Annotated in this window: 54 protein-coding genes and 2 tRNA genes (1 of these 56 running past the window's edge); 17 read left to right on the forward strand and 39 right to left on the reverse strand. The window is 65.7% G+C overall.

Annotated elements, in window-relative coordinates; translation table 11 throughout:
• Positions 1–67: the 5' end (the start) of an SDR family NAD(P)-dependent oxidoreductase gene (locus HN018_RS18410; RefSeq protein WP_171835195.1), read on the reverse strand. 668 nt of this gene lie to the left of the window's left edge; only the first 67 of its 735 coding nucleotides appear in the window; its start codon is at positions 65–67; its stop codon lies beyond the left edge, outside the window.
• Between the two features lie 269 nt (positions 68–336).
• On the opposite strand from HN018_RS18410, the gene HN018_RS18415 reads away from it, so the two are divergent.
• On the forward strand, positions 337–1,233 hold the full coding sequence (locus HN018_RS18415) for a LysR family transcriptional regulator (protein ID WP_171835159.1): 897 nt from the start codon (positions 337–339) through the stop codon (positions 1,231–1,233).
• A 181-nt stretch (positions 1,234–1,414) separates the two neighbouring features.
• Here HN018_RS18415 and HN018_RS18420 read toward each other — a convergent pair.
• Positions 1,415–1,489: transfer RNA gene (locus HN018_RS18420), tRNA-Gly, on the reverse strand.
• A gap of 182 nt (positions 1,490–1,671) precedes the next feature.
• On the opposite strand from HN018_RS18420, the gene HN018_RS18425 reads away from it, so the two are divergent.
• Genes HN018_RS18425 through HN018_RS18435 form a run of 3 tightly spaced genes read left to right on the forward strand, consistent with a single transcriptional unit; the run spans position 1,672 to position 3,735 of the window.
• A complete protein-coding gene (locus tag HN018_RS18425; RefSeq protein ID WP_171835158.1) occupies positions 1,672–2,709 on the forward strand; it encodes a tetratricopeptide repeat protein in 1,038 nt (345 codons plus the stop codon).
• 32 nt (positions 2,710–2,741) lie between these two features.
• Positions 2,742–3,485, forward strand: coding sequence for an LON peptidase substrate-binding domain-containing protein (locus HN018_RS18430; RefSeq protein WP_171835157.1), 744 nt, complete (start codon positions 2,742–2,744; stop codon positions 3,483–3,485).
• A gap of 46 nt (positions 3,486–3,531) precedes the next feature.
• Positions 3,532–3,735, forward strand: coding sequence for a Trm112 family protein (locus HN018_RS18435; protein WP_171835156.1), 204 nt, complete (start codon positions 3,532–3,534; stop codon positions 3,733–3,735).
• Positions 3,736–3,741: 6 nt separating this feature from the next.
• Here HN018_RS18435 and HN018_RS18440 read toward each other — a convergent pair whose 3' ends face one another.
• The 10 genes from HN018_RS18440 to miaA form a co-directional block, all read right to left on the reverse strand.
• Complete coding sequence (locus HN018_RS18440) at positions 3,742–4,254, reverse strand: GNAT family N-acetyltransferase (protein ID WP_171835155.1); 513 nt, start codon at positions 4,252–4,254, stop codon at positions 3,742–3,744.
• A 43-nt stretch (positions 4,255–4,297) separates the two neighbouring features.
• Positions 4,298–5,401 carry an ABC transporter ATP-binding protein gene (locus tag HN018_RS18445; RefSeq protein WP_171835154.1) on the reverse strand — a complete coding sequence of 368 codons (1,104 nt, stop codon included), beginning with the start codon at positions 5,399–5,401 and terminating at the stop codon, positions 4,298–4,300.
• A gap of 9 nt (positions 5,402–5,410) precedes the next feature.
• Complete coding sequence (locus HN018_RS18450; RefSeq protein WP_171835153.1) at positions 5,411–6,226, reverse strand: carbohydrate ABC transporter permease; 816 nt, start codon at positions 6,224–6,226, stop codon at positions 5,411–5,413.
• A 2-nt stretch (positions 6,227–6,228) separates the two neighbouring features.
• Positions 6,229–7,143, reverse strand: coding sequence for a carbohydrate ABC transporter permease (locus HN018_RS18455; protein ID WP_171835152.1), 915 nt, complete (start codon positions 7,141–7,143; stop codon positions 6,229–6,231).
• A gap of 11 nt (positions 7,144–7,154) precedes the next feature.
• On the reverse strand, positions 7,155–8,492 hold the full coding sequence (locus HN018_RS18460; protein WP_171835151.1) for an ABC transporter substrate-binding protein: 1,338 nt from the start codon (positions 8,490–8,492) through the stop codon (positions 7,155–7,157).
• Between the two features lie 121 nt (positions 8,493–8,613).
• Positions 8,614–9,663, reverse strand: coding sequence for an NAD(P)-dependent alcohol dehydrogenase (locus HN018_RS18465; protein WP_171835150.1), 1,050 nt, complete (start codon positions 9,661–9,663; stop codon positions 8,614–8,616).
• A 245-nt stretch (positions 9,664–9,908) separates the two neighbouring features.
• Positions 9,909–10,928: a ketol-acid reductoisomerase gene (ilvC, locus tag HN018_RS18470; protein ID WP_171835149.1), complete on the reverse strand. Its 1,020-nt coding sequence runs from the start codon at positions 10,926–10,928 to the stop codon at positions 9,909–9,911.
• A gap of 92 nt (positions 10,929–11,020) precedes the next feature.
• Positions 11,021–11,536, reverse strand: coding sequence for an acetolactate synthase small subunit (gene ilvN / locus HN018_RS18475; RefSeq protein WP_171835148.1), 516 nt, complete (start codon positions 11,534–11,536; stop codon positions 11,021–11,023).
• A 113-nt stretch (positions 11,537–11,649) separates the two neighbouring features.
• Positions 11,650–13,473: an acetolactate synthase 3 large subunit gene (locus HN018_RS18480; protein WP_239479341.1), complete on the reverse strand. Its 1,824-nt coding sequence runs from the start codon at positions 13,471–13,473 to the stop codon at positions 11,650–11,652.
• A gap of 79 nt (positions 13,474–13,552) precedes the next feature.
• On the reverse strand, positions 13,553–14,542 hold the full coding sequence (miaA, locus tag HN018_RS18485; protein ID WP_239478816.1) for a tRNA (adenosine(37)-N6)-dimethylallyltransferase MiaA: 990 nt from the start codon (positions 14,540–14,542) through the stop codon (positions 13,553–13,555).
• Between the two features lie 72 nt (positions 14,543–14,614).
• On the opposite strand from miaA, the gene serB reads away from it, so the two are divergent.
• The 3 genes from serB to rocD are packed head-to-tail and all read left to right on the forward strand — an operon-like array spanning position 14,615 to position 17,583.
• On the forward strand, positions 14,615–15,505 hold the full coding sequence (gene serB / locus HN018_RS18490; protein WP_171835145.1) for a phosphoserine phosphatase SerB: 891 nt from the start codon (positions 14,615–14,617) through the stop codon (positions 15,503–15,505).
• Positions 15,502–16,332 carry a metallophosphoesterase gene (locus HN018_RS18495; protein ID WP_171835144.1) on the forward strand — a complete coding sequence of 277 codons (831 nt, stop codon included), beginning with the start codon at positions 15,502–15,504 and terminating at the stop codon, positions 16,330–16,332. Before serB ends, HN018_RS18495 begins: the two co-directional genes overlap by 4 nt.
• Positions 16,333–16,374: 42 nt before the next feature.
• Entirely contained in the window at positions 16,375–17,583 is a 1,209-nt protein-coding gene (gene rocD, locus HN018_RS18500; protein ID WP_171835143.1) for an ornithine--oxo-acid transaminase, read from the forward strand.
• Between the two features lie 12 nt (positions 17,584–17,595).
• On the opposite strand, the gene HN018_RS18505 is transcribed toward rocD, so the two are convergent.
• From HN018_RS18505 to HN018_RS18530, 6 genes are all read right to left on the reverse strand, one after another.
• Complete coding sequence (locus HN018_RS18505; RefSeq protein ID WP_239478818.1) at positions 17,596–17,997, reverse strand: hypothetical protein; 402 nt, start codon at positions 17,995–17,997, stop codon at positions 17,596–17,598.
• A 172-nt stretch (positions 17,998–18,169) separates the two neighbouring features.
• Positions 18,170–18,745 carry an HPF/RaiA family ribosome-associated protein gene (locus HN018_RS18510; protein WP_171835142.1) on the reverse strand — a complete coding sequence of 192 codons (576 nt, stop codon included), beginning with the start codon at positions 18,743–18,745 and terminating at the stop codon, positions 18,170–18,172.
• 131 nt (positions 18,746–18,876) lie between these two features.
• On the reverse strand, positions 18,877–19,743 hold the full coding sequence (purU, locus tag HN018_RS18515) for a formyltetrahydrofolate deformylase (protein ID WP_171835141.1): 867 nt from the start codon (positions 19,741–19,743) through the stop codon (positions 18,877–18,879).
• Positions 19,744–19,753: 10 nt separating this feature from the next.
• Positions 19,754–20,782, reverse strand: coding sequence for a ribonucleotide-diphosphate reductase subunit beta (locus HN018_RS18520; RefSeq protein WP_171835140.1), 1,029 nt, complete (start codon positions 20,780–20,782; stop codon positions 19,754–19,756).
• Between the two features lie 223 nt (positions 20,783–21,005).
• Positions 21,006–21,734 carry an SDR family NAD(P)-dependent oxidoreductase gene (locus HN018_RS18525; RefSeq protein ID WP_171835139.1) on the reverse strand — a complete coding sequence of 243 codons (729 nt, stop codon included), beginning with the start codon at positions 21,732–21,734 and terminating at the stop codon, positions 21,006–21,008.
• Positions 21,731–22,426 carry a fumarylacetoacetate hydrolase family protein gene (locus HN018_RS18530; RefSeq protein ID WP_171835138.1) on the reverse strand — a complete coding sequence of 232 codons (696 nt, stop codon included), beginning with the start codon at positions 22,424–22,426 and terminating at the stop codon, positions 21,731–21,733. Before HN018_RS18530 ends, HN018_RS18525 begins: the two co-directional genes overlap by 4 nt.
• Before the next feature lie 122 nt (positions 22,427–22,548).
• On the opposite strand from HN018_RS18530, the gene HN018_RS18535 reads away from it, so the two are divergent.
• Both HN018_RS18535 and HN018_RS18540 read left to right on the forward strand, forming a co-directional pair.
• On the forward strand, positions 22,549–23,016 hold the full coding sequence (locus HN018_RS18535; RefSeq protein ID WP_171835137.1) for a GreA/GreB family elongation factor: 468 nt from the start codon (positions 22,549–22,551) through the stop codon (positions 23,014–23,016).
• Between the two features lie 110 nt (positions 23,017–23,126).
• Entirely contained in the window at positions 23,127–24,083 is a 957-nt protein-coding gene (locus HN018_RS18540; protein ID WP_171835136.1) for an MYG1 family protein, read from the forward strand.
• 53 nt (positions 24,084–24,136) lie between these two features.
• Here the strand turns inward: HN018_RS18540 and HN018_RS18545 are convergent, their stop codons facing one another.
• The gene (locus HN018_RS18545; protein WP_171835135.1) at positions 24,137–25,015 is read right to left on the reverse strand and encodes an SDR family oxidoreductase; all 879 of its coding nucleotides are present in this window, start codon (positions 25,013–25,015) and stop codon (positions 24,137–24,139) included.
• Positions 25,016–25,118: 103 nt separating this feature from the next.
• Between HN018_RS18545 and HN018_RS18550 the strand changes: the two genes are divergently transcribed.
• Positions 25,119–25,955, forward strand: coding sequence for a helix-turn-helix transcriptional regulator (locus HN018_RS18550; RefSeq protein WP_171835134.1), 837 nt, complete (start codon positions 25,119–25,121; stop codon positions 25,953–25,955).
• Positions 25,956–25,980: 25 nt separating this feature from the next.
• Here HN018_RS18550 and HN018_RS18555 read toward each other — a convergent pair whose 3' ends face one another.
• Both HN018_RS18555 and HN018_RS18560 read right to left on the reverse strand, forming a co-directional pair.
• A complete protein-coding gene (locus tag HN018_RS18555; protein ID WP_171835133.1) occupies positions 25,981–26,886 on the reverse strand; it encodes an SDR family oxidoreductase in 906 nt (301 codons plus the stop codon).
• 124 nt (positions 26,887–27,010) lie between these two features.
• Positions 27,011–28,123, reverse strand: a complete 1,113-nt coding sequence (locus HN018_RS18560; protein WP_171835132.1) for a CDP-glycerol glycerophosphotransferase family protein — start codon at positions 28,121–28,123, stop codon at positions 27,011–27,013.
• A gap of 38 nt (positions 28,124–28,161) precedes the next feature.
• Between HN018_RS18560 and HN018_RS18565 the strand changes: the two genes are divergently transcribed.
• Entirely contained in the window at positions 28,162–29,481 is a 1,320-nt protein-coding gene (locus HN018_RS18565) for a lipopolysaccharide biosynthesis protein (RefSeq protein WP_171835131.1), read from the forward strand.
• A 21-nt stretch (positions 29,482–29,502) separates the two neighbouring features.
• A complete protein-coding gene (locus HN018_RS18570) occupies positions 29,503–29,982 on the forward strand; it encodes a hypothetical protein (RefSeq protein ID WP_171835130.1) in 480 nt (159 codons plus the stop codon).
• Here HN018_RS18570 and HN018_RS18575 read toward each other — a convergent pair whose 3' ends face one another.
• From HN018_RS18575 to HN018_RS18605, 7 genes are all read right to left on the reverse strand, one after another.
• Positions 29,983–30,939 (reverse strand): NAD-dependent epimerase/dehydratase family protein, encoded by a 957-nt coding sequence (locus HN018_RS18575; RefSeq protein ID WP_171835129.1) that lies wholly within the window; start codon positions 30,937–30,939, stop codon positions 29,983–29,985.
• The gene (locus tag HN018_RS18580; RefSeq protein WP_171835128.1) at positions 30,936–32,663 is read right to left on the reverse strand and encodes a fatty acyl-AMP ligase; all 1,728 of its coding nucleotides are present in this window, start codon (positions 32,661–32,663) and stop codon (positions 30,936–30,938) included. Before HN018_RS18580 ends, HN018_RS18575 begins: the two co-directional genes overlap by 4 nt.
• Positions 32,664–32,753: 90 nt before the next feature.
• A complete protein-coding gene (locus HN018_RS18585; RefSeq protein WP_204259575.1) occupies positions 32,754–33,551 on the reverse strand; it encodes an NTP transferase domain-containing protein in 798 nt (265 codons plus the stop codon).
• Positions 33,548–34,708, reverse strand: coding sequence for a dATP pyrophosphohydrolase (locus tag HN018_RS18590; protein WP_171835127.1), 1,161 nt, complete (start codon positions 34,706–34,708; stop codon positions 33,548–33,550). The genes HN018_RS18585 and HN018_RS18590 overlap by 4 nt, the downstream gene beginning before the upstream one ends.
• Positions 34,705–35,466 (reverse strand): sterol desaturase family protein, encoded by a 762-nt coding sequence (locus HN018_RS18595; protein WP_171835126.1) that lies wholly within the window; start codon positions 35,464–35,466, stop codon positions 34,705–34,707. The genes HN018_RS18590 and HN018_RS18595 overlap by 4 nt, the downstream gene beginning before the upstream one ends.
• Positions 35,467–35,520: 54 nt before the next feature.
• A complete protein-coding gene (locus HN018_RS18600; protein ID WP_171835125.1) occupies positions 35,521–36,573 on the reverse strand; it encodes an LptF/LptG family permease in 1,053 nt (350 codons plus the stop codon).
• Positions 36,573–37,850, reverse strand: coding sequence for an LptF/LptG family permease (locus tag HN018_RS18605; RefSeq protein WP_171835124.1), 1,278 nt, complete (start codon positions 37,848–37,850; stop codon positions 36,573–36,575). Before HN018_RS18605 ends, HN018_RS18600 begins: the two co-directional genes overlap by 1 nt.
• A 124-nt stretch (positions 37,851–37,974) precedes the next feature.
• Between HN018_RS18605 and HN018_RS18610 the strand changes: the two genes are divergently transcribed.
• The gene (locus HN018_RS18610; protein WP_171835123.1) at positions 37,975–38,523 is read left to right on the forward strand and encodes a DUF2141 domain-containing protein; all 549 of its coding nucleotides are present in this window, start codon (positions 37,975–37,977) and stop codon (positions 38,521–38,523) included.
• On the opposite strand, the gene HN018_RS18615 is transcribed toward HN018_RS18610, so the two are convergent.
• Positions 38,517–39,452 (reverse strand): metallophosphoesterase family protein, encoded by a 936-nt coding sequence (locus tag HN018_RS18615; protein WP_171835122.1) that lies wholly within the window; start codon positions 39,450–39,452, stop codon positions 38,517–38,519. The genes HN018_RS18610 and HN018_RS18615 overlap by 7 nt on opposite strands.
• Before the next feature lie 82 nt (positions 39,453–39,534).
• Here HN018_RS18615 and HN018_RS18620 point away from each other — a divergent pair, with 82 nt between their 5' ends.
• Both HN018_RS18620 and HN018_RS18625 read left to right on the forward strand, forming a co-directional pair.
• Entirely contained in the window at positions 39,535–40,581 is a 1,047-nt protein-coding gene (locus tag HN018_RS18620) for a diacylglycerol/lipid kinase family protein (RefSeq protein WP_172443493.1), read from the forward strand.
• Positions 40,578–41,513 (forward strand): hypothetical protein, encoded by a 936-nt coding sequence (locus HN018_RS18625; RefSeq protein ID WP_171835120.1) that lies wholly within the window; start codon positions 40,578–40,580, stop codon positions 41,511–41,513. The genes HN018_RS18620 and HN018_RS18625 overlap by 4 nt, the downstream gene beginning before the upstream one ends.
• Here HN018_RS18625 and spt read toward each other — a convergent pair.
• The 8 genes from spt to guaA form a co-directional block, all read right to left on the reverse strand.
• Complete coding sequence (spt, locus tag HN018_RS18630) at positions 41,493–42,749, reverse strand: serine palmitoyltransferase (RefSeq protein WP_171835119.1); 1,257 nt, start codon at positions 42,747–42,749, stop codon at positions 41,493–41,495. The genes HN018_RS18625 and spt overlap by 21 nt on opposite strands.
• 1 nt (position 42,750) lies before the next feature.
• Positions 42,751–43,029: an acyl carrier protein gene (locus tag HN018_RS18635; RefSeq protein WP_239478820.1), complete on the reverse strand. Its 279-nt coding sequence runs from the start codon at positions 43,027–43,029 to the stop codon at positions 42,751–42,753.
• Between the two features lie 114 nt (positions 43,030–43,143).
• A complete protein-coding gene (locus HN018_RS18640) occupies positions 43,144–44,613 on the reverse strand; it encodes a hypothetical protein (RefSeq protein ID WP_171835118.1) in 1,470 nt (489 codons plus the stop codon).
• Positions 44,610–45,770 (reverse strand): hypothetical protein, encoded by a 1,161-nt coding sequence (locus HN018_RS18645; protein ID WP_171835117.1) that lies wholly within the window; start codon positions 45,768–45,770, stop codon positions 44,610–44,612. The genes HN018_RS18640 and HN018_RS18645 overlap by 4 nt, the downstream gene beginning before the upstream one ends.
• Positions 45,755–46,651: a glucosamine inositolphosphorylceramide transferase family protein gene (locus HN018_RS18650; protein WP_204259576.1), complete on the reverse strand. Its 897-nt coding sequence runs from the start codon at positions 46,649–46,651 to the stop codon at positions 45,755–45,757. Before HN018_RS18650 ends, HN018_RS18645 begins: the two co-directional genes overlap by 16 nt.
• A 36-nt stretch (positions 46,652–46,687) precedes the next feature.
• Positions 46,688–47,659: a fatty acid desaturase gene (locus HN018_RS18655; protein ID WP_239478821.1), complete on the reverse strand. Its 972-nt coding sequence runs from the start codon at positions 47,657–47,659 to the stop codon at positions 46,688–46,690.
• A 168-nt stretch (positions 47,660–47,827) separates the two neighbouring features.
• On the reverse strand, positions 47,828–49,753 hold the full coding sequence (locus HN018_RS18660; protein ID WP_171835116.1) for a ribonucleoside-diphosphate reductase subunit alpha: 1,926 nt from the start codon (positions 49,751–49,753) through the stop codon (positions 47,828–47,830).
• Between the two features lie 293 nt (positions 49,754–50,046).
• On the reverse strand, positions 50,047–51,618 hold the full coding sequence (guaA, locus tag HN018_RS18665) for a glutamine-hydrolyzing GMP synthase (RefSeq protein WP_171835115.1): 1,572 nt from the start codon (positions 51,616–51,618) through the stop codon (positions 50,047–50,049).
• Between the two features lie 100 nt (positions 51,619–51,718).
• On the opposite strand from guaA, the gene HN018_RS18670 reads away from it, so the two are divergent.
• Together HN018_RS18670 and HN018_RS18675 are read left to right on the forward strand one after the other, a co-directional pair.
• Positions 51,719–52,159, forward strand: coding sequence for a hypothetical protein (locus tag HN018_RS18670; RefSeq protein ID WP_171835114.1), 441 nt, complete (start codon positions 51,719–51,721; stop codon positions 52,157–52,159).
• A 70-nt stretch (positions 52,160–52,229) separates the two neighbouring features.
• Positions 52,230–52,306: transfer RNA gene (locus HN018_RS18675), tRNA-Arg, on the forward strand.
• 137 nt (positions 52,307–52,443) lie between these two features.
• Here the strand turns inward: HN018_RS18675 and HN018_RS18680 are convergent.
• Both HN018_RS18680 and HN018_RS18685 read right to left on the reverse strand, forming a co-directional pair.
• Positions 52,444–53,682 (reverse strand): carbohydrate-binding domain-containing protein, encoded by a 1,239-nt coding sequence (locus HN018_RS18680; RefSeq protein ID WP_171835113.1) that lies wholly within the window; start codon positions 53,680–53,682, stop codon positions 52,444–52,446.
• Between the two features lie 400 nt (positions 53,683–54,082).
• Positions 54,083–55,318, reverse strand: coding sequence for a carbohydrate-binding domain-containing protein (locus HN018_RS18685; RefSeq protein ID WP_171835112.1), 1,236 nt, complete (start codon positions 55,316–55,318; stop codon positions 54,083–54,085).
• Positions 55,319–56,169: the final 851 nt, after the last annotated feature.

Raw genomic sequence — 56,169 nt, forward strand, 5'->3', positions numbered from 1 at the left:
CGCTCGCCAGCGCCATGCCGCTCGATCCACCGGTGATGACTGCAACCTTGCCGTCAAGCTTTCCCATGACTTCTCCATCCGTCTCTGGTTTGTTCGGGGGAGGCCCCGAGACCCTCAACTTGGGTCCGCCGGGATCAGGCATTGAGTGCGACGGCGCGCACATCGGTGGTGCGAAATCGATCCGGCCTGGCGACCGACCCCAGGCGCGACGATCGGTGTTCACCATTCGGAACTGGGCCAAGCGTGTCGCCGTGGGCCATGACGACCGCCCACACCGTCGCTCGATGTGCTAGATGCAGGCTCTGGAAGGCGCACCCCGCGGTGCCTGATTGCACCATGATCGACTGGGATGACGTTCGCTTCTTTCTTGCCGTCGCACGCGGCGGCTCGGTGCGGGCTGGCGCCGGGCGCCTCGCGGTGAATCACTCGACCGTGCTGCGACGCATCGCTCAGCTCGAGGAACGCCTCGGGGCGAACATGTTCGAAAAGCTGCCTTCGGGCTACCGCCTGACGGAAGCGGGCGAGGAAGTCCTCGAGCTCGCGAAGCAGATGGAAAAGTCATCGCACCAGCTGGAAACGCGCGTGTTCGGTCGCGACCAGAGCGTGCGCGGTCTTCTGCGGGTGACGTTGGCACCGACCCTCGCGACACACCTGCTCATGCCGGACCTAGCCGACTTCGCGCGTCTGCATCCGGACATCGAGATGGAAATCCTGTCCTCCGGCGAGCTGGCAAATCTGACCAACCGGGAGGCCGATGTCGCACTCCGCGTCGTTTACGACCGCAAGACCCTGCCGCTCAATCTTCACGGCCTGAAGGGACCGGAGCTGTTCGGCGGCGTCTACATGTCCCGCGACCGACTGGCCGCGTGGCATGCGGGTGCGCCGGATCCCATCCGGTGGATCGTCATAAGCATCCATGGCATCCCGGACTGGGCCCGCGAGGGTGAGTTTCGCACCACTGGGGTTCCGTTCAGGACCACGGACAGCGAGGCGCAGATCGTTGCGGTACGGCAAGGGCTCGGGATGACGGCACTGCCGTGCTTCGTCGGAGATGCCGACCCCCTCCTGGCGAGGGTGCCGGGCACCGACCTGCACATGCATGGGACGCTCTGGCTTCTCACGCAGGGGGAGACACGCAAGACGAAGCGCGTAGGGCTCTTTACCGAGTTCGTATCCCGCAGGCTCGCCGCCTACGCGCCATTGCTCGCGGGCCTGTCCGTATCGCACGACTGAGACGGAGCAGGTCGCCGGCGATGCTTGCAGCGGACATCCCGGTTTAGGGCCTCGAAGTTATTGATCGCCGTCCCTGGAACGGATTGGCAGGGCCTGCGTCACGGTGGACACCAAGCCCAATACGAGAAAGGCCGCCTTGCGGCGGCCATCTCACAACGCTTTGACTTCCATACGGAAGTTTTGGAGCGGGCGATGGGATTCGAACCCACGACCCCAACCTTGGCAAGGTTGTGCTCTACCCCTGAGCTACGCCCGCGCTCCGCGGTGGCCGGCTTTTAAGATGCTTCTCGAACCGATGCAAGAGGGATGCTGCACGTGGACATGAACGGCCGGAACAACGCGACCTGAAGGCTCCGGCTTGCGCCCGGCCCGGCGGGCGACAATGTTATTGCCGAACGGCGCGACGAACGTCGCGCGCAGGCCAGGATCATCAACTCCATGGATTACATCATCGGCCAGCCCCGACCAGGTCAGCCTTCCGGCAACACATCGCGCCCGGCCAGGTCCGGTCCGGACGATGGGCTGATCGGCTCGGCTCCCGTTCCGGTGCCCGGTGCCGGCACCGGCACCGGCACCGGTGGTGATGCCGAGATCATCATGGATAGCGACCAGCGCACCTTCATGGCCGACGTCATCGAGGATAGCCGCCGGGTGCCGGTACTGGTCGATTTCTGGGCGACCTGGTGTGGTCCCTGCAAGACACTGACCCCGGCGCTGGAGAAGATAACCCGCGCCGCCGGCGGCCGCATCAAGCTGGTCAAGATCGATATCGATGCCAACCGTGCCCTGGTGTCGCAGCTGTCGCAGCTCGGGCTGCCGCTGCAGTCGGTACCGACGGTGGCCGCGTTCTGGCAGGGCCAGATCCTCGATCTGTTCCAGGGCGCGCTGCCCGAGAGCGAGATCAAGCGGTTCGTCGAGGCGCTGCTGAAAGCAGCAGGCGGTGCGATGCCGTCCGCCGACCTGCTCGCCGAGGCCCGGCTGGCCCTGGAAGAGGGGCGCCTCGAGGAAGCTGCAGGCGCATTCTCGGCTCTGCTCGAGGAGGAGCCCGAAAACCCGGATGCATGGGGTGGGCTGATCCGCACGCTGCTGGCGCTGGGCGACGAGGAGCAGGCCAAGGCGGCTCTGGCCGAGGTGCCGGCGAAGTTTGCCGATCACGCTGAAATTGCCGGCGCGCGCGCGGCCCTTACGCTGGCCGAGGAAGGCCGGCGCGTGGTCGACGAACTGGATGGCATCCGCACCCGGCTTGCGGCAGATGCGGACGACCATGCGGCGCGCTACGAGCTCGCCACCGGGCTGAACGCGAGCGGTCAGCGTGCCGAGGCGGCCGAGGCCTTGCTTGAAATCCTCAAGCGGGATCGCACCTGGAACGACGGCGCGGCGCGGCTGCAACTGATCAGGTTCTTCGAGGCGTGGGGCTTCGACGAACCGGCGTCCCTTTCCGCGCGTCGCCGGATGTCGGCGCTGCTGTTCAGCTAGATCACACGACTTCGGTAACAACGGAGCACCCGATGGCGACCAGAAAGATGACCCGGCAGCTACCGCGTCGCGTACCGCGACTGCTGGACCTGCGCGTGGCCGGCCTTCCCTTCGAACTGCCGGTGTTCCCGATCGCGGGCGCATTGCTATTGCCCGGCGGCAAGCTGCCGCTCAACGTGTTCGAGCCGCGCTACCTGGCTCTGATCGAGGACGTGCTGTCCGGCGACCGGCTGTTCGGCATGATCCAGCCCAGCGTGAGCATGGCGGAACCGGATCCCGAAACGGCAGACGAGCCGGATACCGGCTCGGACGATGCGTCCACGCCGCTGTTCGGAGTCGGTTGCGTCGGCCGGTTGTCGTCGTTCGCGGAACGGCAGGATGGCACCTGCAGCATCAGCCTGACCGGGCTGGCCCGGTTCCGGGTCCGGCACGAGATCGAGGGGCTGCACGGCTATCGTCGGCTCGCTGTAAACTATGAGGGCTTCGAGAAGGATCTCGATCAGGTCGGCGAGATCGACTTCGATCGCGAGGGGCTGCTCGAGTCGCTCCGCCGCTACTTCACCCATCGCGGTTTCGACGCCCGCTGGGAGGCGATCGAGCAGATGGACGACGAGACGCTGCTGACGACGCTGAGCATGATCTGTCCGTTGCCGCCGGCCGAGAAACAGGCGCTGCTGGAGGCCCCGACCCTGGCCGATCGGGCGCGTACACTGCAGGCGCTGCTGGAAATGGCTGGTCACGAGACCGAGGATGGCGGCAAATCGCACGCGGTCTGACGGACACGCCGAATTCGACCTCCAGGCCTACCGACGGGATTGCAAAATGACAGACGTTCCAACCCAGCCACGCCCTGCCCCGCTCGATCCGAGGCTGCTGGAAATCCTGGTCTGCCCGATCACCAAGGGGGAACTGATCTACGATCGCGACGCCGGCGAACTGATCAGCCGGCAGGCTGGTCTTGCGTTCCCGATCCGCGACGGGATCCCGATCATGTTGCCCGACGAAGCGCGTCAGATCGCCGAATAGAAGCGGCTAGCCGAGTGGTCCGAGGCGGAACGCAGCCGGATACGTGACGACGCCGTCCTCGCCATCCAGGGCGCCGGGCTGCAGCTCGAGCGCCATGAAGGCATCGCCTCCCCGGAATTGGGTGCGCAGGTGCCGCGCAAGTTCGGCGCCGAAACCGAAGCGCGGGTAGTAGGTCGGGTGGCCAAGCACGACCACCACAGCACACCCCTGCGCCCTTGCCGCATCCAGTCCTGCCTTGATCAGCTTCCCGCCAATCCCTGCACGTTGCAGGTCGGTCTGAACGGCCATCTCGGCCAGCGCAAGCGACGGTACCGGTCGGCCATCCACCTCCAGCCCTACGGTCGCGAACATGATGTGGCCGACGAGTTCGCCATCGTCGACCGCCACGAGTGCGATCGGCGTGACCCCGACCCGGCGCAACTCGTCGATGAGCTCGGCTTCGTAGTTGCCGATGAAGGCCTGGCGGTAGAGCAGCCCGACCAGGGCGTGATCGTCCGGTAGCTCTGGGCGTATTTCCATCACACGGGTGACCCTGCCAGCGAGGTCGACGGCCCATCCGGTATCAGGCGGCGATCGATTGCCTTGCCAACGTCAGGATCGTGAGACCGTTGCTGTCGAACAGGTGGCAACCGGCATGTGCGAGAGACAGCCGCACGATCTGGTGCACCTCGACCGCCGAGCTACCCTCGATCTGGACGATCAGGTCGTCGCGTCCCTCGGCTGCGACATGCAGCAGGGTCAGGCCGCCCAGCCGCTCGACCAGCCGAACCTCGCCCTCGATCGGGCCGTCGGGATCGAGGCGCAGCGCCTCCGGACGGATGCCGAGCGTGACGGTGCCGCTGACTTCCAACATCCCGGTCTGCAACGGAAGCGTCAGGCGACCGCCCGAGGGCAGCACGACCTCGACACCGCCGGGACCGGTCGCCGCGATGGTGACCGGCAGCATGTTCATGCGCGGCGAGCCGATGAAGCCGGCGACGAACAGGTTGGCCGGGTAATGATACAGCTCGAGCGGCGATCCGACTTGCTCGATACGGCCTGCCTGCAGCACGACAATCTTGTCGGCCATGGTCATCGCCTCGATCTGGTCGTGGGTGACGTAGATCATCGTCACCGCCAGATCCTCGTGCAGGCGGGCGATCTCGATGCGGGTCTGGCCGCGGAGTGCCGCGTCGAGGTTGGACAAGGGCTCGTCGAACAGGAACACCTTCGGCGCGCGGACGATCGCCCGGCCGATCGCCACGCGCTGGCGCTGGCCACCGGACAGGTCCTTCGGCTTGCGATCCAGATACGGACCGAGCTGCAGAATGCGGGCGGCCTCGGCGACCTTGGCATCGCGCTCGGCCTTGGGCACCTTGGCCAGCCGCAGCGCGAAGCCCATGTTCTGCGCCACCGTCATATGTGGGTAGAGCGCGTACGACTGGAACACCATTGCCAGGCCACGGTCGGCAGGGCCGACCTCGTTCACCCGCTTGCCGTCGATCATCAGCTCGCCGGAGGTGATCTCCTCCAGGCCGGCGATCATGCGCAGCAGGGTCGACTTGCCGCAGCCGGACGGTCCCACGAACACGACGAATTCCCGATCGGCGATGTCGAGGTCGATGCCCTTGATGACCTCGGCAGTGCCATAGGCCTTTTTCAGATTACGTAGCGAAAGTGTTGCCATGTGCGGCTCCTACTTTACGGCGCCAAAGGTGAGCCCCTGGACGAGCTGCTTCTGGCTGAACCAGCCAAAAACCAGGATCGGTGCGACTGCCATCGTGGACGCAGCCGACAGCTTGGCGAAGAACAGGCCCTGTGGCGATGAGAACGAGGCGATGAAGGCAGTCAGTGGTGCTGCCTGCGAGGATGTCAGGTTGAGGCTCCAGAACGCCTCGTTCCAGCACAAGATGAGGGAAAGCAGGCCGGTCGAGGCGATGCCGGGCAGTGTCAGCGGCAGCAGCAGGTGCCAGACCTCGCCCCAGGTGTTGGCGCCATCCATCCGCCCGGCTTCCAGGATCTCCCGCGGGACCTCCTTGTAGAAGGTGAACAGCATCCAGACGACGATCGGCAGGTTCATCAGCGCATAGATCGCGACTAGGCCGGTCCTGGTGTCGAGCAGGCCGGTGGAGCGGAACAACAGGTAGATCGGCACAAGCACACCGACCGGTGGCAGCATCTTGGTCGACAGCATCCAGAGCAGCGTGCCGCGCGTGCGGTGGGTCGGATGGAACGCCATGGAGTAGGCGGCCGGGATCGCGAACGCTAGTGCGAGCACACTGCCGCCGACCGACACCACGACGCTGTTGAAGGCGAACGAGAGATAGTCCGCGCGTGCGAACACGTCGCGATAGGCATTGAGGGTCGGGGTGAACAATAGGCGCGCGGTGATCGCGTCGGTCTCGCTCTTGAAGCTGGTGACCACCATCCAGAAGATCGGGAAGAACAACACGATCGCCACGGTCCAGCCGAGTACGGCGATCAGGGTGCGTCGTCCGAGACTGTCAGTCATGGCTAAACCTCCAGCCTGCGTGCAACGCTTCGAACCAGGAAGATCGCGACGATGTTGGCAAGGATGATCGCCACCACGCCGCCCGCGGAGGCGCCGCCGATATCGAACTGCAGCAGCGCCCTGGAATAGATCAGGAAGGCCAGGTTGGTGGTGGCGTTGCCCGGTCCGCCGGACGTGGTCACGAAGATCTCGGCGAAAATGGTCAGCAGGAAGATCGTCTCGATCATGATCACCACGCTGATCGCCCGCGACAGATGCGGCAGCGTGATGAAGAAGAACTGTGCGATCACGCCGGCGCCGTCCATGCGGGCCGCCTCACGCTGTTCCTGATCGAGCGACTGCACCGCGGTCAGCAGGATGAGCAACGCGAAAGGCAGCCATTCCCACGAAACGATGGTGATGACCGATGCCAGCGGATATTGCGCGAACCAGTCCACCGGCTGCAGCCCGAACGTATGCGCGACGACACCGAACACGCCGTAGATCGGGTGCATCAGCAGGTTCTTCCAGAGCAGCGCACTCACCGTCGGCATGACGAAGAACGGCGAGATCGCCAGCACCCGGGCGACGTTGCGGCCCGGGAACGGCTGGTTGAACAGCACGGCCAGCAAGGTGCCGAGGCCGACGGTGATGACTAGCACCGCAACCAGCAGCACCATCGTATTGCGCAACGACACCCAGAAGTTCGGGTCGGTCACGAGGTAGGTGTAGTTGTCGAGCCCGGCAAAGCCATGAACCGACGGATCGAGCAGGTTGTAGAACCTGAACGAGAACCAGACGGTCATGACCAGCGGGACGATCATCCAGATCAGCAGGACCCCTACCGATGGCATGACCAGCCAGCTTCCGGGGCGCCTCGCGGCTACCGTGGGCGCGGCGGTGCCGCCCATCACGTTCTCGCCTGCCGATGCCGCCATGTCCGGTTATCCTACTTCTTCGGGTAGCCAGCCTGGTTCATGACACGAGCCGTCGAATACTGCGCAGTCTTTAGCGCCTGGTCCACGGTGCTCTGCCCGGTCAGCACGCCGGCGATGGTCTGGCCGACCTGCGTACCGATGCCCTGGAACTCAGGAATGGCAACGAACTGCCCGCCCGTGTAGGGACGAGGCTCCTTGGTCTGTCCCTTGGAGTTGGCGGAACCGATCGCGCGCTGCACGAAGCCCGCGAACGGGGCGACGGCCTTGTATTCGGGGTTGTCGTAGGTGCTCTGGCGGGTGCCGGGAGGCACGGCCACCCAACCGTTTTCCTTGGCGACCAGCGCCACGTATTCCTTGGACGTCGCCCAGGTTACGAAGGTACGCGCCGCATCCTTCTGCTTGGACGAAGCCGGGATGCCGAGGTTCCAGCTCCACAGCCAGGTCGGGCCGCCGGTGAAGCTGCCGGTCGGGATCGGGGCGAAACCGACCTTGTCGGAGACCTGCGACTGCTTCTTGTCATAGAGCAGGCCGGCGGCGACCGTGGAGTCGATCCACATGCCACAGTGCCCGCTGGCGAACAGCGCCAGGGTCTCGTTGAAGCCGTTCGAGGAAACGCCGGGCGGACCATCGGCCTTGAGGATATCCGCGTAGTAGGTGATCGCGGTTTTCCAAGCAGGCGTGTTGATCGTGGGCTTCCAGGCCATGTCGAACCACTGGCCGCCCTCGGCATCGACCAGCGTTGTGACATAGGCCATATTCTCGCCCCAGCCAGGCTTGCCGCGCAGGCACATGCCGTAGATCTGGTTCGGCTTATCGGTGATCTTGTCGGCGTATTCACGGATCTGCGCGTAAGTTGGCGCCTCGGCCATGGTGATGCCGGCCTTCTTGAACAGGTCGGTGCGATAGTAGGTCATCGCACTCTCCGCGTAGAACGGCAGCGCGTACAGCTTGCCCTCATAGGTCAGGCCTTCGGCCACCGGCTTCAGCAGGTCGGCGACATCGTAGGCGGCGGGGAGGTTATCCATCGGCACCAGCCAACCCTGCTTGGCCCAGATCGGCACTTCGTAGTTGCCGATGGTCATGACGTCGAACTGGCCGGCCTGGGTGGCGATATCGGTAGTCACGCGCTGGCGCAGCACGTTTTCTTCCAGAACGACCCAGCGGACGTGGATGTCGGGATGTTCCTTCTCGAACACCGAGGAGAGCTTCTGCATCACCACCATGTCGCCGTTGTTCACGGTCGCGACGGTGATCGTCGAGTCGGCATAGGCAGCCGAGGCGCCAGCCGTCCCCAGAACAGCGCTCAGCACTGCCGCGGCCGTCAAACGGCCGGAGATTCGAGTCGTCATCTAACCCTCCCAGGGTATTTTATACCGAACGCCAGTTTCTGGCTTGAACCTGAACGTCTCACTCCGGAAGAAGCGCGTCAACGCCTGACATTCACGGCGGCGCCCGGCGAGCCACCCGGGGTCAGGACGGCATCGCGATCTGCAGCTTGATGTCGGTCGGACGGGCGGAGGCGGCGCGCTCGAAAGCCGTCACCGACTGCTCGAAGGCGAAGGTCTCGGCGATCAGCGGCTTGAGATCGACCCGTCCCGACGCGATCATGCCGATCGCGCGGTCGAACACGTTGGCATACCGGAACACCGTTTCGATCCGGATCTCCTTCGCCTGGGCGGATACGATATCGAAGGCCACCTTGTCGGGCGGCATTCCGACCAGCACCACGGTGCCGCCCGGACGGACACAGGCCAGCACGTCGTCATAGACCCGCGGGCTGCCACTGGCTTCCAGCACCACATCGGCGCCCCAGTCCGGACCGCACAGGCGATCGACCACGCCACGCAACGGTTCGCGCGAGACGTTGACCGGGATCAAGCCGGGGTAGCGCGCCGCGATCTCGAGCTTCGGATCGACCACGTCCGAAATCACCACGCGTCCGGCGCCGCTGCCGAGGGCCGCGAGCGCCACCATGAGGCCGATCGTGCCGCAACCCGTCACGACACAGGTATCGCCCGGCTTGATCGCGCCCTTGACCGCCGCCTGCACACCGATCGCGAACGGCTCGATCATTGCGCCCTCGGCGAACGACACGTTGTCGGGCAGCTTGTAGGTGTAGGCGGCCGGATGGACCACGAACTCGGTCAGGCATCCATGCACCGGCGGCGTCGCCCAGAAGCGCACGGCCGGATCGACGTTGTACAGGCCGAGCTTTGCCGCACGCGAGTTCGGATCGGGGATACCGGGTTCCATGCAGACCCGGTCGCCGACGACCAGGTTGCGCACGTTCGACCCGACATCGCTGATGACGCCGGACGCCTCGTGACCGAGCACCATCGGCTCGCGCACCACGAACGGGCCGATATGGCCGTGGGTGTAGTAGTGGATATCGCTGCCGCAGATGCCGACCGTGTGGATACGGATGCGGACATCGTCCGGGCCGAGCGTGGACGGCACCTCGATGTCACGAAGTGCCAGCACATGCTGCTGTTCGAGGACCAGGGAACGGGCGACGGTCATGGTAGCGTGTCATCCTGCAGCCGATGAGTGCGCCACTAGACTCCCAAGCCGGCCTCCGCACAACACGTGAATCCCCGAGCGGATCGTATCCCCGGTTCACCGTCCGGCACTGTCGAACATGGAAGGCACGTGCGATCTCCGCATGATCGCCTTCGACATGACGTCACTCCGTCGCTGGAGTACCGATGACGCGACACCGTGACGTTGGTTCGTCACGATGCCGGACCATGCCTAGGAGGCGAGCGTCAGTTACGGGCCTTGTCGACCAGCGCGTTCTTGCCGATCCACGGCATCATGGCGCGCAGCTTCTCGCCGACATGCTCGATCTGGTGGTCGGCATTGCGGGCGCGGGTCGCCTTGAAGCCGACCTGGCCGACCTTGTTTTCCAGCAGCCAGTTGCGGGCGAAGGTGCCGTTCTGGATGTCGGTCAGGACGCGCTTCATCTCGGCCTTGGTCTCCGCCGTGACGATGCGCGGACCGGTGACATACTCGCCGTACTCGGCCGTGTTGCTGATCGAGTAGTTCATGTTGGCGATGCCGCCTTCATAGATCAGGTCGACGATCAGCTTCACCTCGTGCAGGCACTCGAAATACGCCATTTCCGGCGCGTAGCCCGCTTCCACCAGCGTCTCGAAGCCGGCACGGATCAGCTCGACCAGGCCACCACACAGGACCGCCTGCTCGCCGAACAGGTCGGTCTCGCACTCTTCCTTGAAGTTGGTCTCGATGATGCCGGCGCGGCCGCCGCCGATGGCGCTGGCGTAGGAGAGCCCGATCTCGAGCGCATTACCGGACGAATTCTGGGCCACCGCGACCAGGCACGGAACGCCGCCGCCACGCTGGTATTCCGAGCGCACGGTATGGCCGGGGCCCTTCGGCGCGATCATGAACACGTCGAGGTCGGGGCGCGGCTCGATCACCCGGAAATGGATGGAAAGCCCGTGCGCGAACGCCAGTGCCGCGCCCGGCTTCAGATTGTCGCGCAGATGGTCGATGTAGAGATCGCCCTGCAACTCGTCCGGCGTCAGCACCATGACCACGTCGGCCCAGGCTGCGGCTTCGGACGGACCCATCACCTTATGGCCGGCCGCTTCCGCCTTGGCGATGCCGGCCGAACCCGGACGCAGGCCGACCACCAGCTCGGTGACGCCGCTATCCTTCAGGTTGTTGGCGTGCGCATGGCCCTGGCTGCCGAAACCGATGATGGCGACCTTCTTGGCCTTGATCAGGCTGACATCGGCATCGCTGTCGTAATAAACGCGCATCACTCATTCTCCTCGATGGAAACTGTATGGATCAAATCACTATGACTTTGGACTTCTATCCGAAGTCATGAGTGTGATCGCTAAAACATCGTCTAGATCGTCTTGCTGCCGCGGGCGATCGCGGCAACGCCGGTACGGGAAACCTCGACCAGCCCGAGCGGGCGCATCAGGTCGATGAAGCTCTCGATCTTGTCGGTGGCGCCGGTCAGCTCGAATACGAAGCTGCCGACGGTGGTGTCGACCGGCCGGGCCCGGAAGGCGTCGGCGATGCGCAACGCCTCGGCCCGAAGTTCACCGGTGGACACGACCTTGATCAAGGCCATTTCCCGAGCGACGTACGGCCCGATCTGGGTCAGGTCCGACACTTTGTGAACCGGCACCAGGCGGTAGAGCAGCGCCTTGATCTGCTCGATCACCATCGCGGTGCCCGACGTGACGATGTTGATGCGCGACTTGTTGCCGCCATCCTCGACCGGCGCCACGGTCAGGCTTTCGATATTGTATCCGCGCCCGGAAAACAGCCCGATCACGCGTGCGAGCACGCCGCTCTCGTTCTCCACCAGAACCGATATCACCGCAGAGATCTGCGGCTCCTCCTGAGGACTCATCAAAATAACCCAGAGTGCGACAGCGCCTACGCGCATCGCCTCCTTCCAAGCGGTTCACAAGGGGCGACTGCCCTTTGGCGGGGTGAAGGGGCGGAGCCCCTTCGCTAACCGTATCAGACGAGCATCAGCCCCTCATCGGTAATCCGCGCCGCCTGCTGGCTCTGGTCCGGCCCGAGGATCATCTGGTTATGAGCGGCACCGGACGGGATCATCGGATAGCAGTTCTCGTGTTCGTCGACACAGATGTCGGCGATGACCGGCCCGTCATGCGCCAGCATCCGGCGTATGACGTCATCCAGTTCACCAAGATTGGTCGCGCGCATGCCGGTCGCGTGGAACGCGTCCGCGAGCTTAACGAAATCCGGCAGTGCCTCGCTGTAGCTTTCGGAATACCGGCTTCCGTGCAGCAACTCCTGCCACTGGCGAACCATGCCCATGTAGCGGTTGTTCAGGATGAACAGCTTCACCGGCAACCGGTACTGGGCGATCGTGCCGAGTTCCTGGATGTTCATCAGGGTCGAGGCCTCGCCGGCGATGTCGATCACCAGCGCGTCCGGGTTGGCCACCTGCACGCCGACCGCCGCCGGCAATCCATATCCCATGGTCCCGAGACCGCCGGAGGTCATCCAACGGTTCGGCTTCTCGTACTGGAAGTGGGTCGCGGCCCACATCTGGTGCTGCCCGACCTCGGTGGTGACGAAGGTGTCGCGGCCGGTCTCGCGGGACAGGTCGTACAGCCGGCGGATCGCGTGCTGCGGCTTGATGATGGCGCTCGGCGACGGGTCCTGCTTGAAGGCGAGACTATCGATGGCGCGCCATCCGTCGATCTGGCGCCACCAGGCAGCCAGTGCCTCGCGATCGCTTGCGGCCGGGCCCTGCTGCCAGGCCTCGATCATCATCTCGATGGCGAGCCCGGCATCCCCCACCACCGGGATGTCGACGCGCACGATCTTGTTGATCGAGGAGGCATCGATATCGACATGGATCTTGGTCGAGTCCGGCGAGAACGCATCCAGCCGGCCGGTGACGCGATCGTCGAAGCGGGCGCCGATATTGATCAGCACGTCGCAGCCATGGGTGGCGAGGTTGGCTTCGTAGGTCCCGTGCATGCCGAGCATGCCGACGAACTGCGGGTCGGTGGTCGGGTAGGCGCCGAGCCCCATCAGGGTCGAGGTGCAGGGAAAACCGGTCATCCGCACCAGCCGGCCCAGCGCCTCCGACGCCTGGGGCCCCGAGTTGATCACGCCGCCGCCGGTATAGAACAACGGGCGCCTGGCGCGTTTCATCGCCGCCACGGCATCGGCGATCGCCTCGCGGGCCGGTTCGCGGGACGGGCGATAGGAGCGGTGCGGGGCCGTCGATGCTGCGACGTAGGTGGCCGGGCCGACCATGATGTCCTTGGGCAGGTCGACCACCACCGGTCCTGGCCGGCCGCTGCGGGCGACGTAGAACGCCTCGTGCACGGTGCGGGCAAGGTCGCCGGGACGCTTGACCAGGTAGTTGTGCTTGGTGGCGGGCCGGGTGATGCCGGTGGTGTCGGCCTCCTGGAACGCGTCGTTGCCGATCATGTGGGTCGGCACCTGGCCGGTCAGGCAGACCAGCGGGATCGAGTCCATCAGCGCGTCGACCAGGCCGGTCACCGCATTGGTGGCGCCTGGGCCCGAGGTCACCAGCACCACGCCGACACGGCCGGTGGAGCGTGCATAGCCCTCGGCCGCATGCACGGCCGCCTGCTCGTGACGGACCAGGATGTGGCGAATGGAATTCTGCTTGAACAGCGCGTCGTAAATGGGCAGCACCGCGCCGCCGGGGTATCCGAAGACGATTTCGACCTGCTGCTCCTGGAGAACACGGAGAAGAACCTCGGCGCCGTTCATGATCGGCGTGCTGATCGCGTGCCCGTCATGGGCTGCGGTCCGGCTGTCCTTGAGGTTCATCGATGCGTTCATTTCGTGCTCCCGCCGCGGAGGCTGGCTACCTTTAACCGGGCCAGGGGTGGCCACGGAGGGCGTTGCTCTAAGCCCCGGCAGCCTGGGCGTCAACGGCGTTCAGAACAAATGATATAAATTCGTCGTCGGTTCTTTCCATTTGTTGCGTCATAACTGATATGCGGTTGCTGATAATAAGGGTCCGTTCGGACGGCGCCAGCGCGTGATGAGCAAACCAGGTCGCCTGCCGCTTGGTGTATTGCCCTTGCGACAACACCGCCCGCCGCCCGGCCTCGGCAAGGCCGAGCTCGCCGCGCAGGCAGGCCGCCAGTTCGGGCACGCCGTGTGCACGCATCGCCGGGAGCGTCGGCGGCAGGTCCTGCTCGAGCAGGGCCGCCACCTCGTCCAGCGCACCGGTCTCGATCATCCGGCCGAAACGGGCCTCGATGGCGGCGCGAAGCACGTCGCGCGGAGGATCCAGCCTGATCGCGATGAACCGGCAAGGCGCCGGCGGCAAGCCGGGCGAGACGCGCCATTCGGCAATCCCGCGGCCGGTGCCGGACCAGACTTCCCAGGCACGCGCCAGTCGCTGGCCGTCGGACGGGCGCAGCATCCGCGCGCTGTCCGGATCGACCAGGGCCAGGCGTTGGTGCAGGGCTGACGGACCGATCTCGTCCAGCAGGGCACGCGCTTCCCGGCGGGCGGTATCGCCGGCGTCCGGGATCAGCGAGAGGCCATCGGTCATGGCGCGCAGATAGAGCCCGGTGCCGCCGCACAGGATCGGCAGCCGCCCGGCATTCCAGGCTTCCTGCATGGCGCCGAGTGCGGCGGCGCGCCACCAGGCGACGCTGCCGGGCATCGCGGCCGGCCTGATGCCGTAGAGGGCGTGTGGCGCCAGCGCCTCCTCGTCCGGCGTCGGCCGGGCGGTCAGGGTGCGGAGTTCGTGATAGACCTGCATCGAATCCGCGTTGATGACGTTACCACCCATGACCTGGGCCAGTCGGAGCGCCAGGGCGGATTTGCCGCTGCAGGTTGGGCCTGCGACGATTAAGCAATGATTTGCAGCTAACGGTTGCATGGCTGGTTCGCCTTGCCTCATCTCACCATCCCTGCCACACGCCGACCGACAACAGGCCAGCCCCCTTACGTCATGACATTGCCTTATACACTCACGCTCGTTGCACAACGCGAAGCGGGCCTCCTGACCGCCTCCATGGTCGAGCAGGCGCGCGAACTGGTTTCGGGGCAGCCTGCGGTAGTCCTGTCCGAGGGCGAGGCGGTCGACATCCCCTGCCCTGCGCCAGCACCCGGACAGCCCGGCCTGGATGCGACCCGCGCCAGCTTCATGGGCCAGGCGGTCGATGTGCTGCTGACCCGCTCGCGCGGACGTCGCAAGGGCCTGCTGGTGGCGGACATGGACAGCACCATCGTCAGCAGCGAGACGCTGGACGAACTGGCGACACGCGCCGGCGTCGGCGAGCAGGTCGCGGCGATCACCCGGCAGAGCATGAACGGCGAGATCGACTTCGCCGCCGCGCTGCGCGAGCGGGTGAAGCTTCTGAAGAAGCTGTCGGTCACCGCACTGGAACAGACCTGGGCCGAGACCAAGCTCACGCCCGGCGCGCGCACCCTGGTCGCCACGATGCGAGCGCACAACGCCACCACGGCGCTGGTGTCGGGCGGCTTCACCTGGTTCACCGAGCGGGTGGCTGCGGTGTGCGGCTTCGATATCCATCATGCGAACCAGCTCGGCATCCAGGGCGGTCGCCTGACCGGGTCGGTCGCGGAACCGATCCTGGGGCGTGAAGCCAAGCTGGAGTCGCTACGCAGCCTGGCCGGGTCGCGCGGGCTGCGCCTGGCCGCGACGCTGGCGGTCGGCGACGGCGCCAACGACCTCGACATGCTGCGCGAAGCCGGGGTCGGCATCGCCTTCCATGCCAAGCCGGTGGTTACCGATGCCATCGCCAACCGCGTCGACCATGCCGACCTGCGGGCCCTGCTGTTCGCGCAAGGGTATCGCGCTGCGGACTTCAGCGAATGACCCGCCTTTGGGTGATGTCGGATCTGCATCTCGAGGCGGTGCCGTATCCGCAGGCCTTTCGGCCGCCGCGCCCCGATTTCGACGTTCTGGTCGTGGCCGGTGACGTGTTCCAGGGCGATGCGGGCCACGCCCTGCGGATCGTGGCCGCGCTGGCCGACGGCCGGCCCTCGGTGTTCGTGATGGGCAACCATGAATACTGGAACGGCTCGGTCCTCGCCGACCTGCAGCCGGCCCGGGACGAGGCCGCGCGGCTGGGCGTGACGCTGCTCGAGGGCGACGAGGCGGAAGTCGCCGGGATGCGGTTCCTCGGTGGAACGCTCTGGTCCGACGGATGGCTGGGCGGTCACGCGACGGTAGCCGGCGCCCTGACCGGGGAGCCGATCGACATCGCCGCCGGGGTCGAGGGACACCGGCTGCTCACCAATTCCGATGCGGCCCGGCTGCATGGGCTGTTGCGCACACGGCTCGAGGCCCAGCTGCTCGATGACCGGCGCACCCGCGATCACGACGCGAGGCCGGTGGTCGTGGTCACGCATCATGCACCGCATCCGCTGTGCATGCCGGAGCACCTGTGGGGAAGCTGGGCGGCCGGCAACTCCGCGTCGGACCTGTCCCACCTCACCGACACCGGGGTCGTGGATCTTTGGATCCATGGCCATACCCATCGGACCCAGTCGTTCACCAGGCCCGGCGGCACCCGGATCGTGACCAACGCCGCCGGCCCGCGGGCCGCCAACCTGGATTTCCTGGACGACTTGGTGCTGTCCGTGATCCCATCGAACGACAGGTCGGTCGCCCGCATTCGCGCCGTGGCCGCCGCCTGCTGACCTGAAACCAATTGCCGCGCCGGGCTTCGGCTGGAGGCGCCGATGCCGACCCTGAGCCAGCAGCTTCTCGCCAAGGAAGCGAAGTACGGCGCCAGCAACTACAAGCCACTCGACGTGATGCTGTGCCGCGGCGAGGGCGTCTGGGTTTGGGACCTGGACGGAAAGCGCTACCTCGATTGCCTCTCGGCCTATTCGGCGGTCAACCAGGGCCATTGCCATCCGCGCATCCTGGCTGCACTGACCGAGCAGGCATCGAGGCTCACCTTGACCTCCAGGGCGTTCCACAACGACCAGCTCGGGCTGTTCTACGAGGAGCTCTGCACCCTCACCCGCTCCACGCGCGCGCTGCCGATGAACTCCGGCGCGGAAGCGGTGGAGACGGCGCTGAAGGTGGCACGCAAATGGGCCTACCAGGTCAAGGGCGTCCCGGCCGACCAGGCGGAGATCATCGTCTGCGATGGTAATTTCCATGGCCGCACCCTGTCGGTGGTCAGCTTCAGCACCGACGAGCCGTCCCGTCATGGCTTCGGCCCGTTCACGTCGGGCTTCCGGATCATCCCGTACGGCGACGCCGACGCGCTGGAAGCGGCCATCACCCGCAACACCGCCGCCTTCCTGGTCGAGCCGATCCAGGGCGAGGCGGGCGTCATCATCCCGCCGGCCGGCTACCTGGCGCGGGCGCGGGCACTCTGCACCGAACATGACGTGCTGCTGATCCTGGACGAGATCCAGACTGGCCTCGGCCGCACCGGCGCGTTGCTGGCCGAGGAGCATGAGGGGATCGAGGCGGACCTGACGCTGATCGGCAAGGCGCTGTCCGGCGGCTTCTATCCGGTCTCGGCGGTCCTGAGCCACGACGCGGCGATGGGGGTCCTGAAGCCCGGGGAGCATGGCTCCACCTTCGGCGGCAACCCACTTGCCTGCGCGGTGTCGCGCATGGCGCTGAAGGTATTGGTCGAGGAGGGCATGATCGAGAATTCGGCCCGCATGGGCCGGCGCCTGCAGGACGGGCTGGCGGCGATCCAGACCGGGGTGGTGCGCGAGGTGCGCGGGCGCGGGCTGATGATCGCGATCGAACTCGATCCGGCAGCCGGCGGGGCCCGGCGGTTTTGCGAGCATCTGCGCGACCAGGGGATCCTGTGCAAGGAGACCCATACGAACACGCTGCGGGTAACGCCGCCGCTGGTGATCGATACGGACACGGTGGACTGGGCACTGGACCGGTTCAGCCGGGTCCTGTCCGCCGCATAGCGGGCCGGGGGATTATTGGTTGCCGGTTGCCTGCGGCAGCAGATCCTCGACCGGATCATTGGCGTGGCGCAGATGCCAGAGGCGCTCGTAGGCCGCGATCATGCCTTCAAGCGATCGCCGCGAGGCCGCGTGCGACCCGGAATAGGGTCCGGGGTTCTGCGAGCCTGGCTGAGTGCCGCCATGCTGCAGCAGCACCACCTCCAGGATCTGCAGGAGGCTTGCTGCGACCTCGAGATCGACCAGGTCACAGGCCTGGTGGACGGCGACGAGGATCCGCTCCGGGAGGCGGCGATGCTGGCGCGGGATGACCGCCTGCGGGTTCCGGGTGGGTCTCCTGATGTCGCGCACCGGCAGGAGATGGATATCGTCCGATACCGGACCTCCATCGTCGAGCCATGGTTGATCAACTCTCATGCCTAAAATCCCGTACGAGCTGCCAGCGCCGCGCTGACACCCGTTATTATATCGTTATACCCCTAACATTCTGTTAGAAAAGGGCATTGATGACATTTCGATCAGAAACGTCACCGGCTTGCTGCAGAGGCCACTCGCCCGAGTGGCCTCCTGGCCTGCCGAGCCTCGATTTTTAGGCGTGTCTGGCTGCCAGCCGCACTTTGACAGCAACTGGCCCGGTTCCGCTAATTTCCGGGACGTAATGTACGGCATCGCCCCGTTTCAGCGCCTCGAAACGACCGCTGGTCACGCTGTCGCGGTGGAAATAAAGCTGGGTGCCGACATTATCGATCAGGAAGCCGTGGTCGGCACCCGGCTCGATCAGCGCGATCTGGCCGGCCAGGGCATCGGCACTGGTGGACGGTGCGCTGGCATGGTCGATCTGCTTCGCCTTGTAGGATTCGAGCTGCTTCTCGGCCGCCTTGAAGGCTTCCCGCAGCGAACTGTAGACGTCCGGATGAGCGTGGCGCTCCCTGGCGTGATGCGGTTCCCGTGATACGACAAGGTCGCGGCCCGGCACCGACAGCGTCACGTGGACCTCGAACAGGTTGCCGGTCTGGTGCTGCTGGTGCAGCGCCTCGACCGAGACGCGGCATCCGGTCAGATGGCCGTAGCGAACTTCAAGCCGCCTGACCTGGCGCCTGATCTCCGCCTCGACGGACTCGGAGGCCTGCAGGTTGTGGAAGGCGATCTCGAGCGGACGATCCATGGTTTTTCCCTCGAACATTGGCGTCCGCCGGGACCGGTCTCGCCGGAGGCGGACGTTCGTCTAACAACACATTGTACGAACCGGCGGTTTTGACAACGCCCGATGTTCGACGCGGCAGCCTATCGCGCCGATCAGGAGAAGACGATGGTCTTGCGCCCGTTGAGAATGACTCGATCGTCGAGGTAGGTATGCACGGCACGCGCCAGCACCCGGCGCTCGATGTCGCGGCCCTTGCGCACCAGATCCTCCGGCGTGTCGCGATGCGAGATTCGTTCCACGTCCTGTTCGATGATCGGTCCCTCGTCCAGGGCGGCGGTGACGAAATGCGACGTCGCGCCGATCAGCTTCACGCCGCGCTCGTGCGCCTGGTGATACGGCCTGGCACCCTTGAAGCCGGGCAGGAACGAGTGATGGATGTTGATGCAGCGGCCGAACAGCTTTGCTGCAAGCCCGTCCGACAGGATCTGCATGTAACGCGCCAGCACCACGAGGTCGGTGCCGGTTTCCTGCACCAGGCGCCAGATCCCGGCTTCCTGCTGCATCCTGGTCTCGCGGCTGACCGGCAGCATGTGGAACGGGATATCGCCGATCGTCGCCAGCCCGTACGTCTCGCGCGGATAGTTGGAGACGATGGCGCAGATATCCATCGGCAGCTCGCCGGTGCGCCAACGATAGATGAGATCGTTCAGGCAATGGTCCGGACGCGATGCCAGAATCATGACCCGCCGCCGATCGGCCTGGCTGCGCAGGCTCCAGTGCATCGAGAAATGCGCCGCCACCGCATCGAAGCCGCGGCGCAGATCCTGGATCGACCCACCCGCATGATCGACGACCGCGAACACCACGCGCATGAAGAAGCGCCCGGTCTCGAGATCGTTGAACTGCTGCGCATCCAGGATATTGCCGCCGCGCTCGAACAGGCAGGCCGTGGTTGCGGCGACGATCCCCGGCGCATCGGCGCAAGAGATCGTCAGCACGAACGAATGCGACGGAATCATGCCGACAGTATCAGGCGGGAACGGCAGTCGATGCCTGCCAGTCGGCGCCGATCGAGGCGGTGAACGCCTCTTCCCAGGTGCCTGTCGTAGAGGCCCGGCTGTATTCGGTGGAGCGGTTCTCGAAGAAGTTCGCGTGTTCCACCGCATTCAGCATGTCGTCGAGCCAGGGCAGCGGATTGCTCTCGATGTTGTAGAGCGGATCGAGCCCGAGCTGCATCAAGCGGCGATCGGCCACGAAGCGGATGTAGGTTTTCACCTGGGCGGCATCGAGACCTTCCACCGGCCCGAGCTCGAAGGCGAGATCGATGAACGCGTCCTCGTGATGCACGATGGTGGCGCAGATCTCGGTCAGTTCGGTGCGGAGCTGCTCGGTCCAGATTTCCGGATTCTCCTGGATGAACACCCGGAACAGGCGGATCACCGACAGGCAATGCAGCGTCTCGTCGCGCACCGACCACGTCACGATCTGGCCCATGCCCTTGAGCTTGTTGAAGCGCGGAAAGTTCAGCAGGATCGCGAACGATGCGAACAGCTGCAGACCCTCGGTGAAGGCGCCGAACGCTGCCAGCGTCTTGGCGATCTCATGCTTGTTCTCGACCGAGAACCCCTGCATGTAATCGAACTTGTCCTTCATTTCCTTGTAGCCGAGGAACGCGGAATATTCGTCCTCGGGCATGCCGATGGTGTCGAGCAGGTGGCTGTACGCGGCGATGTGGATCGTCTCGATATTCGAGAATGCAGACAGCATCATCAGGATTTCTGTCGGTTTGAAAACCTGGCTGTAGTGCTTCATGTAGCAGTTGTTCACTTCCACGTCGGACTGCGTGAAGAAGCGAAAGATCTGCGTAACCAGGTTCTGTTCCGACGGCGTCAGGTTACGATGCCAGTCCTTCACGTCGTCGGCCAGAGGTACTTCCTCCGGCAGCCAATGCACGCGCTGCTGGGTCAGCCAGGCATCGTAGGCCCACGGGTAGCGGAACGGCTTGTATACCGGGTTCGCCGTCAACAGGTCGAAACGTGGTGGGACGATCTGGTCCATGGGCTCTCTCCGTCGACGGCGATGCCCGGACGGTACCCCCGCCGGTCACTCCGCCATGCATCTGGTTCGACCGGCGCGGACGCGTTCCGGAGCGTCTGCGAGTCAGTGCCGGATTATGCGCGCTCCCCATCGGCACAGCCAGCAGCTATCAACACGATCGCCACATGTTGTGGTATCTGCGAAATTTATCCACCAGATCTGGTGTTGCCTCCCGAAAGGTGGATCAGTAGTTCCGGACGTCGTCGATCTCGTTCGTCCCGAAATCGTCCCGTCGCAGATAGGCCAGGATCGCAGCAGCCGCATCGTCCGGCGAGGTCAGCCGACCCTCCGCATGCAGCGCCTGGAAGCGCTCCCGATCCGGCGCGTCGAGGCCGCGTATGGTCTGCTGCATGGCGGTGTCGATCACGCCGGGCGCCAGCGATACGGCGCGGACCGCGGCACCCGTCTTCGCCTCGGCATATTCGGCGTTCAGCGAACGTATGAAGTTGTCGAGCCCGGCCTTGCTGCTGCAGTAGGCGCTCCAGTGCGAGACCCCGCGCCGGCCGGCTCCGGACGAGACCGCCAGGATGCGCCGCGTCACCGGCCAGTCCCGGGTTGCTTCCAGGAAGCCTGCCGTCACCAGCATGGGCGAGGCCAGGTTGACGCGCATATGGGTCTCCACCGCATCCGGGCGCAGGTCGGCCACCGGCACCAGCGGATCGAGGGAGCCGGCATTCAGGATCAGCGCCGCCGGCTGCGCCTCGCATGCCCCGACCGCCCGGACCACCCAGTCCCGAGTTGCTGCCAGATCGCCGAGATCGAGCCGGGTCCAGTCGAGCCGGCCCGCATGCCCGGGCAGGTCCGGCGCCGGGCCGCGGGCGGCAGCCACCACATGGTGCCCGTCCCGGAGCAGGCGGATCAGCATCGCGGCGCCGAGACCGCGCGAGGCGCCGGTCAGGACATGCAACGTCATGGCGCATCGCCCGCAACGTAGCGGACGGTGATGTCGCCGAGGCCCTCGCAGGTTCCGGTCACCAGGTCACCGGGCAGCACCGGCCCGACGCCGGCAGGAGTCCCGGTCATGATCAGGTCGCCGGGTGCGAGTGCCACGAACCTGGAGAGGAAGGCGATCGCTTCGGCCACGGTCCAGATCATCTGCGACAGGTCGCCGGACTGGCGCAGCACGCCGTTCACCGTGAGGGTGATCGCGCCGTGCGATGGATCGAAGCCGGCAACGGCCGGGACGATGCCGCCGATCGGGCAGGACTGGTCGAACCCCTTGGCCAGCGCCCACGGCCGGCCGAGCTTCTTGGCTTCCGCCTGCAGGTCGCGCCGCGTCATGTCGAGCCCGACCGCGTATCCATACACATGGTCGAGCGCCTGCACCGGGTCGATGGAGCGACCGCCGATGCCGATCGCCACGACCAGCTCGACCTCGTGATGCAGCGATGCGGTCTCGGGCGGGAACACCAGCGTACCACCGCCGGGCACCACCGCATCGCCCGGCTTGGCGAAAAAGAACGGCGGTGCACGATCCGGATCGCCGCCCATCTCGCGCGCATGATCGGCGTAGTTCTGGCCGACGCACCAGATCCGCCGCACCGGGAACGGGCTGGCCGAACCCTGCACCGGTATGGTGGGAACGAGTACCGTGATCGCATGCATCGTGAGCGTCCTTCGCTGGAAGCCCGATCGAGGGAAGCATGCGCGCACCTGTCCAGGCAACCTGGCGCGTCGCCGGGCGATTTGCCCTGGGTTCTTCCCAACCAACCTCGAGGGAAGCAGCGATGAGCCGGGCGTTCGTGTCGGAAGAAGCCGAGGAAAACCGGGCGTCGGCGGTGCCGGAACGCCCGGTCAGCGCCCACCCGAACCTGGTGACGCCCAACGGCCTGGCACTGATCGACAGCGCGCTGGCCTCGGCACAGGCGGCGCTGGCGGATACCGCGTCAGATGACACCGTGCGGCCGCGCAGGCTGCGGGACCTGCGCTACTGGCAGGCACGACGCGCCACCGCCATGCCGATCGAGGCGCGTACGTCGGCACCGGACGAGGTAGTGTTCGGGGTCCTGGTTACGGTGAAGCGCGGCAGGACCACCAGCCACTTTCGCATCGTCGGCGAGGACGAGGCCGATCCGGCCCAGGGCCTGCTGAGCTACATCTCGCCCCTGGCGGCAGCGCTGCTAGGCGCGGAAGCCGGCGAGACAGTGGAGATCGAGGGCCGCGAGCCGGTGCAGGTGTTGGCGATCGACGTCTGAGGCCGATCGCCACCACCGGTCGATGCGCACGATCCTGCCTGCTGGTGTATAGCGCGGCCAATGCGGCGTCCCTCCGGGGCTTCGCGCACCAACAGGTTTGGATTGCCGCCATGACCGCCGACCAGCCTCGCCCGCTCCTCGTCACCCATAGCGGCAAGTTCCATTGCGACGAGGTGTTCGCGTACACCGTGCTGCGCCTGGCGCTCGGGCTGCACGAGCCCGGCCGCGACCACACGCTGGCACGCACGCGGTCCGCCGGGATCATCGAGTCTGGCGACATCGTGTGGGATGTCGGCGCCAGGTTCGACGCCGCCACGAACCGCTTCGACCATCACCAGCGCGGCGCGCCGACCCGGCCGAACGAGACGCCGTTCTCGTCCGCCGGCCTGATCTGGCAGGTCTATGGCGAGCGCGCGGTGGCAGCCCTGATGCCGGCGGGCGCCGAGCGGTTCGCCGGCCAGATCGCCGCCGACCTCGACTCGACCCTGGTGCTGCGGATCGACGAGATCGACAACGGCGTCGCGGTCGACGGACCCGGCCGCGACAATCTCGGGTTCTCGACGCTGGTCGGCGAGTTCAACCCGACCTGGGACGATCCCGCCGGTAGCGGCCCGACCGCCGGCGATACCGCCTTCCTGGCAGCGACCGCGTTCGCCGAGACCGTGCTGCGCCACCGTGTCGACGGGCTGCGTGCCCGCATGGATGCCGAAGCGACCGTGCTCGGCGCGCATCGTTCGGCAGAGGATCCGCGTCTGCTGGTGCTGGAACGCGGCATGCCCTGGAAGAACGTGGTGCACAACCACGCCCTGCCGGTGCTCCTCACCGTCTCGCCGGCCTCAAACGGGAACTGGATGGTCGACACTGTACCGCCGGAACCCGGCTCGTTCGCGCAGAAGCTGCCGCTGTCGGAAGCCTGGGCCGGGTTGCAGAACGACGAACTGGCTACGATCAGCGGCGTGCCGGACGCGGTGTTCGTGCATCTGCGCCGCTTCGTCGGTGCCGCGAAGTCGCGTGACGGCGCGCTTGCCATGGCACAGGCCACGCTGGCGCGCTTGACCTCACGCTGATCGCAACGACGACCGGACCGCAGGAGGACGCCTGCTTCGGCCCCGCCGCGTCCTCATGACGGGTAATAGCCGGGCTGGTCGAGATCGGTGAGCAGGTCCGGACCGGTCGGGTTCCAGCCGAGCAACGACCGCGTGCGCTCGCTCGATGCCGGCATGTCCAGGCCGGCGAAGCGGGCGAACCAGCCGAAATGGCCGGCGTCCCGCGAGCCGGCCGGCAGGCCGAGCCGGCGGCCGATCATCTCGGCGATGTCCCTGAACGGCACCCCCTCGTCCGCGATCGCATGGTAGGCCGGCTCGGTCACGCCCCGTTCGAGCACGAGCCGGTACAGACGGGCGGCATCCAGCCGGTGCACGCCGGGCCAGCGGTTCATGCCCTCGCCGATATAGGCCGCGACGCCCTTCTCGCGCGCCATGGCGATCAGCATCGGGATGAAACCATGATCGCCGATGCCATGGACCGATGGCGCAAGCCGGATGGTGGCGACGCGCACACCTCGCTCCGCGAGAGCGTTTGCGGCAAATTCCGACCGCCGTGGGAAGGACGGGTCGGGCTGCAGAACGTCCGCTTCGGTCGCGAGCCGGCCAGGCGCCAGCAATGCGACGCCCGAGGTGACGAGAAGCGGGCGATCCGATCCTTCGAGGGCGCTGCCCAGGGTCTCGATCGCGCGGCGGTCCTGCTCGGCATTCTCGGCGAACCTGGAGAAGTCGTGGTTGAACGCCGTATGGATCACCGCATCGGCAGCCGAGGCTGCGCTGCGCAAGATGTCGAGATCGTCGAGCGTGCCCCGGAGAACTTCGGCACCGGCCGCGCCGAGCAGGGCCGCTTTCTCGCCGGACCGGGCGAGGCCGGTCACCTGGTGCCCGGCTGCAACCAGATCGTCGACCACGGCGAAGCCGACCCATCCGGTGGCGCCGGTGATGAATATTCGCATGTCACAACTCTCCAACAGTCACGTGCAACCACTGTCGGCAGTCGGCTCAAACTGTTAAAGTAGGGACATTATACGGGTATAAATTGTCATAGGGTGAGGCGTCATGGCCAACGGCAACTTGCTCGGCGCCTACCTCAAGAACCGGCGCACCAAGCTCGATCCGGTCCTGTTCGGGTTATCCGGCAGCCGGCGCCGAACCCCCGGACTGCGTCGCGAAGAGGTGGCGCAGCGAGCCAACATCAGCACGACCTGGTATACGTGGCTCGAGCAGGGCCGCGGCGGCAACCCCTCGGCCGACGTGCTCGACCGGATCGCTCGCGCGCTGACCCTGACCGGGATCGAGCGCGAGCACCTGTTCCTGGTCGGGCTGGGCCGGCAGCCGGGCGTTCGTTACCACGGCAGCGATCCGATCACCCCTCGGCTGCAGCGCCTGCTCGACGCGCTGACCTGGAGCCCGGCGATCGTGCGGACGCCGACATGGGATGTCGTTGCCTGGAACCGTGCCGCCGCGGTGGTGCTCACCGACTACGGCGCCTTGCCGCCCGACCAGCGCAACATCCTGCGCATGATCTTCTCCGATCCCCGCATACGGTCCGCGCAGCCCGAGTGGGAGGCCGTGGCCCGTTTCGTCGTCGGCTCCTTCAGGATCGATGCTGCCCGGGCCGGGGCCGACGCCGAGATCATGCCGCTCGTCGAGGAGCTGTGCCGGTCGAGTCCCGAGTTCGCGTCCATGTGGCGCGAAAACGACGTGCAGACACACGGCGAAGGGGTGAAACGCCTGAACCACCCCGTGATGGGGCCGATCACCCTGGAATACTCCGCCTTCGCCGTCGACGGCCGGCCGGACCTCAGCCTGATCGTCTACAATCCGGCGACGCCGGGCGATCAGCGTCTCATCGAGAACCTGATGCAGGCCAGGCCAGCCCTGGCAGCGGAGTGATCCGGAAGGGCTTTTGGTCCGGACCCTACGCTGCCGCTACCAACGCAGAGTAATCCATCCGGCGCAGGTCGGCGATCAGGTCAGGCCCGGTCGGTTCCCAGCCCAGTTGTCCACGGGTCCATGTGCCGGAAGCCGGAAGGTCCATGCTCGCGAAGATCGCGAACCATCCGAAATACGTCTGTGCTTCCTCGGGAGATAGCGACACCACCGGCATGCCGAGACCCGCGCCGACCACTTCCACGATCTCGCGGGCAGAGATGCCCTGCTCGGCAACGGCATTATACCGGGCACCCTTCTGGCCCTTCTCCAAAACAAGTCGGTAGAGTTTCGCCACGTCGAGCACGTGGGCTGCCGGCCAGCGATTGGCACCGTCGCCGACGTAGGCTGCGACATTTTTCTCCCGCGCAATTGCAATGGACAGCGTGATGAGCCCCTGCTTCACCGTGTCATGGACCTGGGGAAGCCGGACCACGCGCACGTCGACGCCCGCCTCGAGCAGCGCATTGCCGGCGATCTCGGATGCAACGCGCGGATTGCGGTTGGTCGCGTCGAACACATCCTCCGTCGCAGGCTCGCCAAGCCCGGCGTCACCCATCCCGGTTCCTGATGTGATGATGAGGGGCCGTTCGGAGCCCTTGAGAGTGGCGCCCAGAGCTTCGATGACACGGCGGTCCTTGTCGCAGTTGGCGAGAAAGTTCGTGAAGTCGTGGTCGAACGCGGCGTGGATCACTGCGTCCGCTCGCCCCGCTCCGGCGCGAAGGCTGTCGAGATCTTCCAGGGTGCCACGATGTGCTTCCGCACCGGCGGCCGCGAGCAATCGAGCCCCGGCGTCGGATCGGGTCAGGCCGAGAACCTGGTGTCCGGCTGCCAGAAGTTCTGGGACGATGCGGGATCCGATGAAGCCGGTCGCACCAGTGAGAAATACAAGCATTGGAAACTCTTCGATGTTGGCGCGGCATTATTTTGCCCGAAGCAGTTCCTGTTAAAGTAGTGAGTTTATCATGGTATAAAACCTAACCGGCTCGATCCGGTCACCGAAACGATCAGTGCTGCTGCTACCGGCGCATGAACGCCAGCACTGCATCGGCCATGCGGTGCGCAGCGCCCGGGTCGCGCCGGCCAAGCGAGAGTGCGGCCATCGTCTCCTGCCGGTCGCGATACAGCGCATGCCGCGCGGGTGCGGCGCGGATCGCGTCCATGAGTTCGGCCGGGTCCTCGATCACGTCGCCCAGGTGCCAGTGCGCGAAACTCGGATCGTCGCGCCAGGATAGCTTGTGCGCGTTGATGAACACGCACGGCCGAGGTACCGACAGGAACTCGTAGACCTGGCTGCTGACGTCTCCGACATAAATGTCGGCAGCAGCGGTATAGCTCATGTCGACGGACCGTTCCGATCCGGTATCGATCAGCACGGTGCCGGAGCTGCGACGGCTCCACCCGTCCCGCAGACGCTGGCTGCGTCGCCGGAACAGCTTCACATGCGGTGCCACGAGCAGGTTGAACCGGTCCTGCTCGCGGAACTGCGCGATCATCGGCTCGATGAACCGCGGCCAGGACGAGAAGGCAGGTGCCTTGTGCGGGTTGTAGAGCACGATCGGCCGGTCATGCTCGAACAACGGCGGCAGGGTGGCGCGCAGCCGCTCCGCGGTCTCGAGCTTCACCGATCCGGTCACCGCGTGGTTGTCCGGACGGACCAGCCCTTCCCGCAGCATGCGGTCGGCGGTCTTCGATCCGGCGAGCAGCACGAAGTCGAACACCGCGACCGACCGGTCGAACCCGCGCGCGCGATCGCCGGTGCCATGCGGACTGTAGATCAGCTTCGGCCGCCTTATGCCGATCCGCCTCGCCAGGGCGGCGGTATCCTCGACCACGAAGATCGCATCGTAACGATCGAGCTCGGCCCGGTTGGCCAGGAGCACCAGGGTTTTCGCCATGCCCAGGAACCGGACCCACTGCACCAGCCTGGCCGGCAGCGACCGGCGCAGGCGACGGGTCGGCATCGGCGGTGCGCCATGGGCGAGACGGATGCGCTCGAGATGCGCCGGTGCGTCCGGATCGTTGTAGTAGCTCACCACACGCACGCCGGGCCGACCGGCCAGCTCCAGTGCCACCGCGGCCCCGTGGTAGCACTGGTAGGCTTCGGCGATATAAAGGAAGGCGATGTTCATCCTGTACCGGTCCGCAAGGCCAGGCGCCTGATACGCCCATGAACGCCGCGCCTGAAATCCCTGCCGGACCGGGACCGACCGGCACCTTCGGGTCGGTGCTCCGCAACATCGGCTGGCTGTTGGCCGGCAAGGGCGTCGGCGCGGTGCTCAGCCTGGTCTATCTGGCGCTCACCGCGCGGACCCTGGCGGCGGAAGCGTTCGGCCAGTTCACCCTCATCCTGGCGACCGGCCAGGCCATCGCGGCACTGGTCAGCTTCCAGTCCTGGCAAATCGTGGTTCGTCACGGCATGGCGCACCTGGCCGCCGGCCATTTCGAGCGGTTGCGGCGGGTGGTCGCTTTCTGCACCGCCATCGATTTCGCGGCCGCCGCGGCCGGCTGCGTGCTGTCGACGATCGGGGTGCTGCTGCTGGGGCCGGTGCTGGGCTGGTCGTTGGGCCTGTCGCATACCGCCCTGGCCTTCTGTGTCGTGATGCTGCTGTCGGTCCGCTCGACCCCGGTCGGGGTGCTGCGCCTGTTCGACCGGTTCGCGGTCGGTGCGGCGGCGGACGCGACCACGCCGATTATGCGCTTCGTGGGCAGCCTTGTCGTCGTGGCGATCCACCCGTCGATCACCGGGTTCCTGATCGCCTGGGGTGCCGCGGAGATCGCGACGTCGATGGTTTACTGGTTCATGGCCCGCAGGATCGCGGCACCGTCCGTCTCGCTGCCGAGCCTGAGCGGAGCCTGGCAGGCGCCAGCGGAAAACGCGGGCCTGTGGCGGTTCACCTGGATGACCAATGCCGGCACCACGCTGGAGGCGGTCGGCAAGCAGTTCGGCGTGCTCATCGTCGGGCTGGCGACCGGGCCGGTCGCCGCCGGCAACTACCGCCTGGCGTTCCAGCTCAGCCAGTCGATCGCACGGATCTCGGACATGGCGGCGCGCGCGATGTTCGCCGAACTGGCGCGGGCGCATGTCCGCCAGGTCCAGCCAGCCATGCGGCATCTGGTGCGCCAGCTCACCCACCTGGCCATCGCGGCCGGCGGCGTCGTGGTGGTGGTTGTGGTGCTGGGGCCGCCGGCGCTCAGGCTGATTGCCGGGGACGGTCACGCCGGCGCCACCCTGCCGCTGCAGGTGCTGGGATGCGCGGCCGCGGTGGACCTGGCGGCGGTCGGGTTCCAGCCGCTGCTGATCGCGGTCGGGCATGCCGGCCGGGCGCTGCTCCTGCAGGCCGCCGCAACCGCCTGCCTGATCGTTGCGATGATCATCCTGTTGCCGCTGTTCGGTGCCGTCGGCATGGCGGTGGCGATGTTGATCGCATCCGCCTGTGCCGCCATCCTGTTCGGGATCGCCGCGATGCGCGTCGTGCGCATGACCTGACGGCACCGGACCGGAGCGAGGATGACGATGACCATGCCGATCGTGTCTGCCCCCTCGACCGGCCGGCTGCTCGGCGTGCTCGCGGCGATGTCGCTGTCCGCCTGCGCAGCCCCGGGTCCGGCGGATCAACCGACGACGCGCTACGACGGCATCTACACGGGAACGCAGACCCCGGACACCGGGGAACAGGGCTGTGGGAGCGGCGTGCATTCGGTCCGGTTCGAGGTCGCCGGGAACCATATCTGGATTCACACGCACCACCGGCGTCGTCGTCTCGACGGCAACGTCGATCCGGGCGGCCAGATCGCGATGCGCGACGGGAACGGGACACGGACGATCAACGGCACGATCGTCGGCGACCGCCTCACCGGGGTCGAAAGCACGACCCGCTCGGGCAAGAAGCGGACCTCGCTCCTGGACAGCTACCAGGATAGCGGCTGCACGACGCGCATCGATGCGACACGTGCCTCAGCCGGCGCGACAGCCGATCCACCCGACTGATCAGGCGGAACCGGCCTGCATCTCGCTCCGCCACCACGCGACCGTCTCGGCCAGCCCTTCCTTCAGCCCGATCGTTGGCCGCCAGAGTTCGGCCGGAGGTTGCAGTACGCGATCGGAGCCCCAGTCGCGATACAGGATCTCGCGCGCCTTACCACGACCGAACACCGCCGGCTTTCGGGTGATCGACGCCCAGGCATCGGTCGCCAGGCCGGCACCGAGGAAGGCGAGGTCGGGCAGTGGCTGGAACCGCGGCATCCGGCCGAACGGCAGGGCAGCGGTTTCCACGATCTCGCGCCAGCCGTAGCCGTCGGTGCGCTCGTCGGACAGCTCGTAGACGACCGCGGAAGGACCGGGGCCGCACAGGGCCACGACCGATGCGGCCGCATCGTGCGCATGGACCATCGCGATGCGTGGCTCCGGTGCGGCCGGAACCGGCACGGTCCGGCGGCTGGCCAGGCGCAGGGTGGCGATGCCCTCCAGATCCCAAGGGCCATAGACTACGCAGGGACGCAGTATGACCCAGTTTCCAAGAGGCAGGGCCGCCTGCGTCGCCTCTTCGCCGGCGCGCTTGCTCCGCGCATAGGCCGAGACGTGCGGGGTCCGGGCTGCCTGCGACGAAATCAGCACGAAACGCGCCGTCGGTGCGTCACGGGCGACAATCGCCGCCAGATTGGCGGTGCCGTCCCGGTTGATGGCCATGAACTCGGCCGCCCCCTTCGCCTTCACCAGGGCGGCGGCATGCACGACTACATCGGCGCCCTGCACCAGACGCGACAGCGATCCGGGGTTGCCGAGATCGCCCGGCACCACCTCGAACCTGCAGCCGGCGAGCAATGGATGCACCGGATCGCGGCGCGCCAGCAGCCTGACCTCCCAGCCCGCCTTGCAGAGAGCCGCGACGACGTGCCGGCCGAGAAAGCCGGTACCGCCGGTGACGGCGGCGACGGGCCGGGTCACGCCCGACTGGCGGCCGTGAGCGATCCTGCGAGATAGCGCTGACGGACCGCGGACCGGCTGAGCTTGCCGGACGAGGTATACGGCAGGGTGCCGGGTTGCAGCAGCACCACGCGGCCATCGAGGCCATGCTGTGCTCGGATGGTGTCGGCGATCGCGTTGGTGAGCGTCTCGCTGGTGGTCTCGTCCGAAAGCGACCGGGCCTCGGCGGCAAGGATCAGCACCTCGCGCCCGTTCTCGTCGATCGAGAAGGCGGCGACGTTACCGGTCCGTACTTCCGGCAGGGTCTCGATCGTCCATTCGAGGTCCTGCGGCCAGATGTTGCGGCCGTTGATGATGATCAGGTCCTTGGCGCGGCCGGTGATCACCAGGGCACCGTCCAGCCCGTAGCCCAGGTCGCCGGTATCGAGCCAGCCGGTGCGCGACAGCACGGCGCTGGTTTCCTCGGAGCGTCGGTCGTAGCCGAGCATCAGGCTCGGGCCGCGCACGAAGATCCGGCCGACATGGCGGGCCGGCAACGGCTCGCCCGCGTCGCTCCGGATCTCTATCTCGTGGCCCGGCAGGGGCCGGCCGCACAGGACCACGGTCCGGGCCCGGCTGTCCGCGCTGCCGGGGGCGGCTGCGATATCCTCCTGCTCCAGCCGGTCGAGATCGATAATGTCGGTCTCGATGCCAAGGCCGATCGGCGCGAAGCTGATCGCCAGCGTCGCCTCGGCCATGCCGTAGCTGGCCAGGAAGCTGCCAGCGTCGAACCCGTGCGGCGCGAAGGCGTCGGCAAAGCCCGCCAGCACGGCCGGGCGGATCATGTCGCCGCCGATGCCGGCGATCCGCCAGCAGGACAGGTCCAGTTCCAGCGCGCTGGCCTGGCGCTCGCGACGGGTGCACAGGTCGTAGCCGAAGCTCGGGCTGTAGGAGATGCTGGCGCGGTTGCGGGAGATCAGCGACAGCCAGAGCTGCGGGCGCCTCGCGAAATCCGCGGTCGCCAGGAAATCGACGCTGATCTGGCCGGCCATCGGGCTGAGCAGGAACCCGACCAGTCCCATGTCGTGATAGAATGGCAGCCACGATACCGCCCGGTCGCCCGGACGGATCTGGAGCCCATGGCTCAGGATCCCGGCGAGGTTGGCCATCAGCGCACGATGCAGCACCACCACGCCGATCGGGAACCGGGTGCTGCCCGACGAGAATTGCAGGTAGGCGACGTCATCCGGGCCGGTCGACGGCATCGGCGCCCACGAGGGTACGATGTCGGCCAGTTCGGCGACGGTGGAACAGAGACGCAGACCCAGTTCGGCTGCGAGCGGCCGCAGCCAGTCGATCAGTGCAGCCGGCCCGAGCAATGCGGTGGCCCTGGCCTCGACCACCAGGCGCCGGATATGCGCCTCGTAGGTGGCGCGTCCACCGAAGGCCTGCGGCAGCGGCAGCGGGGCGGGCACCAATCCTGCATACTGGCAGGCGAAGAAAGCGCGTACGAAATCCGGGTGCGTCTCGGCAATGATCGCCACGCGTTCCGCCGGCGCCAGCCCGCGACCGAGCAGGCGACGCGCCAGGTCGAGCGACTCGTCACGCAGCACGCCATAGCGCAGCGCCGCGGTCAGGTCGCCGCGAACGGAATAGAAATTAAGGCCGGTATCGCCCTGCGCCGCATAATCGAGAGCCTCGAGTAGCGTCGGGAAGTCGCCATTGCACGGCGACAGGCCGCTGGAAGTGGGGGTGCACCCCAACATTTCGTTCTGCTCCAAGGTGCGATCGCGATGGAGAGCAATCGTTGAGAAACCCGTATCCGCCTCCTGCGTCATCGTCAAACCAAAGGCCGTTCAGCCAGCCGGTGCTGTCCTGATGATGGCCTCGACCAGAATAAGGTCAGCCGGAGTGTCCACGTCGATCGCCGCTTCCGCGAACGGCATCCTGACGACCCCGAGCATGGTGCCGGTTCTACGCCCGAGCAGCCGCACCATCATGCCGAGCGTGACAAGTCGCGACATATAGGCGAGCAGGGCGACCGGGCCAACCAGCCAGGCCATGGACAGCGGTCGTTTGCGCTCATGCTCCAGCGACCGCCAGAACTCTACTACATTCGTTGCCCTATCCGTACGGAACATGAACAGGTTGCAGCCGCTGACCCGTCCATCCCTGAACCGCAGCCAGGTGCGCCTGGTGTCCGGATAGGCCGCGAGGATGGTCTGGGCACCGGCCACGGCAGCAACGGCATCGGCCGGATCGCTGCAACGAGCCACGAACCAGGACAGCATCGACGGTGTCAGAAGGGCATGGTCCGCGGTGGTGACCAGGAGCGGCGTCCCGAACTCCTCCAGCATCGTCGCAACCGTGCCGCTCGGTGAGCCGGCGGCGTCGCGGCCGATGGTGCCGGGCACGACGACGATCGACGCGAGCAGGTCGTCCGCACCCTGGGCCGCCACAACGATCCGGCCGATCTCCGGGCTGGCGCGCAGCGCCTGCAGCACCCGCAGCAACATCGGCACCCCGGCGACCGGCAACAGCGCCTTGTGGGCGACGCCGGCGGCGACCGCCATCGGATCCGCCCGGCCCTCGCGGCTGCCGGCAAGCACCAGCGCAGTCAGCTTCGGCGTTTCGCCCGGATCGTCACGGCTCACGTGAGCAGCGTTTTCTCATAGACCCGGTAGGTCTTGTAGTTGCGCCCGCCGACCGCCTCGGCCAGATGACGCATGGGTGCGTTGTTCTCGAGCACCCAGGAAATCTCGACCGAGGTTATGCCCATCGCGACCGCCTCGCGACGCATCGCCTCGACGATATGCAACGGCAGCAGGCGCCCGAGCAGGCTGTTGTCGAACCGCCGGCTGACGCCCATCAACGGAACCCGCGCGGACCTGACGCCCGACCGCTTCAGCCGCCACAGCAGCTTGGCCCAGCCGAACGGGAACAGTTGGCCGGACAGGTCGCGGATCGCCTCGTTCAGGTTGGGCAGGCACAGGCCGAATGCTGCCGGCACGCCATCCACCTCGGCGAACCAGACCAGCCGGTCATGCAGCAGCGGCCGCAGGGCACGCGACATGTGCGTGACCTCCTCCTTGGTGATCGGCGCGAAGCTCCAGTTATCGACCCAGGCCTCGTTGAAGATCCCGACCAGCGCCGCGATATCGGCTTCCAGGGCATCCCAGCGCATCGGCCGCAGCGTGACGTTGGCCGGCAGGCCGCGGCCGACCAGTTTCGCCGCAGCCGGCGGCAGGGCGGCCGTCGTGTCGCACAGGTAGGCGTAGAGGTCCTGGGCCTTCTCGTAGCCGAGTTCCCGAAGCCGCGCGTCCGCGTACGGCGGGTCGTGCGGCATCATCAGCATCGGCGGGGTATCGAAGCCGTCGACCAGCAGGCCGACTTCCTCGTTGATCGACAGGTTGAACGGACCCTGCACGCGGCGAAGCCCGCGGGCCCGCAGCCAAGCCTCGGCGGTGCGGATCAGGGCCGAGAACACGGCAGGGTCGTCGATCGCGACCAGCATGCCGAACTGCCCGGCATCCTTGTTCGTCGACAACTCGTCCTGTTGCGCGCTGATGCGCCCGACCACGCGGCCATCCCGCCAGGCCAGCCAGAACTCGACCTCGGCATGGCCGAAGAACGGGTTGCCCTTGGGGGTCAGGGCGGCCCGGCGCTCGGAATGCAGCGGCGGCACGTAATATGGATCGGCGCGGAACAGCCGGTCCGGCAATCGGATGAAGCGGCCGAGGTCGGCGCGGCTGCGGACCGCGACGATCTGGATGCTGCCAGCCGCGGCCGTTCCCGCGACGGGCTGGCTCAACTGGTCTTGCCGGGCCGCGGCGGATGGTCCCGCGGCAGGCCACCGGACAGCGTGGCGACCCACGGGAACCGTGCGGCCTCGGCACGGTCGTAGCCGAGGTTGAACACATGCGGCGAACGCTTCCGCTCGCGCGCCGACGCATAGTAGGTGCCGAACAGGCGATCGAGCACAAACGAGGTGATCCCGAAATTGCCGTGCTCGTCCTGGAAATGGTGCGTCAGGTGGAGCTCCTTCATGCGTCGCAGCAGCCGGTTGCGCGGCTTGATGTTCAGGTGCTGGATGCAGTGGCAGAACTCGTAGACGCAGGTGATCAGCAACCCGGCGAATACCGCCGCCGCCGCACTGCCCGGACCGCCGATCAGCCAGCCGAGCGGGATCAGGATCGACAGGATGGTCGGCAGGGTGGTGAGCGGCGAGCCGAACAGCACGTCCATCCGGTGCGGATCCTGGTGATGATCGAAGTGGATCCGCTTCCAGAGCGACGCGGTCAGTTTCGAGCGATACAGGAAACGGCTGTGCAGGATGAAGCGGTGGATGCCGTACCAGGCGGCCGGGTAGGCCAGCGCGGTGGCCACCATCGCAGCCATCGGATGCCAGGGGTCGCGGCTGATGCATGCGGCGATCACGCCGCTGATCAGCGCACCGACAAGATAGACGTGAACGGCGGGATGGCTCGCGTAAGCTGGGACCAGATCGCGGAGCGTCATGCGGCCAAGGTCGAAGCTGCGACCGTGTTTCCGCCAGCTGGAATAGATCATGGCCTTCGAGTGCAGCGCCGATCGGTTGCTGTCAAGCAAACGACACGCGGGCGATCATCCGATTTCGGCCTGCTGCAGCCTGACCGCACCGGCGACACCGAACACCAGGGTCGCGGACCAGGCGGCGACGATCGGAGGAAGCGTGCCGGCATTGCCGAGCGCCTGCAGCAATCCGGCAGCCGCCATGGCGCCGAGGCCGAGGGTCAGCACCTTCATCGTCTCGAGTCCGCTGGTGCCGGATCGCGGCAGCGCCAGCAGGAGCGGCATGGCCAGCAGCACCATCAGGAACGGGTCGAGCAGGGCCGCGATCAGGCTCTGCAACTGGGTCCGGTAGTAGGGGGCGCCATGCACGCCGATCCAGCGTCCCCGGAGGGTGGCGGATAACCGTCCCAGGGTCTGGCTGTCCGTCGGCCGGGCCAGCTCGGCCATGTTGGCCGGCAACGGCCCCTGCGGCCACCGGAGATCGGGGCGCGTCTCGGCGGTGTCGCGGTCCGGCCGATCGATTTGGACGTCGTGCAGGGTCCAGTGTCCCCCGCCATAATCGGCCGAGCGCGCATCGAGGGTCGCAGACAGGGTGCCCGCTGCGGAGCGCTGCACGATCATCAATCCCGTGAGGCGCTTGCCGTTCGGCGACACGCCGGCGATCGCGGCGACGTCGCCGTGGCTGCGCAACCAGACCCGGTCCGGGGCCGGTGTATCCGCCGGTGCGGTCGCGGCCCACCAGTCGGCGAAGGCGCGCTCGGTGCGGGGCGCGACCTCGTTCTGCAGCACGAATTCCAGCCCCGATACCAGCAGGCAGGCAGGCATCAGTGACCACAGGACGTGCCACAGGCTCAGACCGGCTGCCCGCATCGCAGTCGTCTCCAGCCCGCCGGCAAGCCGCATGAAGGTCAGTAGCGCGCCAAGCAGGGCGGCGAGCGGCATCATCTCGCCCAGCAGGGTCGGCAGCCGCAGGGCGACGTAGAAACCGACCCTGCCGGCGCCGCCGCGGGTCAGAATGGCGCCGGTGCGGTCGAGCAGGTCCAGCAGCTGCAGGATCGCGGCCAGCCCGAACAGGCTCGCCAGCAGGCGGCTGAGAAACAGCTTCGACAGATAGGCGCGCAGCATCAGGCGCGCGGTTCAGGCTGCAGGCGACGCCCGACGCTGCGCGCGACCACACGCAAGCCGCTCTCGATCGCATCGGATGCGCGGTCGATCAGCCCGTCCCCGGCATGGAACTCGGCGCGGCGAAAGATGCCAACGCTGGCCGCGGCGAACAGAGCAAGCGCGCCCCAGAGCAGCGGCCTCGGATCGATCCCCACCGCGATGCTGAAGGACTGGGCCAGTTGCAGCGCATGGTAGTACAGCACCAGGATCAGGCCCCCGGCCACGATACGATAGGGCCGGCCGGTCCGCTGTCCGGCCAGGCCGAACGGGATTGCCAGCAGCGGCAGGATCGCCAGGGACAGCGACCTCACGATCCGGCTGTGCAGTTCACCATCCAGCACGCGCCGTGGAACGACCGGATGCGCCTGCCGGCGGGCGGACCAGAGCTCGCCGATCGTCATCTCGCGCTCGTCGAACCCGCGTGGACGGAAGCCCGGCAACGCCAGCACGAACGGTCGTCTCACGGTGGTGTCGGACGAGGACAGCATGGTGGTCCTGCCGTCCGGCGCCCGGTCCATCTGCTCGGGATGCGCCAGTTCCAGGAGCAGTTCGGTCCGGTCCGGCGACAGCAGCAGCCGGCCGGCAGGGGCCACGGTGATCTTCTCATGCCTATCTGCCTGGTGCTGGTAGATGAACACATGCTCCATCCGGCCGGTGACCGGATCGGACCGGTCGGTGGTGACCAGCAGGTTTCGCGAAACCCGGGTGATCTCCCCGGGCGGTATGGTGCCGTTCCAGTTTCCCGTGGTCGCCGCCAGGAATGCGGCCCGGTAGGCATAGCGCGCATAGGGCTGGACGTAGCCGTACAGGCCGAAGCCGCCGATGGCGACAAGAACGCCCATCAGCATGAAGGGCCGTCCGATCCAGCCGAGCGAGAAGCCGGCATTGCGCATCGCGTCGATCTCGCGGCCACCATCGAGCCGGGCCACCACGAGATAGATGCCGAGGAACAAGGCGCTGGGCAGTGCCAGTCCGAGATAGAACGGGACCAGGTCGATCAGCATCCGCATGACCGACGCTGCAGGAACATCCTGGGTGGCCACGAGGCCGAACAGCCGCAGCAGCCGTTCCAGCAACAGCGCCGGCAGCACGATCAGCAGCGTCGCGGCGAAGGGCCGCGCCAGGGATGCCAGCAGGTAGCGCCCGATCGTGCCGCCCGGACGCAGATGCACCGAGCGTGCGGAGCCGTCCGGGGCTGGAAAAGACGGCGGTGTCCGGCTGATCATACCCTGTTCCATGCCGGGGGGAGCCGGTCCGTCAGCACGTTCGGAGATGCTGCGATCGAGACGGAACTGTCATGGCCCCGGGATTGCAGACTGACGGGAATTGCGCAAACTGCCATGCATCATGAAAGCTTTCGAGATGCCGCAAACCCTGGCGAATACGTTGTCCCGGCGAGCGACCCATCCTGCCCGGGATCATCTGCTCCCGGCGCTGATCGTTGCGTGCGGCCTGGCGGCGTCCAGCGTGGGCCTTCCCGGTTCGGCCTACGCTGCCGAAGAGACCGCAGTTGCCTGCCCGGCTGCGGCCGGCGGGGCGGCGGGTACGCAACTGCATATCGCGCTGACCGGGCTGCGGAACGACGACGGGACCGTTTCGGTGACGCTCTACGGCGAAAAGCCGGCAGCGTTCATGGCCCATAGAGGCTGGATCGCCCAGGCGCGGGTCACACCGGCAGGCCGGCAGGCGGAGGCGTGTTTCTTGGTGTCCGGCCCGGGGACCTATGCCGTTGCCGTCTATCACGACGCGAACAACAATCATCATTTCGACCGCACCTTTCTGGGCTTGCCGGCCGAGGGCTACGGCTTCTCGAACGACGCACCGACGCCGGTCGGGCCGCCGCCGTTCAGTGCCGCGAAGTTCGCCATACAGCCCGGCGGCACGGCGATCGCGATACACCTGCGCTACTGACCCGGGCCTGCTGGTCCGGCGCTATCGATCCGGAGCGTCCAACTGCCGGCTGCGCGGAACTGTCCGGATGACGGGTCGTAGCGCCGCGCCGTGGTGGTGAGCCGCCAGCCCGCTCCATCGCGCTCGACCCCATGCAGATGCCATCGCGCGAGTTCCGGCCGGGCCAGGCCGGCGGACGCGGATGGCAATCCGATGACCGGGATCGGTCCGGCCGGGCCTGGGAGAAACGCCAGGCGGGATACGTGGTGATGCCCGTGCAATACCAGCTCGGCGCCATGGCGTCGCAGCAGGCCGGCCAGGCCCGAGCGGTCGCGCAGCGCCTTGCGCCGGCCGCCCTCGCCGATCACCGGCGGATGGTGGATCAGGACGACGCGGAACAGGCCATCCCGTGCAGTCTGCTGCAGCCAGGCCCCCGCCTGTAGCAGCTGCTGCGGGCCGACGCGGCCGGAGGCGAGGAATAACGGCGTCGGCACGGCGGACGACAGGCAGATCAGCGCCAGCGGACCGCGGCGGCGCAGAAATGGGAATCGCGGCGCAGCCCCTGGACCGGGGTCGGCATCGCCACGCATCCAGGGTTCCCATTGCCCGATCCCATCCGGCCACGGTGCCGGCACCGTGCAGTCGTGGTTTCCCGGCACGACGGAGACGCGATCCGGCTCCCCAAGCCGCTCGAGCCAGCATCGTGCGGCGGCCATCTCCGCAGGTGCGGCCAGGTTGACCAGGTCGCCGGTGACCGCGAGATGATCCGGCGCCTGCGCTTCCAGGTCTGCCAGCAGCGCCTCGAGCGGAACCGTCGTCGAGATCAGGCGACGCTTGCGCCGCCATGATAGAAGGGCCAACTCCTGCTTTGGCCTGAGATGGAACAGCGGCGGCATCCTGCCGGGCAGCGGCAGATGCGGATCGGTGAGATGGGCAAGACTGAAGGTCACGTGCGGTTCGGCATGCAATGGTCTCCGGCCAAGGCGGGCTCGCTTCGGCAACGGCAGGGCTCGACGGAGCCACACCTCTAGCATGCCGGATGGAAGCATCGGCGGGTTCGAACCGATACGCTCGCAAGGGGACATTCCCCTCGCTCGACGCATCGGGGTCATCCGCAACCCGCGCAGTTTTGGCAATCGGCAGACAGCTGCCGCGGTCGAGCCAGGAGCTGCGCCCGGGGTCGTGCTGACGCAGCCGTCCGATCGCCAGTCCCTTCTCGACACGCTGCACGGGTTTGCCGCGTCCGGCATCGACCTCGTGGTGGTGAATGGCGGCGATGGAACATTGCGCGACGTGATGAGTGCGCTGCTCGCCGCGTATCCTGACATGCTGCCGGAACTGGCGATCCTGCGGGCCGGGAACACCAATCTTGCCGCGCGAGTGCTGGGCATCAACGGGAGCGGGCCGCAGGCGCTGGACCAGTTGATCGAAGCCGCACGAACCGGCCGCCTCCGACGCCAGCGCTGTGCGTTCCTGGAAGTCGCCTGGATCAACCAGCCATCGCGACCGCCATTGCGCGGCTTCTTCCTGGGCGCCGGCGCGTTTGCCGATGCCAAGCAGATCGCCGACCACCAGATCCACCGGCGCGGCGTGCACCAGGGAGCAGCCGTCGGCCTGACGCTGGCGACCACCATCCTGCGCGTGCTGACCGGTCGCGGGCCCATACACCGCGGCACGCCGATATCGACCGCCATCGACAATCGCCCGGCCCGCGACGGGCACAAGTTCCTGTTGCTGGTCACCACCCTGGACAGCCTGATGCTCGGTCTCTGGCCCTTCTGGGGTTCGAAATCCGACTCCGGCCGCCTTACCTGGCTCGAAATCGACGCGCCGCACCGTTTCCTGCCAGTGGCACTGCCCGCAATCGTCATCCGCCAGCTCCGTGACTGGATGCCGGGCCGGATCGCCCGGGCCGTGTCGGCGATCGCGTCGGGCTGGGGCTACCGATCCGGCCGCGCCACGCGTCTTGCCGTCAGGCTGGAGCGACCGTTCGTGCTGGATGGCGAGTTCTTCGAGCCCGGCCCCGAGGGCGTGCTGCTGACGTCGCCCGGACATGTGACGATCGTCATCCCGGATTGACCGGCGCCCTGGCATCGATCCTGTCGGTCGAGCTCGACCGGCCCGCACCGGAGGCGGTGCAAGCCCTGGTCGATGAAATCCTGCGATCCTCCGGCCCGGTCGCGGCAATCCTGTTCTATGGCTCGTGCCGGCGCAGCGACGATCCGTCCGGACTGTTCGACCTGTATGTGCTGCATGACGGCCATCGGCGCTTCCATCGCCGAATCGTGCCGGCGATCCTGAACCGGCTGCTGCCGCCCAACGTGGTGCTGGTCCGGACCAGGCTGGGTGACCACCAGGTTCGCGCCAAGGTGGCGATCCTGTCGCGCGGGCAGTTCGCCCGCCGGATGCGACCCGCGTCGATCGACACCACGCTCTGGGCGCGCTTCTGCCAGCCGGTGTCGCTGGTCCATGTGGCGGATGCGCCGACCCGCTCCTGGGTGGAAGCGACGCTGGCAGATGCGGCACGGACTGCTGCATCGTGGGCCGTGCGGTTCGGGCCGGATCGCGGCACCCCGGCGCAGTTCTGGCAGGTGCTGTTCGCCCGCACCTATGGCGCCGAGTTGCGTCCCGAGCGGACCAATCGCGGCGGGCTGATCTACGAGACGAACGCGGCTTGGTTCGACCGGGTCCTGGTCCAGTCGCTCCACGATCTCGGGCTGGATGCCTCGGACCACGAGGGGCGCCTGTGCCCGGCGATGAAGCGGCCACTTGGCCTGGAGCTGGACTGGGCCATCCGGCGCGTCCTGGGCCGTTCGCTCAACCTGCTGCGCCTGATCAAGGCGGCCTTTACGTTCGAGAATGGTGCGGACTACATCGTCTGGAAGATCGGGCGACATACCGGACGAACGCTCGATCTCAGCCCATGGCAGCGCCGGCACCCGCTCCTGTCGGCACCGCAGCTGCTCTGGCGGCTGCGGCGGGGAACCGGGTCAGTCGGCAGCAGCGTATAGCTGGTCGGTCACGCCCGGCACGACGCCCAGTTCCTGGCCGATGGCACTCATCGCGTCGATCGCCCGGTTGATCTGTTCGGTGCTGTGCGCGGTGCTCACGCTGGTGCGGAGCAGGGACTGGCTCGAGGGGGTTGCAGGCGGAAGCGCCAGGTTCACATAGATCCCCTGATCGAGAAGCATGTTCCAGAAGCGCACCGCGATCTCCGGATTGGCCAGCCGGATCGAGACGATCGGGCTGACCGTGGGGCCGAGCGCGAAGCCCGCCGAAGCCAGGCCGTGATGCAGATGTTCAGCATTCCGGCCGAGGCGATCGCGCAGCCCCGGCTGCTCCTCGATGATTTCTAGCGCGCGGGAGACGCCGGCAACCACCGACGGCGGCAACGACGCGCTGAACATGTAGGAACGGGAGGCCAGACGGAGCAGCTCGAAGTCCGGCACGTCGGACGCGCAGAAGCCGCCGACTCCGCCCAGGCTCTTGCTGAAGGTGCCGACGATGAACTCCACGTCGTCCTCGACGCCGGCGACCTCGATCAGGCCGCGGCCACGCTTGCCGAGCACGCCGAGCGAATGCGCCTCGTCGACCAGGAGGTAGGCGCCCATCTCCTTCTTGACGGCAACGAACTCACGCAGCGGCGCGATGTCGCCCAGCATGCTGTAGATGCCTTCGACGACGATCAGGTTCTGGCTCGGCGCGCCCAGGCTGGCGACGTCCGGATGCGGTTCCTGACGTTCCTTCAGCAGCTTCAGCCGGCGATAGAGGTCCTCGGGGTCGTTGTGGCGGAAGCGCGTCACCTGCGCGCCGCTGAGGCGTGCACCATCGTAGATGCTCGCATGGCTGTCGGCATCGAGCAGCAAGTTGTCGTCGCGATTGACCAGGGCGGAGAGGGTGCCGAGGTTGGCCTGGTAGCCGGTGGTGAACAGCATGGCCTGCCGGCGGCCGAGGAAGCTGGCGACCTGTGCCTCGAGTGCCGCATGGCCCCCATAGGTCCCGTTCGCGATCCGCGAACCGGTCGTGCCGGTTCCCTCGGTCTCCAGCGCGAGCACCGACCGGCTGATACAGCTCGGGTCGAACGTCAGGCCCAGGTAGTTGTTGGTTCCCAGCAGCATGACGGAGCGACCGTCGAGCCGCGCCTCGGTCGGAGACAGGATCTCGTCGAACGCGACCGTGAACGGGTTGCGACCGCCATCGCGCAGGCGTGCATAGGCCAGTTTAAGGCCGGCGTGTTTTCCCAGCATTCTATTCGAGCCCTGAAGGGGAGTGTGCAATCGGCTGCGTTTCCAACAACTTCGCCAGGTCGCCAACGGTTTCTACACCGGAGAGCCGGTCGATCGGAATGATTGTGTCAAACCGTGTCTCTAATTCCATGACGAAATCCATCACGGCCAGCGAGTCGAGCTTCAGGTCACGTGTGATGCTCGTCTCCTCGGTAATCGTTCCGGCGTAGGTCGGAGGCAGTACGTTCATCGACCTCAGGATGTCCGAGATCTGCTCGATAATGCCACTATCAACGGACACGCACGTTTCCTCCGCGGTTCGTCTTGTTACGCCGCATGTCCAGTTTACGTCGTTGCAATGGAAGAAGACAACAACGGGCCGGTATCCCGCGGTTCGTGTCGTCTGCAGCCCACGTCATGCGGGATCGCGTGCGGCGAGCAGAACGATACCGTCCGGGCCGGCCTGGACCGGCGTATAGAAGGGACCGACAATATCGATCAATGGATCATGCCCGAATTTCCGGAGCGCGTCCTCGTGAATGGACGATCCGGGCCTGTACTCGATCATTCCCAGTCGATGATGCTCCGTCATTGACTGGAACGCCGCGATGGACCCACCGGTCATGATGCTCTGGTTCAGGTTGAAGAAGTCGATCGTGAACGGCTTGTGCGCCCAGTAGCAGAGCGACAGCATCTCGCAGGCGGCCGGCCCGCTCGTCGCGGCAAGACGGGCGATCGTCGGTTGCCACAAGCGCTCCCGGGCATGGCGCGCTGCAATGTCGTCCCAGGCCCGCCCTATCTGCCACGGTGCCGTTACGATCAGTGGCAAAATCGCGAAAATCGCCAGGGCGCCCTGCCCGAACGCATGGTCGCGAATGTCGAACCCTGTGGAGGTGACCCGCGACACGGCGAGGCCGGTCATCAGGCAGAGCGCGATCAGGGTTTCGAAATGGGCGTTGTAGTAGACCCCCTCGCCCAGGCGCTGGACCGCGCCGGTCACCACGGCGATGAGAGTGAACAGTCCGGCGAACAGGACCGCCGGATCCCGCCTCCCCCGATCACGCCACAGGACAACCGCGATGATCCCCATCGGCAGCAGCGGCACCAGCCGGCCCAGCGCCTTGACCAGGCGCCAGAGCCGGAAAATCCGGTGGTGCCTGAGGACGTCGTCGAAAGCAGCGTGACCGTCCGCAAGCCGAGTCAACAGCAGTCCGGCGCCGAGCCCGGCCATCGCCGTCGCCACCCAGATCACTGCCGAACGCGGATGAAACCAGGCGAGCCACAGGGTCGCCGCCAGCGGAATCCCGACAAGGCTGTGCTTGACGAAACCGCCCGCCAGCACCAGCAAGGCCGCCATGACGACATCACGCGCCGGCAGTGTCCCTGACCTGTGGCCGCGCAGCAGCGTCGCCAGGCCGCCCAGCATCAGCGCATGGGCCAGCCATTGCGGGTCGTCCATCGCCAGGTATTCGCGAAAGAATGTTCCGGCGAACAACAGGAAGACGACCGAGCCGGTCAGTCCGCCACGCACGCTGCCGCCGAGATGCCTGATGCACAGGCCCAGCAGCCCAGCCGATGCCAGCAGCGACAGCAGCGCGACGATGCGCCCGGCCACGATCATGTCGCCGACGACGAAGCGGCCGAAGGCACCGACCAGATAGAAGGACAGCGGCGGGTAGTTGTTGAAGACCAGGCTATCCGAGCCCGGATAGAGTGGTCCTGTTTCCATGTTCGCGGCGCGGCTGTCGAAATACGCATTCCATCCCTCGTTGTAGTTGAGGGGGATGTGCCGCGGGATCGTCAGGATCGGTCCCAGCAGCAGGTACGCGACGAGCGCGCCCCCGGCGAGCAACAGCATGTCGAGCGAAGCCGGCGCGCGTCTCATCGATGTCCGGTCCTCATGAACGCCAGGATCGCATCGGCCGCCCGTTCCCCTGCCGGCTGCGCGGACATCGAGAAGGTATCCAGGGCCGCCTGTCGCTGAACCGCGGCAAATGCATCCGGACGCGTCATTGCGCGCTCGAGTGCCACCGGCAAGTCACCAATCGTCTCGATGACGTCTCCCAGCGCCCAGTGGCGGTAATCTGCAACGCCCTGCCAGTCGGTTCGGCGCGTGTTGAAGAAGATCGCCGGCCGGGGCCGCTGGATCCATTCATAGATCTGGCTGGATGCATCGCCGATATAGATATCTGCCGCCCGGACATAGCTCATGTCGATCGAACGGCGACTGCCCTTGTCCACCCGTATCATCGGGTGATGCAGGAAGCGGCGCGGCACGCCGGGGCGGTATCCCATCGTTCGATAGACCAGCGACGTATGCAGCAGCCGTTTGAACAGCATGACGTGCGGCGCGAAGATCAGGTTGAAGCGATCCTGCGACGCGAACCAGTCCAGGATGTCGATCCCGAGCGGATACCAGGATGACAACAACGGGTTGACGTGCGGATTATAGAGGACCGTCGGCTTGTCGTTATCGAACAGTCGCGGTTCCGGATCGCTATTGAAATGGTCGTATTTCGGATATCCCACGATGGCATGGCGATTTTCGGTGATCAGCCCGAGCGCCAACATCCGGTCGCGAACCTTGTCGCCGGATAGAAGCACCAGATCCATGTGCCGTGTCGCCGGCTGGAAACCAACTGCCCCGTCACCTGCCCCATGCGGTAGATAGATCAGCTTCGTCGATGTCAGGCCGTAACGGGTCTTCAGCAACGTGGACGTGGTTTCCGGAACCACGAGCGCGTCAAACCGCGCAAGAACGTCGAGGTTTTCCCGCAGGATCGCCAGCCGCCGGAACGGGGCGACGTGACGCAGGATGAGGTCCGCCGCGCGGCTGACCGGACCGATATCCAGCATTGTGAATTGCACGGTTGCGCCCGCGGGCAGGAGTGCCGTCGCCACGGCCCGTTGCTCGTCGCTGGATGTCAGTATCTCGATTTCGACGCCACGCGCGGCAAGTGCCGCCGCGATGGAGATCGTGTGCGGCACCTGATGGCTTGCGTCGTGGTTGTAGAGAAAGCCGATCCTCATCGGCTCCGCCATGTCCGCACGATGCCACGAAGCCGCCTCGTCTTTCCGGCAAGGGTCGCGTCCATGCGCTTCACGTCGATCAGCGTCACCGGGCCGGCTGTCGACAGGGTGTGGAAGCCATCCGTGAAAGGCGCCATCCACCCGGCCGCACCCACTCCGGTTCGGTCGTCTGCGATGAAGCTCGTCTCGTCGAGACGCGTGATCGACAATTCGCGGATCGCGCCGCCATAGGTCGACCGGCAATCCTGCACCGGCAGGATGATCATGCCATCCTGGTGCCTGGGCGTACCGCCAGGACGGGCGCTTCCCAGGTCGACGCGCACCGGGTTGCGCGGATGCAGGTGCCACGGTCCGGCCGGATGGCCGGCCCAGGCCACATGAAGATGGCCGCGCCTGCCGATCCTGCTGTGCGACGGCGAATAGAACAGCCACCACTTACCGTCATGGAAGAATGGCGTCGCATCGATGGCCGGTCCATCCAGCGGAATGTCGCAGAACGGCTCCCACTCCGACAGGCTGGCGCCGGCACGATAGAGGGTCAGCGTGCCCGACTTGTAAGCCTCCGGAAGCATCCAGGTTTCGCCGTCCGCCTCGAACACGACCGGATAGGAGAGATGCCAGGGCTTGCTGAGAATCGCGCTGCACTCGAGCAGGTTGAGGTCGCGATCGTACACCAGCAGGTCGATATGGCCGAGCCGGGTCTGGTAGTCGAATGCCTCCGCAAACACGTGCAGGCATCCATCGCGCCACAACCCGAACGGGTCGGCCCGGAAGCTGCCGGAGGGCATGTCCGGAAGCCAGACGATCGAGCCGGGATCGATGCCATCCCGGATGATCGCGCGGGCCGGCTGCTTCACGATGGCGCTGCGCCAGATATCCATCGGCCGCAGCATGTGCCGGGGGTTCCTAGGTCAGGCCAGCCGTAATGGTCAGGTCGGGAACGGCACCATCCGGCGCAGATCGGCATCCCACAGCGCATAGCTCGGAGCCCTGAAGGCGTCGCGCAGGGTCAGCACCGTCGCGACGTCGGTGACCGACGAACAATTGTCGTGGCAGTCCTGCAGCCGGTAGTTCGGAATGCCGGGACGGAGGTGATGGATATGATGGAGGCCGATATTCGCGCTGAACCATTGCAGCACGCGCGGCAGCTTCAGGTGCGATGCGCCATGCAGCGCAGCCTGGTTGTAGTTCCAGTCGGCCGTCTCCGACCACTGCGAGTCCTCGAACCGGTGCTGCACCGAAAACAGCCAGATCCCGATGATGGCCGCGAGCGCCAGCGCAGGCAGGTGGACCAGCATGACGGTCCTGAAGCCGAACACCAGCGAGAGCCCGACGAAGAAGGCGACGAGAGACAGGTTCAGCAACAGCACGCTGATACGCTCGCGCCGGCATGATGCGGGCGTATCGAACGGCAGCCGATACAGCACGATGAAGATCACCGGCGGCAAGACAAGATGGACCAGCGCCGGATGATGGGTCAGGCGGTAGATGCGCTTCTGCATCCGGCTCAGCGCCTGGTATTCCGTCACCGTGAGGCAATCGGAAAAGAAGTCGGCGGGGATGCCGCGGCCGTCCAGGTTGTTCCAGCTTCCATGATGACGCGCATGCAGCCGGCGCCAATAGGCGAACGGGGTCAGGGTGACGAGGCTGCACGCGGCGCCGACAATGGCGTTGAGCCGGTGCGAGCGGAACATCGAGTTGTGGCCGCAATCATGCTGGAACATGAAGATGCGGACGATCAGGCCACTGGTCGGTATGGCGAGCAGCAGGGTCAGCAGAACCGAGGACGGGCGCACGGCGTACATGACGACGATAAGTACCGCATATAATCCGAACGTGGAGAGGGTCTGCCAGGCCGCCTTGCCAACCGCAGGAGCCTGATAGGCCTTGAGACCTGCCAATTGAAGCTTGCTGGGAGCCGGTAGTACGTGCGCTTCGAGTACGGACAATCCGGTTCCAGCCTCTTGAGTTGGTGCCGGCCGTCAGGCGACCGAAGGAGACTGCTCCATAACAGGGGCATGAGCAACGTGCACGGCTTTCATCGCGATTTCTCCTTCCGGAGGCCCGCATTACTGGCAGGCGAGACATTCCTCGTAATCCGTCGAGCCTGACACACTGCGCACCGGCGGAAGCGCCGCCTCGTGGTCGAACGCGTCCGGCTTGTTCAGCATCTCGCTAACCGCATCGGCACGCTGGATCGACAGGCTGCGGCAGTAATACAGGCTCTTGAGGCCACGGCTCCAGGCCAGGAAGTGGATCTGGTGCAGGTCGCGCTTATGGATGTCGGCCGGCAGGAACAGGTTCACCGACTGGCTCTGGCACACGTATGGCGTGCGATCGGCCGCATGTTCGATGATCCAGCGCTGGTCGAGCTCGAACGCGGTCTTGTAGACGTCCTTTTCCTGCTGGGTCAGGAAGTCGAGCCGCTGCACGCTGCCCTTGTTCAGGGTGATCAAGGACCAGACCTCGTCGGTATCGTGCCCCTTCGCGGCCAGGAGCTTCTGCAGGTGCCGGTTACGGACCGTGAAGCTGCCCGAGAGCGTCTTCTGCAGGAACACGTTGGCGGCGATCGGCTCGATGCCCGGGCTGGTGGCGCCGGTGATGATCGAGATCGAGGCGGTCGGGGCGATGGCGATCTTGTGGGAGAAGCGCTCCATCACGCCGTAATCGGCCGCATCCGGGCAGGCGCCCTTCTCCTCGGCCAGCATGCGCGAGGCGGCATCCGCCTGGGTCCGGAGGTGCTGGAACATGCGCTTGTTCCACACCTTGGCGATGACGCTCTCGAACGGGACGTCGTTGGCCTGCAGGAAGGAGTGGAAGCCCATGACGCCGAGACCGACCGAACGCTCGCGCGCAGCGGCATACTTCGCCTTGGCCATCTCGTCCGGCGCGCGGTCGATGAAGTCCTGCAGGACGTTGTCGAGGAACCGCATGATGTCCTCGATGAACAGCGGATGGTCCTTCCAGTCGAACCACGTCTCCAGGTTGAGGGAGGACAGGCAACACACGGCAGTGCGCTGCTTGCCATACTGGTCGACGCCGGTCGGCAGGGTGATCTCGGCGCACAGGTTGGAGGTCTTTACCTCGAGGCCGGCCAGCTTGTGGTGCTCCGGACGCGCGTTGTTCACGTGGTCCGAGTAGATGATGTACGGCTCGCCCTGCTCCATCCGGGCAGTCAGGATCCTGATCCAGAGGCTGCGCGCCGACACCTTGCGGATGTGGCTGTGATCCTTCGGCGAGGTCAGCGCCCACTCCTCGTCCGCATCGACCGCCCGCATGAAGGCGTCGCTGACCAGTACGCCGTGATGCAGGTTCATCGCCTTGCGGTTCGGATCGCCGCCGGTGGGGCGGCGCATCTCGATGAACTCCTCGATCTCCGGATGCGACACCGGCAGATACACCGCCGCCGAGCCACGGCGCAGCGAACCCTGGCTGATCGCCAGCGTCAGGCTGTCCATCACCCGGATGAACGGGATCACGCCGGAAGTCTTGCCGTTGGCGCCGACATTCTCGCCGATCGAGCGCAGGTTGCCCCAGTAGGAGCCGATGCCGCCGCCCTTCGAGGCCAGCCAGACATTCTCGTTCCAGAGGCCGACGATGCCTTCGAGGCTGTCGGTGGCCTCGTTCAGGAAGCACGAGATCGGCAGGCCGCGCGACGTGCCGCCGTTCGAGAGGATCGGGGTCGCCGGCATGAACCAGTGCCGGGACATGTAGTCGTAGATGCGCTGGGCATGTGCCGCATCGTCGCCATAGAAGCTGGCGACGCGGGCAAACAGGTCCTGGTAGCTCTCGCCGGGCATCAAATAGCGATTATCCAGCGTCGCCTTGCCAAACTCGGTCAGCAAAGCGTCGCGCGACCGGTCGACACGAACCGGATGGTGACCCTCGAGCTGGACCACGTCGTCATCGAGCAGGCCCCGGCCATTCGTCTCATGGTCGCGCACCTCGACCTCGGTGACCGTCGACACGGTTTCTCCGGCTTCATGAAGGGTCATGCTGAGGTCTCCTGGATGGTCCCGGCCGGGATTGCCGGCCGTGGGAGTCGCCCGATCGTCAGCGGCTCCGCTCGCGCGCATTACGCTACATGTGGCGTTCGATTTCCAGGCGGCACACCATATTTATGTCTGGCCGGGTGCTACGACGCTACCTGCGGCGTGCGGCGATCGCTGCGACTTCAAGCCGCTAGGCCAAGATGTGCACGTGATCCACATGCGGTCGGCCGTGGGCGAATCGCGCGCTACGCCGGCTTGGAGACTCGACGGCGGCGTGCCGGCCGGAGGAGTAGACGCTACTCCCACTCGATCGTGCCGGGCGGCTTCGACGTGATGTCGTAAGTCACCCGGTTGACGCCGCGCACCTCGTTCACGATCCGGCCGGCGGTGCGGGTCAGGAATCCCATGTCGAACGGATAGACCTCGGCGGTCATGCCGTCGGTGCTGGTCACCGCCCGGAGCGCGCAGGCCCGGTCGTAGGTACGGCCGTCCCCCATGACGCCGACCGTGCGGACCGGCAGCAATACGGCGAACGCCTGCCAGATCGCGTCATAAAGTCCGGCGGCACGGATCTCCTCCAGGAAGATGGTGTCCACCTTGCGCAGCACGTCGAGCTTCTCGCGATCGATGTCGCCGGGGATGCGGATCGCCAGGCCGGGCCCAGGGAACGGGTGCCGTCCGACGATGCTTTCGGGGATTGCGAGCTCGCGGCCGAGCACCCTCACCTCGTCCTTGAACAGCTCGCGCAACGGCTCGACCAACTGCATTCGCATCGTCGCCGGCAGCCCGCCGACATTATGATGGCTCTTGATGGTCACCGAAGGGCCGCCGGTGAACGAGACGCTCTCGATGACGTCCGGATACAGGGTGCCCTGGGCCAGGAAGTCGGCACCGCCGAGAGTCTTGGCCTCCTCGTCGAACACCTCGATGAACAGGCGGCCGATGGTCTTGCGCTTGATCTCGGGGTCGGTCACCCCGGCTAGTGCGTCGATGAACAGGTCGCTGGCATCGCGGTGGATCAGGCGGATGTTGAAGCGGCCTCGGAACGTGGTGACCACCTCTTCCGCTTCGCCCGCGCGCAGCATGCCATGATCGACGAAGATACAGGTGAGCTGGTCGCCGATCGCCTCATGGATAAGAACCGCCGCGACCGAGCTGTCGACACCGCCGGAGAGGCCACAAATCACCCTGCCTTTGCCGACCTGGGCGCGGATCCGCTCGATCTCAAGATCGCGGAAACCGGCCATGGTCCAATTGCCGCGGCAGCCGGCGACGTCGTGGGTGAAGTTGCGCAGCAGAGCCGCGCCATGCGGGGTGTGCACAACTTCCGGGTGGAACTGCACGCCGTACAGGCGCCTGCCCTCATCGGCGATGATCGCGAACGGCGCGCCCGGGCTGACCGCGACCGCGCGGAAGCCAGGCGGCAGCCGGGTCACCCGGTCGCCATGGCTCATCCAGACCTGCTCGCGGGCGCCGCGCTGCCAGATGCCGCGCAATAAGGCGGAGTCTTCCAGCACCTCGACATGCGCCCGGCCGAACTCCTGATGCTCGTGGGTTTCGACCGCGCCGCCAAGCTGCGCGCACATCGCCTGCTGGCCATAGCAGATGCCCAGTACCGGCACGCCGAGGGCGAACACCTCGTTGGGAATACGCGGCGCGCCGGCATCGAGCACGCTGGCCGGACCGCCGGACAGGATGATACCGCGTGGTCCGAAGCCGGCAATCCGGGCCGGATCGGCGTTGAACGGCCAGATTTCACAATAGACCCCACTCTCCCGGACCCGCCGGGCGATGAGCTGGGTCACCTGGCTGCCGAAATCCAGGATCAGGATCCGGTCCTCGTGCAGAACGGTCTCGAGCTCGCTCATGATATTGGGCCTTGGCGGACGGACGGGTGCGCGGGATCGCATTAATGCTGGGGCTTGCTATACCGACCGTGCCGGCCAAGGGCCAGGGTGGAGAAAGACGATGTGGCATACCCAAGCCGGACTGCACCGATTACGTCCGTCCTGCATGATTGTCCTGGCGGCAAGCCTGGCACTGTGCGGATGCGGCGGCCCGACCCCGGACGATCCCATCGGCGAGTGGACCGGCACTCTCGTACCCGAGAAGGGATCTTGCCCCGTCGATACGCCGTCACGGTTGCTGGTCGACCGCGAGACCGTGTCCTTCATTCCGGCCGGTGGCGTGCTGGTTCTGCAAGGCAAGCGCGTGTCGGACCGCAACCGGTTGCACGCCCAGTTGCAGCTGCGGGACATGAACCACAAACCGCTGCCGATGGTGTTCGAGGGACGCCTCGCCCGGGACGGAAGCCATGTCGACGGCACCTACGGCACCCCGTCCTGCCGGGCGCATATCGGGCTCTATCGCCCGGCCGACCATCCGCTGGAGCGTGCCCTCGGCAACTGAGATCCCGGAAGCGACGGGTGGGGCTTGCGAAGCAATAGACCTTCCGCTACATCCCGCCCCCACGGCCCAAGCACCCGTAGCTCAATTGGATAGAGCACCAGACTACGAATCTGGGGGTTGGAAGTTCGAGTCTTTCCGGGTGCGCCACGCCGTCCATCGACCTCGTTCAGATGTCGACGAGCAGGCGCTGGCTGTCACGAAACAGAAAATTCCCCCCCGTTCATCGAACGGGAGGAATTGTCGGTCGGTTGGACGTTGCGGCAACCGAAGCGGGTGCCGGTCAGCTACTTGATCACGGTCACCGGAGCGTTTTGTGCAAGCCAGAACGCGGCGGCGTTCAGGCTTTCCGAAGCAGTTCCGGTCTTGGCGATCACCGCGCCCGGACCTTCATAGTTCTCGACACTATAGTCTGTCGGGATCGCGTTTGCCGCCACCAATTTCGTCACGGCCGCCGTAACGTCCTCCACGAATGTTGGGCTACCGCCAGGCGAGAAGACGACCGAAGTGCGGATCCCGTTAGCAACGCCCCACCGGATCTGAGCTTCGATGAACTCCGGCCAGCCAGCACCCAGGGTGATGAAGTTCCTCGCCGGAATATCGATGGCGATCGCGCCACCATACAGGCAGGCCTGTGCCAGATTGCCCCATACCCGATCGGTCGCCCCAAAGGTCCCACCCAGCGCCGCGACGCCCCCGCCCGGCGTGGCGAACGGTGCGATCGTGACCTTCGACAAGGCCGGACGCGACCGAACCTTATCCATCCAGGTCTTGACCCCCTTCAGGTCGGACGCCGTATAGCTTTCGACCGAACCACCCAGGTTCAGATTGATGTACTGCGGAGTCCAGCCAGACGAGGCGAGAAAGCTGTCATAGGCATTTCCGTTGTCGAAGAAGCCATTCTGGCCAGCCTCGAAAACGCCGCCACCATAGGGCTGGAACGACGTCAGGATCTCCCGATCGACGGCGGCAGTCGCCGGGCTGACCGCGCTGCCATGGATGTAGATGCCGCCCCGGCCGGTGGCCAGCAGGTTGGCGACACTGGCGGTGGTGAGATTGGTGAAACCAAAGTCCCCGCCAACAAAGACATTTCCGGTCTGAATGGTGAAGCTCACACTTCCTGGCTTGTCGAGGGCTCTGTCAGCAATCGTAGTGCTACCATCATAGGTAAGCATATTGACATAGAGATTGCGATCCTTGGCAGCGGACCCGCCGTACGCGTCGTTCAGGAAGTTCACGCTGACGACGTGCTTTCCAGTTCCCCATGAACCGAGAAGCATGAAGTTCTGCGACGCCCCGGCGCCATGCAGCGCCGTCGACGTGAGCTTGCCGTTTATCTGCTTGCCATCGACAGCGACGGTGAACATCGCATCACCCTTATAGGCGTCCTCGGACATGTTGAGGACCAGCGTATCCGTCGACATGGCATATGCCCGCTGGTGAAATGCTGTTGCCGATATCAATCCAAGCCCAACGAGAGCGGCTCGCGTCGCTAACCGGATCGATGAATGAATTGCCTGGGTCATGTGCTTTTCCTTCCTGACCCGAGATGAATATCGGGTTGGTGCCAGGCAGTAATGACAGCCCGCAGCGGCGAAAGGAAAGCTTTAATAACGAGTTTTTTACGATAATATCGTCTCGATATATCAACGTTCAGCTTGGGTTGGTCATCGGCGTATACCGTCCACCCTTATGGGACGTGACGGGTTTTCTGAGACTTTCTATACTACCTTAGGTTGTAGTTACATCTTAACGCCGGTAATTTATAACCCAAGGTAGAATATGTTTATTTTCATTTTCTCAGGGTTGTGTACCGATTGACTTCTCTACCTCTGACCTTGCCCCGCTATAAATGATCGTGACGAAAAGCTCCCTCCCCGTTTCGGGCCGGAGAGAGTGCTCGTCGGTTTAATCACTGACTGCTTGTTACTTACCGGCTGCCACTGGGGCATTCTTCGCCAGCCACAAAGCTGCAGCATTGAGGCTCTCGGATTGATTTTCCGAACCGGCGATCTTAGCCCCTGCACCAGTATAGTTCTCTACGCTGTAGTCGGTAGGAATCGCGTTCGCAGCGACCAGCTTGGCAACAGAAGCAGCCACGTCCTCGACGAAGGTCGGGCTGTTGCCGGGCGAGAAGATCACCGATGTACGGATCCCGTTAGCGGCCCCCCACCTGATTTGCGACTCGATGAACTCGGGCCAACCCGCGCCCAGCGTTATGAAGTTTGAAGCGGGAACATCGATTGCGATCGCGCCGCCATACAGGCACGCCTGTGCGAGATTCCCCCAGACCGGATCGGAAGCCGAGAACGTACCGCCCAACGATGCTACATTGCCGCCCGGAGTTGCGACCGGAGCTATGGTGGCGCCGGCAAGCTCTGATCGCGAACGGACCTGATCCATCCAGTTCTTCACCGACGCGAGATCCGACGCAGAATAGCTGTCGACCGGACCACTCAGGTTCAGGTTGATCGCCTGCGGGACCCATCCTGACGCGGCCAGGTAGCTGTCATACGCATCCCCCCGGTTGAAGAAGGTGTTCTGTCCGGCTTCGAAGACGCCCCCGTATGGCAGGAAGGCAGTAAGGACGGCGCGAACAGCGGCGGCCGTCGCGGCGCTGACTGCGGTGCCGTGCAGATAGACGCTGCCTCGGCCTGTCGCCAGCAAGCCGGAAACGCCTCCAGTCGTTAGGTTCGTGAAGCCGAAGTCTCCGCCGATGAAGATATTTCTGTCTGCAGTCGTGAAATTTCTGGTGCCGTTAGACATGAGCGCCGCGTCAATGACCGTGGCACTGCCGTCATAGGTCAGGGTGTTGACGTAGAGGTTGCGGTCGGTTGTAGGTCTGCCCGCATACAGGTCGTTGTTAAAGCTCACCGAAACGACATGCGCACCCGCCCCCCACGACCCGCTAACCGTAACGTCCTGCGAAGCGCCAGACGCGTGAGCTGCCGTCACTTTCCGCGCGCCGCCAACCTGACTGCCATCGACTGAGATCGTGAACGACGCGTCGCCTTTATACGCATCCTCCGACACGTTGACGACCAGCGTATCGGCGCCCGCAGCTCGAGCGCTTCTATATTCGGTCATCCCGGAAAGAAGCGTAAGTCCTGCAAAGAGATTTCTTTTAGACAAGCGAATGGAGGGTTTGATGGCAGAGATCACACTTAATTCCTTGCTGATACGATATGAGACAGATTGACCTTGGCATCTCGGAACGGATGCGGAAAGTGCCTATTTGCGTCGAAACGATGTCTTATTATTTTAATAGTCTGTGATTTTACAAAGGAGACCTCTTGTGAATCATCCTAATAGGAAATAATTCAGTATCGTTCCGATGTCGGTCCGGTTTGCATTGGACAAGAACCAGGAGCCGGACATGGGAGCAGAGTCCCACTCGCCTGATGTTATAACAGTCGTCCTGAATGTCAGGAGGTTCATGAGGGCAAGCAGGGACGATACCTACCGACTCATCTCGTCGATGACCTGAGTGCTTGTCCGCTACTTCCGGTCGGGGCTAGGTAGCCGCATGCCGTTGGATACCGACGGTGCAGCTTCCTGATCGGATGAGCACCTTGGCTAAGGCCGCAGCGTGGTGGCCCAGCACCCACCCTTCAACGCCTGATACTGGGTGCAGCTTAAGCAGTTCAGAATGACGGTGAGGATGAAATTCGGAGCTGGCGAGACCTCGCGACGTGATGGAGAGCAGATGTCTGCACATCCGAACGCCCTCGCCTGCCGCGATCCTATCGCGATTCCGGCAACTACCTGCTCCTGCTCGCCGATGAGGCCTTCGGCTTCAAAAGCCGGGGCAAGAAGCGGGTTGTAGTCAATAATCCATTATTTCGCGCATAAGTTGTATGAGGCAATATTAAAGCGAGTCGCGCTATGGTTGTGTGTGACTGCTAGGGGGAGAGCGTCGCCACTCGCATATACCCTCTTCCACGAAGCTCTTCTTCCACAGGGCTTTGGTCACCCGAGCCCGCTCCGTGCCAACGCTATGCTATCAGCGCCTC

Origin of the sequence: Lichenicola cladoniae, assembly GCF_013201075.1 — a bacterium.
Classification (GTDB): domain Bacteria; phylum Pseudomonadota; class Alphaproteobacteria; order Acetobacterales; family Acetobacteraceae; genus Lichenicola; species Lichenicola cladoniae.

What these genes read in the sequence shown, in the direction of transcription:
- serB (WP_171835145.1), top strand. Translation starts at nt 14,615, where the DNA reads ATGACATTGCCTTATACACTCACGCTCGTTGCACAACGCGAAGCGGGC.
- HN018_RS18530 (WP_171835138.1), bottom strand. Translation starts at nt 22,426, where the DNA reads ATGCATGCGATCACGGTACTCGTTCCCACCATACCGGTGCAGGGTTCG.
- HN018_RS18560 (WP_171835132.1), bottom strand. Translation starts at nt 28,123, where the DNA reads ATGAACATCGCCTTCCTTTATATCGCCGAAGCCTACCAGTGCTACCAC.
- spt (WP_171835119.1), bottom strand. Translation starts at nt 42,749, where the DNA reads ATGCTGGGAAAACACGCCGGCCTTAAACTGGCCTATGCACGCCTGCGC.
- HN018_RS18570 (WP_171835130.1), top strand. Translation starts at nt 29,503, where the DNA reads ATGACGATGACCATGCCGATCGTGTCTGCCCCCTCGACCGGCCGGCTG.
- HN018_RS18440 (WP_171835155.1), bottom strand. Translation starts at nt 4,254, where the DNA reads ATGGAAATACGCCCAGAGCTACCGGACGATCACGCCCTGGTCGGGCTG.
- HN018_RS18520 (WP_171835140.1), bottom strand. Translation starts at nt 20,782, where the DNA reads ATGGACCAGATCGTCCCACCACGTTTCGACCTGTTGACGGCGAACCCG.
- HN018_RS18600 (WP_171835125.1), bottom strand. Translation starts at nt 36,573, where the DNA reads ATGCTGCGCGCCTATCTGTCGAAGCTGTTTCTCAGCCGCCTGCTGGCG.
- HN018_RS18460 (WP_171835151.1), bottom strand. Translation starts at nt 8,492, where the DNA reads ATGACGACTCGAATCTCCGGCCGTTTGACGGCCGCGGCAGTGCTGAGC.
- HN018_RS18425 (WP_171835158.1), top strand. Translation starts at nt 1,672, where the DNA reads ATGGATTACATCATCGGCCAGCCCCGACCAGGTCAGCCTTCCGGCAAC.
- HN018_RS18505 (WP_239478818.1), bottom strand. Translation starts at nt 17,997, where the DNA reads ATGAGAGTTGATCAACCATGGCTCGACGATGGAGGTCCGGTATCGGAC.
- HN018_RS18595 (WP_171835126.1), bottom strand. Translation starts at nt 35,466, where the DNA reads ATGATCTATTCCAGCTGGCGGAAACACGGTCGCAGCTTCGACCTTGGC.
- HN018_RS18565 (WP_171835131.1), top strand. Translation starts at nt 28,162, where the DNA reads ATGAACGCCGCGCCTGAAATCCCTGCCGGACCGGGACCGACCGGCACC.
- HN018_RS18535 (WP_171835137.1), top strand. Translation starts at nt 22,549, where the DNA reads ATGAGCCGGGCGTTCGTGTCGGAAGAAGCCGAGGAAAACCGGGCGTCG.
- HN018_RS18620 (WP_172443493.1), top strand. Translation starts at nt 39,535, where the DNA reads ATGCCGGATGGAAGCATCGGCGGGTTCGAACCGATACGCTCGCAAGGG.
- HN018_RS18555 (WP_171835133.1), bottom strand. Translation starts at nt 26,886, where the DNA reads ATGCTTGTATTTCTCACTGGTGCGACCGGCTTCATCGGATCCCGCATC.
- HN018_RS18465 (WP_171835150.1), bottom strand. Translation starts at nt 9,663, where the DNA reads ATGACCGTCGCCCGTTCCCTGGTCCTCGAACAGCAGCATGTGCTGGCA.
- HN018_RS18640 (WP_171835118.1), bottom strand. Translation starts at nt 44,613, where the DNA reads ATGAGACGCGCGCCGGCTTCGCTCGACATGCTGTTGCTCGCCGGGGGC.
- HN018_RS18510 (WP_171835142.1), bottom strand. Translation starts at nt 18,745, where the DNA reads ATGGATCGTCCGCTCGAGATCGCCTTCCACAACCTGCAGGCCTCCGAG.
- HN018_RS18525 (WP_171835139.1), bottom strand. Translation starts at nt 21,734, where the DNA reads ATGACGTTGCATGTCCTGACCGGCGCCTCGCGCGGTCTCGGCGCCGCG.
- HN018_RS18645 (WP_171835117.1), bottom strand. Translation starts at nt 45,770, where the DNA reads ATGGCGGAGCCGATGAGGATCGGCTTTCTCTACAACCACGACGCAAGC.
- guaA (WP_171835115.1), bottom strand. Translation starts at nt 51,618, where the DNA reads ATGAGCGAGCTCGAGACCGTTCTGCACGAGGACCGGATCCTGATCCTG.
- HN018_RS18445 (WP_171835154.1), bottom strand. Translation starts at nt 5,401, where the DNA reads ATGGCAACACTTTCGCTACGTAATCTGAAAAAGGCCTATGGCACTGCC.
- HN018_RS18605 (WP_171835124.1), bottom strand. Translation starts at nt 37,850, where the DNA reads ATGGAACAGGGTATGATCAGCCGGACACCGCCGTCTTTTCCAGCCCCG.
- HN018_RS18610 (WP_171835123.1), top strand. Translation starts at nt 37,975, where the DNA reads ATGCCGCAAACCCTGGCGAATACGTTGTCCCGGCGAGCGACCCATCCT.
- HN018_RS18495 (WP_171835144.1), top strand. Translation starts at nt 15,502, where the DNA reads ATGACCCGCCTTTGGGTGATGTCGGATCTGCATCTCGAGGCGGTGCCG.
- HN018_RS18550 (WP_171835134.1), top strand. Translation starts at nt 25,119, where the DNA reads ATGGCCAACGGCAACTTGCTCGGCGCCTACCTCAAGAACCGGCGCACC.
- HN018_RS18480 (WP_239479341.1), bottom strand. Translation starts at nt 13,473, where the DNA reads ATGAACCTCAAGGACAGCCGGACCGCAGCCCATGACGGGCACGCGATC.
- purU (WP_171835141.1), bottom strand. Translation starts at nt 19,743, where the DNA reads ATGATTCCGTCGCATTCGTTCGTGCTGACGATCTCTTGCGCCGATGCG.
- HN018_RS18660 (WP_171835116.1), bottom strand. Translation starts at nt 49,753, where the DNA reads ATGACCCTTCATGAAGCCGGAGAAACCGTGTCGACGGTCACCGAGGTC.
- miaA (WP_239478816.1), bottom strand. Translation starts at nt 14,542, where the DNA reads ATGCAACCGTTAGCTGCAAATCATTGCTTAATCGTCGCAGGCCCAACC.
- HN018_RS18455 (WP_171835152.1), bottom strand. Translation starts at nt 7,143, where the DNA reads ATGGCGGCATCGGCAGGCGAGAACGTGATGGGCGGCACCGCCGCGCCC.
- HN018_RS18580 (WP_171835128.1), bottom strand. Translation starts at nt 32,663, where the DNA reads ATGTTGGGGTGCACCCCCACTTCCAGCGGCCTGTCGCCGTGCAATGGC.
- HN018_RS18670 (WP_171835114.1), top strand. Translation starts at nt 51,719, where the DNA reads ATGTGGCATACCCAAGCCGGACTGCACCGATTACGTCCGTCCTGCATG.
- HN018_RS18680 (WP_171835113.1), bottom strand. Translation starts at nt 53,682, where the DNA reads ATGACCCAGGCAATTCATTCATCGATCCGGTTAGCGACGCGAGCCGCT.
- rocD (WP_171835143.1), top strand. Translation starts at nt 16,375, where the DNA reads ATGCCGACCCTGAGCCAGCAGCTTCTCGCCAAGGAAGCGAAGTACGGC.
- HN018_RS18545 (WP_171835135.1), bottom strand. Translation starts at nt 25,015, where the DNA reads ATGCGAATATTCATCACCGGCGCCACCGGATGGGTCGGCTTCGCCGTG.
- ilvN (WP_171835148.1), bottom strand. Translation starts at nt 11,536, where the DNA reads ATGAGTCCTCAGGAGGAGCCGCAGATCTCTGCGGTGATATCGGTTCTG.
- ilvC (WP_171835149.1), bottom strand. Translation starts at nt 10,928, where the DNA reads ATGCGCGTTTATTACGACAGCGATGCCGATGTCAGCCTGATCAAGGCC.
- HN018_RS18450 (WP_171835153.1), bottom strand. Translation starts at nt 6,226, where the DNA reads ATGACTGACAGTCTCGGACGACGCACCCTGATCGCCGTACTCGGCTGG.
- HN018_RS18650 (WP_204259576.1), bottom strand. Translation starts at nt 46,651, where the DNA reads ATGCTGCGGCCGATGGATATCTGGCGCAGCGCCATCGTGAAGCAGCCG.
- HN018_RS18415 (WP_171835159.1), top strand. Translation starts at nt 337, where the DNA reads ATGATCGACTGGGATGACGTTCGCTTCTTTCTTGCCGTCGCACGCGGC.
- HN018_RS18540 (WP_171835136.1), top strand. Translation starts at nt 23,127, where the DNA reads ATGACCGCCGACCAGCCTCGCCCGCTCCTCGTCACCCATAGCGGCAAG.
- HN018_RS18430 (WP_171835157.1), top strand. Translation starts at nt 2,742, where the DNA reads ATGGCGACCAGAAAGATGACCCGGCAGCTACCGCGTCGCGTACCGCGA.
- HN018_RS18435 (WP_171835156.1), top strand. Translation starts at nt 3,532, where the DNA reads ATGACAGACGTTCCAACCCAGCCACGCCCTGCCCCGCTCGATCCGAGG.